Origin of the sequence: Shewanella sp. SACH (assembly GCF_001887095.2) — a bacterium.
GTDB lineage: Bacteria > Pseudomonadota > Gammaproteobacteria > Enterobacterales > Shewanellaceae > Shewanella > Shewanella baltica.
In genome coordinates this window covers 1,353,287-1,410,957 of the sequence record NZ_MPDG02000002.1, presented here as the reverse complement: position 1 = coordinate 1,410,957, position 57,671 = coordinate 1,353,287, and the positions used below count along the sequence as shown (strand labels likewise).

General features: G+C 46.3%; 42 protein-coding genes, 2 pseudogenes and 1 other annotated feature (2 of these 45 running past the window's edge). Of the genes and pseudogenes, 24 read left to right on the top strand and 20 right to left on the bottom strand.

The annotated features are described in order from the left end of the window. Positions 1 to 2,225: the 5' portion of a chromosome segregation protein SMC gene (locus BM607_RS14070; RefSeq protein ID WP_071939712.1), read on the bottom strand. The gene continues 1,192 nt to the left of window position 1, outside the view; 2,225 of the gene's 3,417 nt are visible here — the first part of the coding sequence; it begins with the start codon at positions 2,223 to 2,225; its stop codon lies beyond the left edge, outside the window. A 221-nt stretch (positions 2,226 to 2,446) separates the two neighbouring features. Here BM607_RS14070 and cysZ point away from each other — a divergent pair, with 221 nt between their 5' ends. After that, on the top strand, positions 2,447 to 3,226 hold the full coding sequence (gene cysZ / locus BM607_RS14065) for a sulfate transporter CysZ (RefSeq protein ID WP_006082150.1): 780 nt from the start codon (positions 2,447 to 2,449) through the stop codon (positions 3,224 to 3,226). A gap of 173 nt (positions 3,227 to 3,399) precedes the next feature. On the opposite strand, the gene BM607_RS14060 is transcribed toward cysZ, so the two are convergent. Together BM607_RS14060 and BM607_RS14055 are read right to left on the bottom strand one after the other, a co-directional pair. Next, positions 3,400 to 4,521 (bottom strand): beta-ketoacyl-ACP synthase III, encoded by a 1,122-nt coding sequence (locus BM607_RS14060; RefSeq protein ID WP_012089534.1) that lies wholly within the window; start codon positions 4,519 to 4,521, stop codon positions 3,400 to 3,402. Next, positions 4,518 to 5,759, bottom strand: a complete 1,242-nt coding sequence (locus BM607_RS14055) for an RDD family protein (RefSeq protein ID WP_071939520.1) — start codon at positions 5,757 to 5,759, stop codon at positions 4,518 to 4,520. The genes BM607_RS14060 and BM607_RS14055 overlap by 4 nt, the downstream gene beginning before the upstream one ends. A 251-nt stretch (positions 5,760 to 6,010) precedes the next feature. On the opposite strand from BM607_RS14055, the gene cysK reads away from it, so the two are divergent. The 6 genes and pseudogenes from cysK to BM607_RS14020 all read left to right on the top strand — a co-directional run bounded on the left by cysK (position 6,011) and on the right by BM607_RS14020 (position 14,839). Further along, positions 6,011 to 6,979, top strand: a complete 969-nt coding sequence (gene cysK / locus BM607_RS14050; RefSeq protein WP_006085400.1) for a cysteine synthase A — start codon at positions 6,011 to 6,013, stop codon at positions 6,977 to 6,979. 203 nt (positions 6,980 to 7,182) lie between these two features. After that, positions 7,183 to 8,256, top strand: a complete 1,074-nt coding sequence (locus tag BM607_RS14045) for a methyltransferase (RefSeq protein ID WP_012089536.1) — start codon at positions 7,183 to 7,185, stop codon at positions 8,254 to 8,256. 152 nt (positions 8,257 to 8,408) lie between these two features. Next, entirely contained in the window at positions 8,409 to 9,413 is a 1,005-nt protein-coding gene (locus BM607_RS14040) for a TDT family transporter (protein ID WP_071939521.1), read from the top strand. 181 nt (positions 9,414 to 9,594) lie between these two features. Further along, a pseudogene (locus BM607_RS14035) lies at positions 9,595 to 10,353 on the top strand (IS5-like element ISSod6 family transposase). Between the two features lie 159 nt (positions 10,354 to 10,512). Continuing rightward, positions 10,513 to 11,690 (top strand): annotated as a pseudogene (locus tag BM607_RS14030) (IS3 family transposase). Between the two features lie 497 nt (positions 11,691 to 12,187). Beyond that, a complete protein-coding gene (locus tag BM607_RS14020) occupies positions 12,188 to 14,839 on the top strand; it encodes a TonB-dependent receptor (RefSeq protein ID WP_071939525.1) in 2,652 nt (883 codons plus the stop codon). A gap of 153 nt (positions 14,840 to 14,992) precedes the next feature. Here the strand turns inward: BM607_RS14020 and focA are convergent, their stop codons facing one another. After that, on the bottom strand, positions 14,993 to 15,985 hold the full coding sequence (focA, locus tag BM607_RS14015) for a formate transporter FocA (protein ID WP_071939526.1): 993 nt from the start codon (positions 15,983 to 15,985) through the stop codon (positions 14,993 to 14,995). A gap of 1,262 nt (positions 15,986 to 17,247) precedes the next feature. Here focA and pflB point away from each other — a divergent pair. Next, positions 17,248 to 19,530 (top strand): formate C-acetyltransferase, encoded by a 2,283-nt coding sequence (gene pflB, locus BM607_RS14010; RefSeq protein ID WP_006082158.1) that lies wholly within the window; start codon positions 17,248 to 17,250, stop codon positions 19,528 to 19,530. A 63-nt stretch (positions 19,531 to 19,593) separates the two neighbouring features. Next, positions 19,594 to 20,334, top strand: coding sequence for a pyruvate formate lyase 1-activating protein (pflA, locus tag BM607_RS14005; RefSeq protein WP_063884797.1), 741 nt, complete (start codon positions 19,594 to 19,596; stop codon positions 20,332 to 20,334). Between the two features lie 44 nt (positions 20,335 to 20,378). Here the strand turns inward: pflA and yfbV are convergent, their stop codons facing one another. After that, complete coding sequence (gene yfbV, locus BM607_RS14000) at positions 20,379 to 20,822, bottom strand: terminus macrodomain insulation protein YfbV (RefSeq protein WP_086010619.1); 444 nt, start codon at positions 20,820 to 20,822, stop codon at positions 20,379 to 20,381. A gap of 141 nt (positions 20,823 to 20,963) precedes the next feature. Between yfbV and ackA the strand changes: the two genes are divergently transcribed. The 4 genes from ackA (at position 20,964) to BM607_RS13975 (ending at position 26,200) form a co-directional block, all read left to right on the top strand. Continuing rightward, a complete protein-coding gene (ackA, locus tag BM607_RS13995; protein ID WP_006082161.1) occupies positions 20,964 to 22,163 on the top strand; it encodes an acetate kinase in 1,200 nt (399 codons plus the stop codon). Positions 22,164 to 22,276: 113 nt separating this feature from the next. After that, positions 22,277 to 24,430, top strand: a complete 2,154-nt coding sequence (pta, locus tag BM607_RS13990; RefSeq protein WP_071939527.1) for a phosphate acetyltransferase — start codon at positions 22,277 to 22,279, stop codon at positions 24,428 to 24,430. 481 nt (positions 24,431 to 24,911) lie between these two features. After that, positions 24,912 to 25,346 carry a hypothetical protein gene (locus BM607_RS13985; RefSeq protein ID WP_071939528.1) on the top strand — a complete coding sequence of 145 codons (435 nt, stop codon included), beginning with the start codon at positions 24,912 to 24,914 and terminating at the stop codon, positions 25,344 to 25,346. Between the two features lie 629 nt (positions 25,347 to 25,975). Next, complete coding sequence (locus tag BM607_RS13975; RefSeq protein WP_006082164.1) at positions 25,976 to 26,200, top strand: hypothetical protein; 225 nt, start codon at positions 25,976 to 25,978, stop codon at positions 26,198 to 26,200. Between the two features lie 263 nt (positions 26,201 to 26,463). Here BM607_RS13975 and BM607_RS13970 read toward each other — a convergent pair whose 3' ends face one another. Next, positions 26,464 to 27,381, bottom strand: a complete 918-nt coding sequence (locus BM607_RS13970; protein WP_071939529.1) for a class I SAM-dependent methyltransferase — start codon at positions 27,379 to 27,381, stop codon at positions 26,464 to 26,466. A gap of 6 nt (positions 27,382 to 27,387) precedes the next feature. Further along, a complete protein-coding gene (locus BM607_RS13965) occupies positions 27,388 to 28,497 on the bottom strand; it encodes an AI-2E family transporter (RefSeq protein ID WP_071939530.1) in 1,110 nt (369 codons plus the stop codon). Positions 28,498 to 28,595: 98 nt separating this feature from the next. Here BM607_RS13965 and folX point away from each other — a divergent pair, with 98 nt between their 5' ends. From folX to gltS, 3 genes are all read left to right on the top strand, one after another. Further along, positions 28,596 to 28,958, top strand: coding sequence for a dihydroneopterin triphosphate 2'-epimerase (gene folX / locus BM607_RS13960; protein ID WP_071939531.1), 363 nt, complete (start codon positions 28,596 to 28,598; stop codon positions 28,956 to 28,958). An 86-nt stretch (positions 28,959 to 29,044) separates the two neighbouring features. Beyond that, positions 29,045 to 29,938, top strand: coding sequence for a TIGR01777 family oxidoreductase (locus tag BM607_RS13955; RefSeq protein WP_063884793.1), 894 nt, complete (start codon positions 29,045 to 29,047; stop codon positions 29,936 to 29,938). A gap of 528 nt (positions 29,939 to 30,466) precedes the next feature. Further along, positions 30,467 to 31,690, top strand: a complete 1,224-nt coding sequence (gene gltS, locus BM607_RS13950; protein ID WP_006082169.1) for a sodium/glutamate symporter — start codon at positions 30,467 to 30,469, stop codon at positions 31,688 to 31,690. Positions 31,691 to 31,809: 119 nt separating this feature from the next. On the opposite strand, the gene lepB is transcribed toward gltS, so the two are convergent. From lepB to BM607_RS13935, 3 genes are all read right to left on the bottom strand, one after another. Next, on the bottom strand, positions 31,810 to 32,472 hold the full coding sequence (lepB, locus tag BM607_RS13945) for a signal peptidase I (protein ID WP_071939532.1): 663 nt from the start codon (positions 32,470 to 32,472) through the stop codon (positions 31,810 to 31,812). 271 nt (positions 32,473 to 32,743) lie between these two features. Then, entirely contained in the window at positions 32,744 to 35,287 is a 2,544-nt protein-coding gene (locus BM607_RS13940) for an FtsX-like permease family protein (RefSeq protein WP_071939533.1), read from the bottom strand. A 2-nt stretch (positions 35,288 to 35,289) separates the two neighbouring features. Beyond that, complete coding sequence (locus BM607_RS13935; protein ID WP_071939534.1) at positions 35,290 to 36,018, bottom strand: ABC transporter ATP-binding protein; 729 nt, start codon at positions 36,016 to 36,018, stop codon at positions 35,290 to 35,292. A gap of 79 nt (positions 36,019 to 36,097) precedes the next feature. On the opposite strand from BM607_RS13935, the gene BM607_RS13930 reads away from it, so the two are divergent. Both BM607_RS13930 and BM607_RS13925 read left to right on the top strand, forming a co-directional pair. Continuing rightward, entirely contained in the window at positions 36,098 to 36,655 is a 558-nt protein-coding gene (locus BM607_RS13930) for an arylesterase (RefSeq protein ID WP_006085419.1), read from the top strand. A 145-nt stretch (positions 36,656 to 36,800) separates the two neighbouring features. Further along, entirely contained in the window at positions 36,801 to 37,868 is a 1,068-nt protein-coding gene (locus BM607_RS13925) for a DUF3083 family protein (protein ID WP_006082174.1), read from the top strand. Between the two features lie 95 nt (positions 37,869 to 37,963). Here BM607_RS13925 and BM607_RS13920 read toward each other — a convergent pair whose 3' ends face one another. From BM607_RS13920 to BM607_RS13905, 4 genes are all read right to left on the bottom strand, one after another. Continuing rightward, positions 37,964 to 38,701: an AcvB/VirJ family lysyl-phosphatidylglycerol hydrolase gene (locus BM607_RS13920; protein WP_071939535.1), complete on the bottom strand. Its 738-nt coding sequence runs from the start codon at positions 38,699 to 38,701 to the stop codon at positions 37,964 to 37,966. 7 nt (positions 38,702 to 38,708) lie between these two features. Next, complete coding sequence (gene mprF, locus BM607_RS13915) at positions 38,709 to 41,261, bottom strand: bifunctional lysylphosphatidylglycerol flippase/synthetase MprF (RefSeq protein WP_071939536.1); 2,553 nt, start codon at positions 41,259 to 41,261, stop codon at positions 38,709 to 38,711. A 335-nt stretch (positions 41,262 to 41,596) separates the two neighbouring features. Beyond that, on the bottom strand, positions 41,597 to 42,613 hold the full coding sequence (gene sohB / locus BM607_RS13910) for a protease SohB (RefSeq protein ID WP_071939537.1): 1,017 nt from the start codon (positions 42,611 to 42,613) through the stop codon (positions 41,597 to 41,599). A gap of 111 nt (positions 42,614 to 42,724) precedes the next feature. Further along, positions 42,725 to 45,208, bottom strand: a complete 2,484-nt coding sequence (locus tag BM607_RS13905; protein ID WP_071939538.1) for a VolA/Pla-1 family phospholipase — start codon at positions 45,206 to 45,208, stop codon at positions 42,725 to 42,727. A gap of 262 nt (positions 45,209 to 45,470) precedes the next feature. Between BM607_RS13905 and BM607_RS13900 the strand changes: the two genes are divergently transcribed. Further along, the gene (locus BM607_RS13900; RefSeq protein ID WP_006082179.1) at positions 45,471 to 46,208 is read left to right on the top strand and encodes a YciK family oxidoreductase; all 738 of its coding nucleotides are present in this window, start codon (positions 45,471 to 45,473) and stop codon (positions 46,206 to 46,208) included. A 145-nt stretch (positions 46,209 to 46,353) separates the two neighbouring features. Here the strand turns inward: BM607_RS13900 and BM607_RS13895 are convergent, their stop codons facing one another. From BM607_RS13895 to BM607_RS13870, 6 genes are all read right to left on the bottom strand, one after another. Next, positions 46,354 to 47,319: a hypothetical protein gene (locus tag BM607_RS13895; RefSeq protein ID WP_071939539.1), complete on the bottom strand. Its 966-nt coding sequence runs from the start codon at positions 47,317 to 47,319 to the stop codon at positions 46,354 to 46,356. A 101-nt stretch (positions 47,320 to 47,420) separates the two neighbouring features. Continuing rightward, positions 47,421 to 48,296, bottom strand: coding sequence for a 23S rRNA pseudouridine(2605) synthase RluB (gene rluB, locus BM607_RS13890; protein ID WP_006082181.1), 876 nt, complete (start codon positions 48,294 to 48,296; stop codon positions 47,421 to 47,423). Further along, entirely contained in the window at positions 48,289 to 48,885 is a 597-nt protein-coding gene (gene scpB / locus BM607_RS13885) for an SMC-Scp complex subunit ScpB (protein WP_012089553.1), read from the bottom strand. The genes rluB and scpB overlap by 8 nt, the downstream gene beginning before the upstream one ends. A gap of 3 nt (positions 48,886 to 48,888) precedes the next feature. Next, positions 48,889 to 49,677 carry a ScpA family protein gene (locus BM607_RS13880; RefSeq protein ID WP_011847143.1) on the bottom strand — a complete coding sequence of 263 codons (789 nt, stop codon included), beginning with the start codon at positions 49,675 to 49,677 and terminating at the stop codon, positions 48,889 to 48,891. Positions 49,678 to 49,836: 159 nt separating this feature from the next. Continuing rightward, positions 49,837 to 50,457, bottom strand: a complete 621-nt coding sequence (locus BM607_RS13875) for an L-threonylcarbamoyladenylate synthase (RefSeq protein WP_006082184.1) — start codon at positions 50,455 to 50,457, stop codon at positions 49,837 to 49,839. Beyond that, positions 50,454 to 51,314: a PHP domain-containing protein gene (locus tag BM607_RS13870; protein ID WP_071939540.1), complete on the bottom strand. Its 861-nt coding sequence runs from the start codon at positions 51,312 to 51,314 to the stop codon at positions 50,454 to 50,456. The genes BM607_RS13875 and BM607_RS13870 overlap by 4 nt, the downstream gene beginning before the upstream one ends. A gap of 210 nt (positions 51,315 to 51,524) precedes the next feature. Further along, positions 51,525 to 51,632 (top strand) — a sequence feature (Trp leader region). Positions 51,633 to 51,730: 98 nt separating this feature from the next. Between BM607_RS13870 and BM607_RS13865 the strand changes: the two genes are divergently transcribed. From BM607_RS13865 to trpB, 5 genes are all read left to right on the top strand, one after another. Continuing rightward, entirely contained in the window at positions 51,731 to 53,404 is a 1,674-nt protein-coding gene (locus BM607_RS13865; protein WP_087486550.1) for an anthranilate synthase component 1, read from the top strand. Positions 53,405 to 53,413: 9 nt separating this feature from the next. Then, on the top strand, positions 53,414 to 54,016 hold the full coding sequence (locus BM607_RS13860) for an aminodeoxychorismate/anthranilate synthase component II (RefSeq protein ID WP_071939541.1): 603 nt from the start codon (positions 53,414 to 53,416) through the stop codon (positions 54,014 to 54,016). After that, positions 54,013 to 55,080, top strand: a complete 1,068-nt coding sequence (trpD, locus tag BM607_RS13855; RefSeq protein ID WP_071939542.1) for an anthranilate phosphoribosyltransferase — start codon at positions 54,013 to 54,015, stop codon at positions 55,078 to 55,080. The genes BM607_RS13860 and trpD overlap by 4 nt, the downstream gene beginning before the upstream one ends. A gap of 4 nt (positions 55,081 to 55,084) precedes the next feature. Then, positions 55,085 to 56,572: a bifunctional indole-3-glycerol-phosphate synthase TrpC/phosphoribosylanthranilate isomerase TrpF gene (trpCF, locus tag BM607_RS13850; protein WP_071939543.1), complete on the top strand. Its 1,488-nt coding sequence runs from the start codon at positions 55,085 to 55,087 to the stop codon at positions 56,570 to 56,572. A gap of 194 nt (positions 56,573 to 56,766) precedes the next feature. Next, positions 56,767 to 57,671 carry the 5' portion of a tryptophan synthase subunit beta gene (gene trpB, locus BM607_RS13845; protein ID WP_012089560.1) on the top strand. The gene runs 286 nt beyond the window's last position, so only the first 905 of its 1,191 coding nucleotides appear in the window; the start codon lies at positions 56,767 to 56,769; its stop codon lies beyond the right edge, outside the window.

The window sequence follows — 57,671 nt, the reverse complement described above, 5'->3', positions numbered from 1 at the left end:
GTGAGTTGCCGCTGAATATCTAGACTCGCCTGCAACGCATCATCAAGCTCTGTTTCTTGCTCTGCCAATAATTCGAATTGCTCGCTCAAGCGTTCAATGTCAAGCAAGCTCGCGCTTAATGCCGCTTCAAGTTTGCTCTGCTGCTCAGCGCGTGCCTTTACTTGCTCAGTTAAGCCACTGAGCTGCATCGACTTCGTCGCTTTATCCAACTGTAATTGATGCAATTTTTGCGCGCCAGCAGTCAATTGTTGTCTTTGCTGCTGCAAGGTAGCCGCAAGTTCAGTCATCTTATCTTGCTGTAGGTGCAAGGATTGCTGCAAATCAAGGATGTTTTGCGCTAACTGGGCTTGCTCTTTGCTGAGCTGTACCAGTGACTGAGCGCCCTCTGTCTTAGTGATTAAAAAACCTTGCCCGAGGAGATACCCGTCGGCGGTGACTATCCGCTCATCGGTCTTTAACTGCCGCAGTAGCTGTTTTGCGGCGTGAATATCTTTTGCCCACTTAAGCCCCGCTAACCAAGGGGCAAGATTCACCTCAGCCTGTAAATACTCACTCTGGGTGGATTGCGACGCTAAAGCTTGAAACCCCATTTCGGTTTCAGTGACGCCAACGGGCAAGGTCAACAAGCCATTGAGGGCGAGTTCGGCCGCGGTTTCCCAACCATTGTCAACGGTTAGACTCTGCCATAACTGCGGTTTATCACTTTGCTGCTCCTGCTTAGTCAACCACTGTTCAACCAGCTCATGGCGCGCTTTGGTCGCGGTTAATTGCTGCTGAATGTGCTCTGTGCTATGGCGGGCGTCATCCAAAGCTTGCGTGCTTGCGCTAACCATTTGTTCTTGCTGATGATTAATCTCGGTTTGTAGCCTAGTGGCGTCTGCAAGAGACGCTATTTCTTGTTGCAGTGGCGTGATGTTTGAGGCGAGATCGCTGTTCACTAAAGCGACGAGCTGCGCTTGCTGCTCACTGCTTTGCTGCTGTTTATGCTGTAATAATTGCTGCTGATGCGCTAACTGACTGCGGCGCAGTTCAAGCTGTAATTTATGCTGCGAAACATCCACGGCCTGTTGACGCGCAACTTCAGCCTGCTGCTGGCTGCGCTCTATGCTCATTTCCCATTGGGATTGCAGCTCATCCATGATTTCTTGCTGTTCATCATGCTGCGGCCCAAGCTTGGCAAGCTCAAGTTCTAACGCGCTAAGACTCGCTTTATAGCCGTTGAGCTTATCGGTGTTTTGCAGGATTTGCTCTTTCACTTGTGCCAACTGGGTTTCAAGCTGGGCATCACGCTGCTTTTGATTCTGTAACTGTTGTTCTAACTTAGCGATGTCGGTGCCCGTCAGATAATAGGCTTCGACCGCGCGTTGTTCTTGCTCCGCTAATTGAGCGAGTTGCACTTGCAGTTCAGTGGTTTGTAATTCATCGGTTTGCGCCAGCGACTGCGCCGCCGCTTGCTGCACTTCGATGGCGCGGATTTGCTCAGACAGACTCGCCATCTGATCTTGCAACTCTTGATAGCGCATCACGAGGAGTTCAGCATGGGTCTTGCGCTCGGCCTGTTTAAGCTCGCGATATTGCTTCGCGGCCTTGGCCTGCTGCGCCAGTTTATCTAACTGTTTGCCGAGTTCACTGCGAATATCGCCTAAACGCTCGAGGTTTTCGCGGGTATGGCGGATACGATTTTCGGTTTCGCGGCGGCGTTCTTTATAGCGAGAAATCCCTGCGGCTTCTTCAATAAAAGTGCGCAAGTCTTGGGGTTTAGATTCGATAAGGCGAGAAATCGTGCCTTGCTCAATAATGGCGTAGCTGCGCGGACCAAGGCCTGTGCCCATAAACAAGTCGGTAATGTCTTTACGGCGACACTTTTGGCCATTGAGAAAATACCAAGACTCACCGTCTCGGCTCACCTGACGCTTAACGGCGATTTCTTCGTAACTGGCATACTGACCCGCGAGGCGACCATCTTTATTTTCAAAAATAAGTTCAACACCCGCCACAGACACAGGTTTTCGTGCGCTTGAGCCGTTAAAGATCACGTCGGCCATCGAATCACCGCGCAGATGTTTCGCCGAACTTTCACCCAATACCCAACGCACGGCATCGATCACATTCGATTTACCGCAGCCATTTGGGCCAATAATGGCGGTTAATGCCTGTAAAAAAGGAATTTTAGTGGGATCGACAAACGACTTAAAGCCGGCAAGTTTTATCTGTTTTAATCTCATGGTGCCAGTTAGCGCGTCTCTGAAGTCTGGCCCGAAAATGAGCCCAGTGGTGCAAATGCATTCTGCTGGCAACTTTAACAAAGCAGGCAGCATTTTGTAACGCTTTTTATTGAATTCATGCGGCTTTTAGCTTGTCATCTGCCCATGAGTTGATCACAATCGCAGTTATCTTTATATCAGGCTGTCTCTCAAGCTGTAGCCCAACTTTTTGGAAAGACGATATGACACAGAAGAAAACCTTGCCCTTCCCAGCCAAAAGCGGCGTTAATTATTTTCTCGATGGCTTTGGTTTAATTACACGTAAAGGCCTGCGCACTTTCGTATTTATTCCCTTGATGATCAACCTGCTGCTGTTTGCAGGCGTCATTTATGTGGCCATAGGCCAGTTGGACGCCATGTTCACTTGGATGAACGCCCAGCTGCCTGACTACTTAAGCTGGTTAAACTTTTTACTTTGGCCGCTCGCAGTCACCACTATGCTGGTGATGCTCGCCTTTGTGTTTAGCTCGGTGATGAACTGGCTCGCAGCACCCTTTAATGGTCTGTTGGCTGAAAAAGTCGAGCAGCTATTAACTGGCAAGCCGCTGAATACCGGTACTGGCATAGATTTAATCAAAGACTTACCGCGTATCCTTGGGCGTGAGTGGATCAAACTTAAGTACTATCTGCCCCGCGCATTGGTGTTTTTATTGCTGTTTTTAGTGCCTATGGTGGGCCAAACGCTGGCGCCAATCTTATGGTTCCTGTTCAGCGCTTGGATGATGGCAATTCAGTACTGCGATTATCCCTTCGATAACCATAAGGTCAGTTTTAAGGATATGCGCTTTGCCTTGAATCAAACCCGTGGCACCAGTTTTAGCTTTGGCGCCACTGTGACGCTGTTTTCGATGATCCCTATCGTCAACTTTATCGTAATGCCTGTGGCGATTTGTGGCGCAACGGCGATGTGGGTCGACAAGTATCGTGAAGCCTACCGCAATCATGCAATCGCACCAGAATAATTAACGATACAAATACTTATCTAAAATGATGTGGGTTTGATATTGATTCCTGCAACATAAAAACAGCCTCAATTGAGGCTGTTTTTATTGATTGGCTTTTTATTAATAAATTTTCTATGGAGAGATTTTTGATTGATAAAGATTGCAGAACAATCTGCGCTGCCAAGTTCAGCTTAGCACTTCTGCAAAATCACACTGCCGATGGAATATCCTGCGCCAAAAGAGCTTAATAAGCCTAAATCACCCGCTTTAAAGTCGCTGGAATACTTATGAAATGCAATCACGGAGCCCGCGGATGCGGTATTGGCGTACTCGTCTAACACGACGGGCGCTTGTTCCGCTGATACATCATCCCCAAGCAGCTTTCTCACCACGAACTGATTCATGTTGATGTTCGCTTGATGTAACCACAGACGCTTAAAAGACTGCGGCGTTAACGCTTGCTCGGCCAGATGTTCATCCAAATGTTGGTAAATCATAGGCAGCAGCTCTTTAAACACTTTGCGCCCTTGTTGGTGGAACAGTTTATCAGCCTGATGGGCAGCACTCGGATCGCAGCGATTCAAGAAACCAAAATTACTGCGAATATTATTCGAATAATCAGTAAAACAGCGGCTTGAGAGAATTTTAAACACATTGTCAGATTGAGCTAGGCTTTGCTCTTCCAGTACCAGTGCGGTCGCGACATCACCAAAGATAAAATGGCTGTCACGGTCGCGATAATTCACCTGCGCTGAACAAATCTCAGGGTTAATGACGAGCACTCTTGAGGCTGAGCCCGTCGCAATCGCATTGGCTGCGGCAACGATTGCAAAGGTTGCCGATGAACAGGCCACTTGCATGTCGTAACCATAACCGCGCGTACCGAGTGCACGTTGAATTTCAATCGCCATCGCAGGATAGGCACGCTGAGTATAAGCACAGGCGACAATCACCAGATCAATCTGCTCAGCTTTGAGATTGGCATTGTTAAGTGCCATCAATGCGGCTTCAACCCCAATTTCAGCCTGCATAGATAACTCGTCGCTGCTGCGCTCAGGAATTAACGGCATCATGACTTCGGGATCGAGAATGCCCTCTTTCACCATCACATATCTGTGTTTAATGCCCGAGGCCTTTTCAATAAATTCGCTTGAGGAATAGGACAAAGCCGCGACATGGCCTTGCTCGATTAAGCCTGCATTTTCAAGATTGTAAATATCTACATAGGCATTGAAGCTCTCAACTAAGGCTTCATTAGAAATACTGTGGGGCGGCGTAAATAAGCCACTCCCCGAAATCACGACCTGTTTCATAGGTGCTCCGAACGGGTGCTTGTTGTAAGGTGAGCAGAGGCGGCATCATCACTCGTAAGCGCGGGCGCTAACTCACTTGGCCCCTGCTGCTCTAATCGTTGCTTTTTATGCATTTGTGCTAAGTCTATCACGACTGTTGAAGATATTTTATCTTGGATCCCCTGCCGATTGGCATCCCAAAATATTTGCATAAAGCCAAGTAAGCCAGTAGTGAAGCCTGCGGCGTAACCACCATAACGGCCAAAGGCGGCCCATAAACTGATTTTAGCGCCATCGAGCTGGATCACCCGAATGCCAAGCATCTTCTTGCCTAAGGTTTGCCCATCAAACCGGGCGGTAAAGACGGTAAAGTAAAACGCCGCCCAACCAAAGCCCAATCCCATATCACTCATAAAGCCTTTAACCCAAGCGATAACACTGTGGGTGGTGGATTCATCGTCATCATCGACGCTTTTCACTCTTGTGCTTGGCGAAGGTACTGTTTTGGTTGTGCCTGTCGTTTCGGTTACTTTTGCTGCATTAGCCACAACACCTTGCGCGGGATCAGTTGGTTCAATTTTTTCAATGGTTTGAATCGACTTAAGCGGCTCAGACTGAGTATCAAGCGTTGGCGACTCGACTTGGGGCGCGATAACTGGCCACAAGGTGCCATCAAGGACTTCTGTCTGGAGCTTTTCGCTGTCTGCGGCAGACAAACTACTGTTGGCTATGGCGTGAAGGACTATCTCCCGTCGCTCAGTCTCTGTCATGCCCTTTGATGCTGAAGCGTTTTCTATCACCTCGCGCAGGGATTGAACTTGAGTTTTACCACAAGCGTAATTATCACAAAGGCTCAACGAAATGATGGCCGGAAGCGAGGTAAGAATTTGTTTACCCAAGGCAGACTCCTTAACTGCCTGCTCATTATCGGTATTGCTTGAGCCATTAACATTAAGCAGATTATCGGCGGTCGTGAGCAACATAAAAGCTAACATTGCGGCATAAAGTCCCCATTTGAGTAAACGACCTAATTTATGACTGCGTTTCTCAATATAAATGATACCGACCACCAGCAATACAAACATCCAATCCATCTGCTCCGCTAACACTGTGATCAGCAAGCCATCAATCAACATGGCTAAAGCGCGTTTTAGCGGCGCCGCCAATGGCGTATAAAGCACAGTGTCTGCGATGGTAAAAGCATGGGGAGTCACCATAGTTTTTGGGTCTTTGCCCAAATCCGTTTGCTGTTGTTTCATGTTTGCGTCTTGTCCGATACGAGTGATAGGCTTGTTTTACGATTGACACATCAAGAAGTTATCCTTGCGAATGCAACAATCTTTTTTATGTTAGCAAGAGGTTAACACAGTTAAACTGGCTGCCAATCAGGGTTTGCGAATAACAGCACATCCTTTAATAACCAAATCGAATAAAGAAGAACAAACAATCACTTCTAAAAGCGCCACAGCAGATTATGATTCAGTAGTGCCAACATAGGAGCAAGCAATCCATGAGCAAAATTTTCGAAGACAATTCATATACTATTGGTAATACCCCGCTAGTACGTTTAAACCGTGTTAGCCAAGGTAAAGTGCTGGCCAAAGTCGAAGCGCGTAACCCAAGTTTCAGTGTTAAATGCCGTATCGGTGCCAATATGATTTGGGATGCCGAGAAAAAGGGTCTACTGACTAAAGACCACGAGCTGATTGAGCCGACGTCTGGCAACACAGGTATTGCGCTGGCGTATGTTGCCGCGGCCCGTGGTTATAAGCTTACCCTAACGATGCCAAATACCATGAGTTTAGAGCGTCGTAAGCTGCTCAAAGCCCTTGGCGCAAATCTCGTGCTAACAGAAGGCGCGAAAGGCATGAAAGGTGCAATTGATAAAGCGGAAGAAATCCGTCAATCTGCTCCTGAAAAATACATTTTATTACAGCAGTTTAATAACCCTGCTAACCCAGAAATCCATGAAAAAACCACAGGTCCAGAAATCTGGAATGATACCGATGGCGAAGTGGATGTGTTTGTTGCCGGTGTAGGTACGGGCGGTACGATTACAGGTGTCAGCCGTTACTTGAAAAAAGTAGCAGGCAAAACCATTACCTCAGTGGCGGTTGAGCCAGCAGATTCTCCTGTGATTGCGCAAACCTTAGCGGGTTTACCGGTACAACCAGGGCCGCATAAAATCCAAGGTATTGGCGCAGGCTTTATCCCTGGTAACTTAGATTTAGAGTTGATTGACCGCGTAGAAGCTGTTACCAATGATGAAGCCATCGACATGGCCCGTCGCTTAATGCAAGAAGAAGGCATTTTAGTGGGTATTTCATCGGGTGCCGCCGTTGTTGCCGCAAACCGCATCGCTGAATTGCCAGAATTTGCGGGTAAAACCATTGTGGTAATTTTGCCATCGGCTGCCGAACGTTACTTATCTTCAGTCTTGTTCCAAGGCCAATTCGGCGACGAAGAAAACATTCAATAATCGACGTTGGATTCCCCTTTAAAATACCCAGCCTCTGCTGGGTATTTTTATTTGTGACATTGCATTAATTTGATCCCGACTGCAGAGCGCAAACAAGTTCCGGCTCAAGTTTGGATGCAGCTCATAGTTCTCAGTATCACCAGTAGCATTAGCGGCTCAGTGAGTTATAAAGAACGGATATTCTCGTCAATCCATTCCTTTTTATGCCTTTTTACCGCACTCCAAGTCATATCAGCGCCTTTAATGCTAAGTTTGAAGCGCAAAAAATCGCCTTTGGCCCCATTAGTTTCCAAGTCGCCCACTGTCTGCTCAAATTCGATGTGTTAGCGCAAATAGATAACGCGGCTGAACGTGGGATCACTGCGGCCGAGTTAAGCCAATCGACACCACTGAGCGAGTACGCCCTTGGAGTCTTGCTGGATATGGGGCTCAGCATGGGGCTCGTTTGGCAGCATGAGTCTGGCTATGTACTCGACAAAACGGGGCACTTTTTACTCCATGACGACATGGCCGCCATCAACCTTAACTTTGTGCAAGACGTTTGTTATCAAGGCCTTTTTAGCCTTGATACCGCACTACTCGAAGGAAAGGCCGCAGGACTCAAGGTTTTCGGCGACTGGGATACTATCTACCCTGCCTTGAAGGATTTACCACCCAAAGCGAAACAGAGCTGGTTTGCCTTCGATCATTACTATTCGGATCATGCCTTTCCACAGCTTCTGCCGTTAGTGTTCGCCCATAAGCCAAGCCATTTAGTGGATATAGGCGGCAACACAGGCAAATGGGCGCTGAGTTGCTGTGACTATGACACCAACATTGAAGTCACGATCATGGATTACCCTGGACAACTTGAAGTGGCGACGCAAAATGCCATCGCACGGGGCGTTGCCGCGCGAGTCCATACCTTTGCCACCGATCTGCTGGACGACACCCTGCCTTTTGTCGATGGCGCGGATACTTACTGGATGAGCCAGTTTCTAGATTGCTTTTCAACAAGCCAGATCCTGAGCATTTTACAACGCACGGCAAAGGCAATGACGCCAAACAGCCAACTCTTTATCGTCGAAACCTTTTGGGATAGACAGCCATCGGCCGCCTCTGCCTACTGCGTAAATGCCACTAGCCTCTATTTCAGCGCCATGGCCAATGGCAATAGCCGCATGTATCACTCTAAGGATTTATTGGCCCTGCTTCACCAAGTGGGACTGTATGTGGATGAAGATACAGACAATCTTGGCCTAGGGCACACGCTACTGCGCTGTAAACTCAAACCTTAAGTTTAATGGCAACCTTTAAGTAAATGAAATTTACTTAAAGAATAAGATTAATCAAATTTATTTATCATTGATACCCGCAGTAAACTGAGGACATCAAAACAGCGCCCCAAAAAAGCGATGTTAAGCATTGTCAGTATTGAGAGGTATTCAACATGACTTCAAAACGCAAACGCTGGACATCCCACGCAGCTAAACTTCCCAGCCCTATGGCAGGGCTGGCACTTGCCATTGCCAGCTTAGGTTGGACTTGGGAGAACATGACACCTTCACTTAATGGCGCAGGACAACTCACAGGCGCCATCATCGCCTCTGTGTTGCTGTTACTGCTCATGGGTAAGTTTATGCTGCATCCGACTATTCTAAAGGACGAACTCAGCCACCCAGTGATTGGTAGCGTGATCCCCACCTTCGCCATGGGGCTGATGGTCGTGTCTAAATCACTCGGCGATTATTTCCCCCAAGCTGGCTTAACCCTGTGGCTAGTGGCCATAGGTATCCATGTGCTCTTCTTAAGTGCATTTATCTACTATCGCGCCATCGATTTTAAACTCGAGCACATGGTTCCAAGTTGGTTTGTGCCACCGATTGGCATCATAGTCGCGGCGGTGTCTTTCCCTGTATCTGACTACCAATGGCTAGCAAACGCCATTTTGGTTTTTGGGATGTTAGCTTACTTAGTCATGCTGCCTTTAATGCTCTATCGCCTCATTTTCTGTCAGGCGATACCCGACGCAGCTAAACCAACCATTGCGATTCTCGCGGCGCCCGCCAGTTTATCACTCGCAGGTTATTTAACCGTTTGCGAGCAGGCGTCAATTCCCTTAGTCGCCTTACTGCTGAGCATCGCCATTTTGATGACGAGCATCATCTACTTGGCCTTCTTTCACCTGTTAAAGCTGCCCTTTAGCCCAGGCTATGCAGCCTTTACCTTCCCTATGGTTATCGGTGCAACCGCCCTCTTTAAAACCGCAGCTTGGTTAACCCAGTTCAATAACATGGGTGAGTTAGCGATATGGATAAAATACTTAGCAGAATTCGAGCTTGTGATCGCCACCTTAGTGGTTGTCTATGTCGCTCTACGCTATTTAGCACACTACTTTCCTGTGCAATTTAAAGCGGTAGAGTTAATAAACAGAATAGAACCAAGTAAAAATTAATTCTATATTTTATGCACTCTGTACACATTAATTAGAAAAACCTACCAATACTCAAAAGAAGATGAATATCGATTCATCTTCTTTTGAGTAACTAGGGTCTGTTGATCTTTCTAGAGTGATTTTTAGACAGCATGGCAAGACGTATAATTTGCTTCGCCAAAAGTAACCATAACCTCAAGCCATGCCAAGACTTATGCTAACCGATGCACGCTGGGAAAAGCTATTTCATTTAATGAAGAGCACAGGCCGTGTTTATGACAAACCTGAACATAGACAAACATTCGAAGGTATTCTTTACCGCCTTAGAACAGGTATCCCTTGGCGAGATTTACCTAAAGAGTTCGGTCATTGGAGCACGGTCTTTAGACGGTTTCATTTATGGTCTAAGAAAGGCGTTCTAGCACATTTATTCAAGGCCTTAGCCAACCTTGCTGATATAGAATGGGTCTTTATTGATGGCTCGATAGTGCGGGCTCACCAGCACAGTGCAGGTGCAGCGACGCTAAGTAATGAGAGTATTGGTAAAAGTCGAGGCGGTAATTCAACCAAAATTCACTTAGCCGTCGACAGCGGAGGATTACCGATTTATTTCGAATTATCAGAAGGCCAAAAACACGATATTACACACGCCCCCAGCTTAATTGAGCACCTGAAGCAGGTTGATACCGTCATTGCAGATAAAGGTTATGACAGCGATGCTTTTCGTGAACTTATCGCAAATAAAGGCGGGAAATCTGTTATTCCAAGGCGCCGCTATAAGAATACACCTCAAGAAAGAGTCGATTGGTGCTTATATCGGTATCGACATTTAGTGGAGAATGCTTTTTGAAGAATTAAACACTATCGAGCAATATCAACAAGATATGACAAGCTAGCAAGAAATTACGCCAGTATGGTGTCACTGGCGTTTATGTTAATGTGGCTACCGATGTATTGCTGAACAACATTTGTACAGCAAAGATCAACAGACCCTAGAATATTAAAAAAAACCTCAAAAATCTGTTCAATTTCAAACCAAACCTATCCTAGGTCTGTTCTGGTCTAATCCCATCGGACACTTAATTTTGAGACAGTATGGTCAATAAATTAAGAGGTCTATATGAGTCTGAAAAAATCACATAAGAGTTATCCGCAGGCATTTAAAGATGAAGCCGTCTTGATGGTGCTAGAGCAAGGTTATAGCGTTGCCGATGCGGCAAAGTCTCTTGGAGTTAGCACGAGCCTGCTTTACAACTGGAAGGAAAAACACCAAGCCCTGCAACAAGGTATCACCTTAGAAGAGTCTGAGCGTGATGAGCTAAAGCGATTGCGTAGAGAAAACAAAGAATTACGCATGGAGAAAGAAATTCTAAAAATACCCAAGGGGCACGCCGAGGCAAGCGCCTTCTTTGCGAGAGAAATGAAGTAAGATTTCGTTTCATCAAACTGCAATCTCACCTATTCCCCATAGCACTGTTATGTCGAGTAATGAGTGTCAGTAAGTCAGGCTATTACGATTGGCATAAACGCCCTGCAAACGTGATAAGCCTTGAAACACTGAAGCTTTATCGCCTTGTTCGACAGCTATTTAAGCAAAGTCGAGGCAGCTTAGGGAATCGTGAAATGGTGAAGAAATTGCGCAAGGAAGGCTACCAGGTTGGTCGCTATCTCGTTCGTAAAATTATGCACCGCCTTCGACTCAAAGTAACCCAGCGATGTGCTTACAAGGTGACGACACAGCGAAAACACTCAGATGCAGTGGCTGATAACCTGTTAAACATGAACTTTAATCCAGTATCGGCTAATCAGGTCTGGGCGAGTGACGTGACCTATTTAAAGACGGGTGAAGGCTGGATGTACTTAGCTGTGGTGATGGATTTATATTCACGCCGGATTGTGGGATGGCACATAGACAAACGCATGACCACAGATTTGATATCCAAGGCATTAATAAAAGCCTACAACCTGCGCCAACCGGCCAGAGGGTTGGTATTTCACAGTGACCGAGGCTCGCAATATACCAGTAAGCAATTCGGTAGGCTGCTATCAAGCTATGGTATCCGAGCCAGCATGGGTGATGTGGGTGCGTGTTGGGATAATGCCGTTGTTGAGCGTTTCTTTGGTAGCTTGAAACACGATTGGATTTTTAAAGTTAATCAACCAACAAGGGAGTTTATGAAGCAAGATGTGACGGCTTACATGAAATATTACAACTTGGAGCGGCTTCATTCTGCTAATGACGATCTGTCACCTGTAGAGTTTGAAAATTCTCAAGTAAAAGTGTCCAGTTTGGGTTGACCAGTACAGTCTTCTAAAAAAGTGCACATTTAAGAGAATAACCATCTAACTTAAACAGCATGAAATCCTATATATAAAGTTAAGCTGCACAAGCAAACCTGAAGAGATACGGAATGACGAACTAAATAAGCAAAATTTCCTATTTTCTCTATAAAAATAATAAAAAAGTATGATTTAACCAAAATCAAATTAAAACGAAATACAAACAATTTATAAAAATAAATTAACCAAATAAAAACAAATTTAACATAAAAAATCACAACCGGTACTAAGTAGCCATCATTAACGGCATTAATGATGCACAAACCCTTTGCAAAAGAACATTTAGCATCAACATTTACAAATTCTAAACAATTTAAGTAACATTTATAATGTTGCACTTGTTATTTCCTTGTGGTTATATCTTGAACCTAATTAAAAGTGACACTTATTGGTTACAAAAGTGACTTTTAATAAAATAAGAATTAAACAAAAAACAAATGTTAAGGGAGAATAGAATGCGCGCAAAATCTACATTAGCTAAAGCAGTTCGCTTTGCGTTAATCGGCGGAGCTGCTACAGCGGCATTATCAACTTCAGCAGTATTTGCTGCTGAAGACGGTGCAAAAGTTGAACGTATTGAAGTAACCGGTTCTCGTATTCAAAGAACCGATATGGAATCAGCATTACCTGTTACGGTTTTATCAGCTGAAGATATTGCTAAAACAGGCTTGAGTGACGTTTCTGCAGTATTAGCTCAGATGCCATTTAACACCGCGGGAAGTTTTATTAGTGACGCAGGAAGCTCAGCAAGTAACCATGCAAGTTCAGGCATGCGCGGATTAGGCTCTAACCGTACGTTAACATTAATTAACGGGCGTCGCATCGCTCCATCTGCAACGTTTGGTGGTGATTCAACCAACCTTAACTTAATCCCTATGGATGCAATTGAGCGTATCGAAATTTTACGTGATGGTGCATCAGCCATTTATGGTTCAGACGCTATCGGTGGTGTAATTAACATCATTCTTAAAAAGACATTCGATGGCTTAGCATTCGATGCAAAATTCGGTAGCCCAACACAAGGCGGCCGTGATGAAAAATCTGCATCTATTACATTTGGTAAAACTGATGACAAAGGTAGTAGTTTAGTTGTTATAGAACATAAAGCATTTGATCCTCTGCAAGGTGGACAACGTCCTCATATAACTGCTAACTGGGACAAAAAATATGGTCGTAGTGGTTTGTATGCCCCTGAAGGAACATATCGTCCAGTAGCGTCTCGCCCAGGAAAAGGCGCAGATGGAACATTTGATGACCCTGTTTACACGGGATTACAAGTACCAGGTAAAGACTGCCCTGCTGATAGAGTTATTACCACTAAAGATGGCTCTGCCTGTGGATTCAGTCATTTTGATGGCACAGATTACTTACCTGAGCAAACTAAAGACTCTATTTTCTCAAATATGACTCATCGTATTACTGATGAACTAGAGTGGTTTGGTCAAGCAATTGTCATGCGTGATAAATCAACCACATCTTCAACAGCATTATGGACTCCTAATCTGTATATGGCTGCTGATAACAAGTTAAATCCAACATATGGCACTGATCAAGCGTCAGAGGTTCAAGCCTATCACCGCTTAAAAGGTGTAGCTGATCGCAAAACAGAATTCGACTCAAATGTAGTCGATATCGTTACTGGCTTGAATCTTGAATTAGATGCAGGTTCATTAAGCTGGTATGTTCAATATTCTGATCAAGTCGTTAATATCGAAACGGACTCTTATGTCTTTGAAGATAAGTTACAAGAAGCTGTAGATAAAGAACTGTATAATCCTTTTGTGGAAGGTGGCAATGCAACACAGGCAACCTTAGATACATTTTTGCATACAGCAACACGTAAAGCGACATCGAACACAACTGGTACAGGTTTATCTTGGGCAGCTTTAGCACCAATAGCATTACCTGGTGGCGATTTAGGCTATGCCGTCGGTGTTGAATATCAAAAAATGGAGTACAAAGATACTCGTGATGCACAACAAGCGGCAGGCAATGTACTAGGTACTTATGGTGGTGATTCAGCAGGTGACAGAAGCTATAAAGCGGCATTTGTTGAATTAGAACTTCCAGTTCTAGAAAATTTAAACGTTAAACTTGCTAGCCGTTATGACCAATACAGTCTTCCTGATGTTGGCCAATTATCAAGTTCAATTAACGTGCGCTATGAAGTGCTTGATAACTTAGTATTGCGTGGTTCTTATGGACAAGGCTTTAGAGCACCGTCCTTAGACGACTTACTCGGTGAGCCAGCAACAAGTTACGATTCAATAACTGATACGACTCTGTGCCAAAGCTTACCTGCTGATCAACAACCAGGTAACAAAGCATGTGAAGATAATCAGTATTTACGTAAAAGTTCAGGTAACAAAGATTTAGATCCAGAGAAATCTGCTCAATACTCATTCGGTGCAGTGTGGAACATCACAGAAAATATTGATTTGGTTGTTGATTACTACAATATTGAAATTACTGACCAAGTAAGTTATATCGATGCTCAAACTATTGTCGACTTAGAAGCGACAGCTGGTTTAGGTGCTTACGATCCAAACTATATTTATGTAAAACGTAAAGCTGATGGCACAATCGATGAAATTGGTGCTGGCAACATTAACATGGATGGCGTACAAACCTCAGGTCTTGATGTGTCCTTTACGTCCAAGTACGATCTAGGCACTATGGGCGAGTTAAAGTTCGCTGTTGAGGGTACATATGCACTTGAATATTCAGAGCAAGCAAGTCCAATCGCTAAACGCTATGATGTTTTAGGAACTAAAGGTTATCCACCACTGCGTTTCAATACTACATTTAGCTACGCTATTGACGATTTCTCTGCGGCTTTAATCGCTAAATATATTGATTCCTATGATGGCGAAACACCACAACAGCAAGAAGCCGGTACTAATAAGCAAGACTTCTCTTCGTTTACAACTTGGGATATGACGCTTAACTATGACTTCAACAATTATGGAAAAGTTACTGTAGGTGCACGTAACTTATTTGATGCTATGCCAACAGTTAACTATAGCCTAGGTTATCCAGGATACGACACAGATACACACAACATCTTAGGTCGTGTAGTATTTGCTGGATACAAAGTTAAGTTCTAATATCGTCTTTATCAATTAGAACCTAATCAAAAAACGGCATCTTCGGATGCTGTTTTTATTTGCTTCTTTTACGCAGCCCAGTAAATAAGCATAAAAAATGCCCAACTATTTGCTGGGCATTTTCTTATCCTTCAACGGGTCATTTAAAACATTCTAGGAATGCTTCGTCAGCTTAATTTCACTCGCATGTTGAGGTTTTTCGGTATGTGAATGGGGTGCTGAAAAGTGTTCATGGTGAGCTTTGTGTGGATCGCTTGACGTCGTTTTCCCCTGCTCTATCCACCAATAACCTAAACCCACAATCACACCACCGCCGACAATATTGCCTAGGGTGACTGGGATTAAGTTGTTGAATATAAAGTTAGTCACGGTTAAATCGGCAAACTGCTCTTGAGTCACACCTAAAGATGCAAAGAATTCTGGGCTGGCGATAGATTGGATCATCATCCCCATAGGCACCATAAACAGATTAGCGATACTGTGTTCAAAACCGCTGCTGACGAACATGGCCACGGGTAAGATCAACAGTAGGGATTTAGTCAACACATCACGGCTGGCGAAGGTCATCCACACGCCTAAACACACCAACATGTTACACAAAATGCCTAAGCTAAAAGCTTGGATCCAAGTGTGATGCAGTTTGTGTTGCGCCACTTTAAGGGCATTTAATCCCCAGTTACCACCATCGAGTTCATACATGCCCGCGGCGGTGATCAAACAAACCATCAGTATAGCGCCGACAAAATTGCCCGCATAAACCCGGCACCAACATTTGAGTAATTCAGCGCCAGAGACTTGTTTTTGTGCCCAGGCGACGGTACTGAGTACTGAACTGGTGAATAGCTCGCCGCCGCAAACGACCACTAAAATCAGGCCTAAACTAAAGGCTATCCCACCAACGAAACGGACTAAACCCCAAGACGCATCGCCAGCACCTGTGGTCACTGTCAGATAAAATACAAAGGCTAAGGCGATGAAGGCGCCAGCAAACACAGCCAGGCCAAAGGATTGCCAAGGCGCTTTAACCACTTTGCTGGTACCGTAAATTTCCGCCTGATTATAACAACTAAAGTGCGCTGAAACCTGTGGTGCTTCGTGGGCAGTGTTTGTCACAGTTGGGGTTGATGATGGATTTGGGCTTTTCATTGCATGACTCCAACTTCAGATAAACAAACTTGAATGCGTAGCATATATCTCTCCTGCAGCGCCGTTGCGCAGATAGCACGAATCAAAACCGAGATGTTGATTTGCTAAAAATGATGATTCACTAAAGTCTCGCTTTGTACCATACAACGCGCTAATGCTGTGAAGTAGATATTGCTAAAGCGTGATGTTATTCACACCAAAAATGTGAAAACTTTGAAGCCAAAAACACAAAAGGTTAATTGGTCTTACCAAAAATGGTCAATTTCAGTCACCAGAATGACATGCTATTTAGGTTGTCAATAACACCAAAATGGCTCGTATCCAGCTAATTCAACTCTCAAGTACACTCGTTATCAAATTCGCTATCAAACGGTTCACAAAATCAGCTTCAGTAAACTCAGATCTACTCAGCCGTGAAGCATTGCTTTGGCAGTAAAGCATAGATGTGGCAATAGATTGACTCGCACACTTCAATATCGACTGGATTGACTCCGCCAGCGCTCCACGCCTCAGTATTGATAGTTTAGCCCAGCAGCAAGCTACAACATGCCTGATGAGTAGCAAAAGCCTTACTCAGCCACTCTTTTATGATTTTTAGCGGAATTCAGGTATTAGCGTTTGGCCTGTGGGGAGAACCCTATGCCACTCCCTAAACATCAACGAGATTAGCGAATAAACTACAATTAATACAAATAGCTAACAAGGAGCTTGTTTCTAAGTCACGAACACAACAGCCACTGTCATACCCTATTTATCCGGCCATCACCAACCCAGCAAAAATCAATCTATACGAGGATAGATTTCTCCCAGATAAAGGGGGACAGTAAATGACAACAACCATAGGTTTATTGATTTAGGAAGTCATAGGTTTGAATGTCACACCAAGTTAAAAAGCGTGCTGTATTCCTAATTGTGGTAAAAAAATGCTACCTAGCTAGCAAATTTGGGATTAAGCGAGCACAAACCAATCCGTTTAAGATGCGATAGCGACAGACCTATGTTAATATGCTTGTGGGCAATTGGTCTTACCAATTACAAAAGAGATTGATCGGTAGCCGATAATCAAAGTAAGCGAATATTTGTCATCTTATCGGGTATCAATAGACAGACTTTTGGAGTGACAGCACTTCAAAATCCAGTTCCCATCATAGGGCGTCATCATGAAGGGAGCTTTATTTCAGGAATTAGCTATTGGCTTATACTCAGCATCGCTTCACGCTGATCGCCAATAACCTTTATCTCAACCAGAAGGTATTAGTACGATGACCGAAAAAACTGAACTGTTTGCCAACGCATGGGAAGGCTTTACCCCTGGCGATTGGAAATCTGAAGTCAATGTACGTGACTTTATCCAACAAAACTACGCGCCTTTTGAAGGCGACGAATCATTCCTTGCCGGTGCCACCGAAGCAACCACAACCCTGTGGGATAAAGTCATGGAAGGCATCAAACAGGAAAACCGTACCCACGCGCCTGTTGATTTCGATACTAAGATGGTTTCTACCATCACTTCCCACGACGCTGGCTACATCAACAAAGAATTAGAAACTATCGTTGGCTTACAAACAGATGCGCCGCTAAAACGCGCTATGTTGCCTAATGGTGGTATCCGTATGGTGGAAAGCTCATGCGCTGCCTACGACCGCGTGCTAGATGAAGACGTTAAATACATCTATTCAGAACTGCGTAAAACCCATAACCAAGGTGTGTTCGATGTTTACACCCCAGAAATTATGGCTTGCCGTAAATCAGGTATTTTAACAGGTTTACCTGATGCTTATGGCCGTGGCCGTATCATCGGTGACTATCGCCGTGTGGCACTTTACGGTATCGATTACCTGATGAAAGATAAGTTTGCCCAATTCACTTCACTGCAAGCGCAGTTCGAAGCGGGTGAAGAATTATCAAATGTTATCCAATTACGTGAAGAAATCGCTGAGCAACACCGTGCACTAGGTCAAATGAAGAAAATGGCTGCCAAATATGGCTGCGATATTTCTCGCCCAGCGACCACTGCACAAGAAGCTATTCAATGGACTTACTTCGGTTACTTAGCCGCAGTGAAAAGCCAAAACGGCGCGGCGATGTCATTAGGCCGTACCTCTTCATTCCTCGACATCTATATTGAACGCGATCTGAAAAATGGCACCTTAACTGAGCAACAAGCTCAGGAAATGATTGACCATTTCGTGATGAAACTGCGTATGGTACGTTTCCTACGTACTCCAGAATACGATGAATTGTTCTCTGGCGACCCAATTTGGGCGACTGAGTCAATCGGCGGTATGGGCTTAGATGGCCGTACGTTAGTGACTAAATCAAGCTTCCGTTTCTTGAACACCCTTTACACTATGGGTCCAAGTCCAGAGCCAAACATCACAGTATTGTGGTCAGATAAACTGCCCATCGGCTTCAAAAAATATTGCGCCAAAGTGTCTATCGACACTAGCTCAATCCAATATGAAAACGATGACCTAATGCGTCCAGATTTCCAATCAGACGACTACGCTATTGCCTGTTGTGTAAGCCCAATGGTTGTGGGTAAACATATGCAGTTCTTCGGTGCCCGCGCCAACTTAGCTAAAACTATGTTGTATGCGATTAACGGCGGCGTTGACGAAAAGCTGAAAATCCAAGTTGCCCCTAAAGCCGACCCTATCACTGACGCCGTATTAAACTATGACGACGTGATGAATCGCTTAGACGGTTTAATGGATTGGTTAGCGACTCAATATGTCACAGCACTGAACTCAATCCACTTCATGCACGACAAGTACTCCTACGAAGCGGCGCTAATGGCACTGCACGACAGAGACGTACGTCGCACTATGGCTTGTGGTATTGCGGGTCTGTCTATCGCAGCCGACTCACTGTCTGCCATCAAATTCGCCACAGTAAAACCTGTTCGTGATGAAAACGGCATTGCAGTTGATTTCGAAATCAGCGGTGACTATCCAAAATTTGGTAACAACGACCCACGTGTTGATGATATCGCCTGTGACTTAGTTGAACGTTTTATGGCGAAAATTCGCGACCGTAAAATGTATCGCAATGCGATCCCAACTCAGTCAATTCTGACCATCACCTCAAACGTGGTTTATGGTAAGAAAACCGGTAACACACCAGATGGTCGTCGTTCAGGTGCGCCATTTGCACCGGGTGCAAACCCTATGCATGGCCGTGATGAAAAAGGCGCAATCGCTTCTTTAACTTCAGTGGCAAAACTCCCATTTGCCCACGCTCAAGACGGTATCTCTTATACCTTCTCAATCGTGCCAAATGCACTGGGTAAAGATGATGATGCTCGCCGTACCAACTTAGCGGCATTGATGGACGGATACTTCGACCACAATGACAAAAAAGAAGGTGGCCAACACTTGAACGTCAACGTGATGAACCGCGAGATGCTCGAAGATGCCGTTAAGCATCCAGACAAGTATCCACAGCTGACCATCCGTGTTTCTGGCTACGCAGTGCGCTTCAACTCACTGACGCCAGAGCAGCAACAAGATGTGATCACGCGTACATTCACCAAAGGTCTGTAAGCTAAATTAGTCAAGGCTGTAGTACACTGTGCTACAGCCTCACTTATTTTAACAGGAGTCACAATGGCAGTTATCGGTCGGATCCACTCAGTGGAATCCTTTGGCACAGTCGATGGCCCAGGCATACGGTTTATCACCTTTATGCAAGGCTGTTTAATGCGCTGCCAATATTGCCACAACCGTGACACTTGGGATCTTGATGGCGGAAAAGAAGTTCTGGTCGATGAGTTAATGAGTCAAATCATCAGCTATCGGCCTTTTCTCGATGCCAGCAATGGTGGTGTTACGGCCAGTGGTGGTGAAGCCATTTTACAGGCAGAATTCGTCGCCGAATTATTCACAGCCTGTCAGCAAGAAGGTATTCATACCTGTTTAGATACCAATGGTTTTGTACGTAAGTACACGCCAGTGATTGATGAGTTACTCGACCACACTGACTTGGTCCTGCTCGACATCAAGCACATGGACGATGAAAAACATATTGAGTTAACCAAAGTCAGCAACCATAGAACATTGCAATTTGCGCAGTATTTGGCAGAGCGTAATCAAGCGACTTGGATACGGTATGTGGTGGTGGGCGGATTTACCGACGATGAAGCATCGGCATTACAACTGGCCGAGTTTATCAAGCCCATGAAAAACATTGAAAAGGTAGAATTACTACCCTATCACGAATTAGGTAAACACAAGTGGGAAGCCATGGGCGAAAGCTATCAACTCGATGGCATATCACCACCGAGCCGAGAAACCATGGAAAAGATCAAAGCCGTATTTGTTGGGCAAGGGATTAACGCGATTTATTAATCCACAGTAATAGAAAAGCCAACACGGATAACAGCGGCAACAGCCTAAAGTTCTTCCCAATAACTGGCATCTAAACGCTCAAAGGCTATTTTTAAAATCAGTGCCATATCGAGATAACAGGCTTTAGCGCCTAAAGTTTGGCAATTGATACCCATGGACGACAACTTCGCACTCAACTGGTTACTCCAGTCGAACAGCGTTAACGGTAATGGATGGCGCGCTCGCCAACCTAACCACAGCAGCCCCTGTAACGGTAAGCTGATGAAAAATAAACCGAGAGTGACAGCTTGGGGCAGAAATGCCCAACCGTGAATATACAGCTGGCTCATACTCACAAAAAACGCCAACACTGGCATCACCAGAATGGCTAACTGAGTAGCTCGGACGACCCGATACTCAGGAAAATAAAAACCCAGTTGTCTAACCATAGGCCAAGTCTTCATATATTGATGACCATCACCTAAGGTTTTGAGGATCTTAATGCTCAATTTTAGACACCAACTACAATGGAATACTGCTTTTACCATAGCACAATCTGGCGAATCGCCCCAAGACTGTTATGGTAAAAACACCGCAGATCCTAATTTTTTTGAATCGTTATATTAAACACAATGGCAAAGGGTTTACACATGTCAAATAATCTGGTTTTAGTTCTCAATTGCGGTAGCTCTTCTCTCAAATTTGCCGTCATTGACGCGCAAACAGGTGACGATCAAATTTCTGGCTTAGCCGAATGTTTTGGTTTAGAAGACTCGCGCATTAAATGGAAAATCAACGGCGAAAAACATGAAGCGGCCTTAGGCGCATTTACTGCTCACCGTGAAGCAGTTGAATACATTGTTAATAAAATCCTTGCGGAACAACCTGAATTAGCAGCAAAAATTCAAGCCGTTGGCCACCGTATCGTTCACGGCGGTGAAAAGTTCACTCGTTCTGTGATCATCGACGAAAGCGTGATCAAAGGTATCGAAGATTGTGCTTCACTAGCCCCCCTGCACAATCCTGCTCACCTCATCGGCATCCGCGCAGCCATTGCCTCTTTCCCTAAATTGCCACAGGTTGCTGTATTTGATACCGCTTTCCACCAAAGCATGCCAGACAGAGCTTATGTCTACGCCCTGCCTTACAAGTTATACCGTGAACACGGTATCCGTCGTTATGGCATGCATGGCACGAGTCATTTATTCGTTAGCCGTGAAGCGGCAAAAATGCTCAACAAGCCCATTGAAGAAACTAACGTTATCTGTGCTCACCTGGGCAACGGCGCGTCAGTGACTGCTATCAAAGGCGGCAAAAGTGTCGACACTTCTATGGGCTTAACCCCATTAGAAGGTTTGGTCATGGGCACACGTTGTGGCGATATTGACCCTTCAATCATCTATCACTTAGTTCACCAACTGGGTTACACCTTAGAAGAAGTGAATAACCTGATGAACAAGCAAAGTGGTCTGCTGGGGATTTCCGAGCTAACTAACGATTGCCGCGGTATCGAAGAAGGTTACGCAGACGGTCATAAAGGCGCGACCTTAGCCTTAGAAATCTTCTGCTACCGTTTAGCCAAATACATCGCCTCTTACACTGTGCCACTGGGCCGTTTAGATGCAGTCGTCTTCACCGGCGGCATTGGTGAAAACTCAGACTTAATCCGTGAAAAAGTACTCAACATGCTGGAAATCTTCAATTTCCATGTCGATAGCGAACGCAACAAAGCGGCGCGTTTCGGTAAGAAAGGCATCATCACTCAAGATAAAGGCACGATTGCCATGGTGATCCCAACGAACGAAGAATGGGTTATCGCCGAAGATTCAATTAAACTGATCAACAAATAAAAAATGACCTAAGCCGTTTACTCACCCAAACGGCTTTACGCTTTACATAGCCATACTCACAAGCAAATTTGCAGAAACTCTTCTGCCAAAAACCATCGAAACTAGAGGTTTTTATGTCTCGTAATATTATGTTAATCCCCATAGGTACCGGAGTCGGCCTGACCTCCTTAAGCCTTGGGATGGTTCGCGCACTGGAGCGCCACGGAGTTAAAGTTCAGTTCTTTAAGCCGATTTCCCAACTTAGACCTAATGATAACGGCCCAGAACGCTCAACCACTATTCTGAGCAAATCACCGACGGTGAATCCGTTAGAGCCCTTCGACATGGCCCATGCCGAAGCCTTAATTCGTGCCGACCAAACCGACGTATTAATGGAGCAAATCATTGCCCGTGCGTCCGATTGCGCCAGCAACACTGAGACCTTAATTGTTGAAGGTTTAGTGCCAACACGTAACCATCCCTTTGCCGACGATGTGAACTATGCCATCGCTAAAGCTATGGATGCTGACGTGATTTTTATTGCTACGCCGGGTAGCGATACTTCAACTGGGTTGATGAATCGCCTTGAAATCGCCTACAACTCTTGGGGCGGAAAAAAGAACAAACGCCTGATTGGCGCTGTAATCAACAAGATTGGTGCCCCCGTTGACGACGAAGGTCGCGCGCGCCCTGATCTCTCTGAAGTCTTTGATCACCAAGGTGTTCAACGCTCAGATGCGGCCAGCATGTTCCAACTGCCGGGTAAGAGCCCACTGCGTATTTTAGGCAGCGTGCCATACAACCTCGATCTTGTCGCGCCACGCGCCTCGGATCTGGCGAAGCATTTAAGCGCACGCATTCTAAATGCCGGCGAAATGCATACTCGTCGTCTGCGTAAAGTGACGTTCTGTGCCCGCAGTATCCCTAATATGGTGACCCATATTAAGACTGACTCACTACTTGTGACCTCAGGCGATCGCTCTGATGTCATCGTATCAGCCTGTCTTGCGGCCATGAACGGCGTGAAAATTGGTGCCCTACTGTTGACGGGTAGCTACGAGCCAGAGCCAGAAATTCTTAAGCTGTGTGAACAGGCCTTTGAAACCGGTTTACCTGTGTTCTTAATCGACAGCAACACTTGGCAAACCTCGCTCAACATTCAACGTTTCGACCATGAAGTACCTGTCGATGACGCGGTTCGTATTGATCTGGTGCAGGATTATGTGGCCAGCCACATCGACCAAACTTGGATTGAAAGCGTCACTAAAAACTCGCCCCGTGAGCATCGCCTGTCACCACCCGCTTTCCGTTACAAACTCACGGAATTGGCGCGCGCCGCCCACAAGACTGTGGTGCTGCCAGAAGGTGATGAGCCGCGTACCATTAAAGCGGCGGCCATTTGTGCCGAACGCGGTATCGCTCGCTGTGTACTTTTAGGTAAAAAAGATGAAATCCTGCGTATCGCCGCACAGCAAGATGTGGTGCTGGGCGAAGGCGTGATCATTATCGACCCAGAAGAGGTGCGCGACCGTTACGTAGAACCTATGTTGGAACTGCGTCGCAGCAAAGGCTTAACGGAAGTCGTTGCCCGTGAACAGTTAGAAGACAACATGGTGCTTGGCACTATGATGCTGGCGCAAAACGAAGTTGACGGTATTGTATCTGGCGCGGTTAACACCACAGCTAATACCATTCGTCCACCACTGCAATTGATCAAAACGGCACCAGGCTCAAGCTTAGTTTCGTCCATCTTCTTTATGTTGATGCCAGATCAAGTGCTTGTTTACGGTGACTGCGCAATTAACCCAGATCCCAATGCAGAGCAATTAGCCGATATCGCCATCCAATCGGCGGAATCAGCAAAAGCCTTCGGTATTGAGCCAAGAGTGGCGATGATCAGCTACTCAACCGGTAACTCAGGCACAGGTTCAGATGTGGATAAAGTGCGTGAAGCGACGCGTATCGCCAAAGAAAAACGCCCAGATCTGATTATTGATGGTCCATTACAATACGATGCGGCGGTTATGCCAAATGTTGCTCGCTCTAAGGCACCTGATAGTCCTGTCGCTGGCCAAGCCACCGTTTTCGTGTTCCCAGACCTCAATACAGGCAACACGACTTACAAGGCTGTACAGCGAAGCGCGGACCTGATAAGTATCGGTCCTATGCTGCAAGGTATGCGCAAACCTGTGAACGACTTATCTCGCGGCGCGTTAGTCGATGATATCGTCTACACTATCGCCCTAACGGCAATTCAAGCAGCACAAAACGACGCAGCTAAAGGCTAACACAGCGAAATCTGCATAGCGTTACGTACAACAAAGCACTGGTACTTACCGGTGCTTTTTTTATGCTCAAATTTAGCTTAAGCAAGGCTATAGCGCTGCGACAATGGCTCAATAGCAAAGCCAATATGGCAAAATAAGCAGACTAAATACGAGGAAAAACGAATTAAGCGGTGTGAATAAGGTGAGTAAACGGCGAAAAATATCCACAAGTGAAAGTGGAACATGGCGGAAAACTGAAAAGCGTCACTTTTTAACCAGCAGATAAAGCAAGACAATATCAGTGACTTACAAAGTATCACTTAAGTCTTCAACATAGTTTTCCACAGTTTCTGTGGATAACCTTTTTATATGCCTCCTAACTATATGCCACACTCAATAGGCTTGAGTCAACGCATTTCCCAATAGATTGCAAATAACGACAAAACTTGTGCATTAAGTCTAAAATCGCGATACTCAGAACAAATTCCAATAACTAAAACTTATGCGAACTCTATTATTTATCTCCCTGCTGTTCCTCTTTGGTTGCGGCGATCCCTCGACGGAAGATCAACGCCAGTTATCGCCCGAACAAGTGAGCTTAGGCTTTTTTAAAGCGATTTATGTCGATCGCGATGTTGAACAAGCCAAGCAATTTGTCGATGAGCCAATTAAACAAGTGCTCACCCATTACTATATTGCCGCCGCGGTGCAGCGCAATATGCTCGGCCTGTCGATGACCAATGTTGAAATGGAAATTGATGATATCGATATCGACTTTTTCCGTAAATTTACCAAAGACGTCATTGTCGTGATCAAAATGAAAGGGCTTAAAGGCGGCCAGCCGTGGATTGATGACAGGACCATACGTCTTCACAAGATTGGCAGTAAGTGGACTATCGTCGAGCTGATGCCAGAAAAGCGCAAAGTAAACGGTTAATCTCCCTACCCGCTCGCCACTTTTATTGCGCATGTCTTCTCATGCGCTCAATCCTAGCGCCGATTTCTGCTAAAAAAATAGCAACCCTAAGGTTGCTATTTCAATGTGCTTGTTTTGTTACGTCCGACTCATAAGTACCGCCAGTCTAATCGTTATCGATTAGGCCTGGATCACTTCTTCTTCGCTTTCAGCAGGTAAAGACGTCAGTACATCGTCTTTCACTTGATAATAAGCATTTTCGTATTCATGAACTTCCATAACAACTCCTGCTTGATTGAGTAAGGTCGCAGAGGCATGTCATTCTATGCTGACATTTTGCCTATGAGGAAAGGGATATATTCCGTGGGCAGGAGTATAACAAAGCCAAAACTATAATTACAGAAAACTTTCAGTTTTGTTTCTTTACCGATGGTACTTAAGGCGTGTTATCACTTATAAAGCTCAAAATCTGTCCGGAAAACTGAAAGCCTTTCATCTTTAGCGATGATATTTAGCCGCCCATGACGCCATTTAAATGCTGCACTATATGCACAAACGCTATTAACAGAAATCGCTTACAAACAATGAATCTAGGGAAGTGTGACGCTAGCTGCTATCAATTAAGTAATGACGCGAGTAGGAGGTAAGATATGAACGCACTTATTGAGCTTGAAGCCACCACACTAACGACATTATTTAGCCACGGCGATGTATTAGGGATCCGCATGTTTATGGAACACATGAATATGCCATTAGATGTTCAGGACAGGCTTTATGATGAAATTTCCGCCCTCAAACACTTAGATCAACATCAAGTAAGTAAAGTGATTGAAACCTTTGGACAATCGCAGCTCTCTGAGCGATTAAGCTACTGACGGAGCGTTTAAGCTAATGATTGGGCGATTATATGACTGAGTGATAATTTTCTGAGTAGCCATTTGCTCAGTAACATTTTGCTCATAAACAAGTGACCGCGTAAAAAGCTAAACACTCAAGCTAGTTTGACAGCAAGGTTGCCTTGAGTTTACACATCCATATTTGTTGCACTTTTAAAATCAGCAATTAAATTTTCCATTTAGCTTCATTAAAAACCGACAAAAAAGGCCAGTTAAAACTGGCCTATTAAGCTAAATCAAGACTAGGTTTGAGTCGATAAACGGTAACGCAGCACCTTAAGCGACTTCTCTTCAGACACATCCATAAACGCTGGCGGATTGGCTAAGCGCTCTATGTATTCGAGTGCTGGCGCCGCATCTGCGACCTGCTGGCGTAGGAAAGTGGTATCGAGCTCGGGTGCATTGAGGCAGAGTAACACTTCACCATTATCGGCAAGTAACTCAGGTAAACGCCTGATTAAACGTACATAATCTTTAGTCGCGACAAAACTGCCCTTTTGATTGCTCGGTGGATCGGCCACAATAATGTCGTAGGGACCAAGCTTTTTCAGTTTGCCCCAAGATTTAAAAATATCATGGCCTAAAAAACGTGCTCCCGCACTAAAGCCATTCAGCAAATGATTCTGTTTACCTATGCCTAATGCGCCTTTGCTCATGTCCATATTGACCACTTCATCGGCGCCGCCTTGCAATGCCGCTACCGAGAAACCACAGGTATAGGCAAACAAATTAAGCACTTTTTTATAGCGCACATTTGCTCTCACCCACTCACGGCCGTTGGCCATATCGAGGAATAAACCGTGGTTTTGTCCGCGCATTAAATGCACCTGAAAGCGTGCGCCATTTTCACTAACAATATGCGGCTCAGGCACTTCACCTTGCAGCACTTGAGTAAAGGTCTCGCCCGCACTGCGGTATTGATAGACTAAATTCAGTTGGCTTTCTGGACGAATGGCCTGCCAACGCGCCGCAATAGCCTGCTGGCATGTGGCTAAATCGTCATCGGCTAAAGGAGTGAAACTGGTCAGTAATAGCACTGGCGCAAACCAATCTAAACATAGGTGTTCACAACCCGCGTAGTGTCCTCCGCGGCCGTGGAACAACCGCACTGCATCATCACCTAATTCAATTGTCGCTAGCGCTTGTATAAAACTTTGCATCTTCTATTACTTACTCTCTGTTGTACTTATATCGGCGTCATCGCCATCGGGACTTGAGTTTTCCGTGTTGCTGGCCACGAACTTATCTTCAACATCGTCCGATAATAAAATGGCTAACCAGTTACCACTCTTACTCGATTCGAGGGCAATTTTAACCACCATAGTCAGCGGCACCGACAGCAACATGCCGACAGAACCTAGCAACCAGCCCCAAAAAATTAACGATAAAAACACCACTAAAGTCGATAAGCCTAAGCCGCGGCCCATAAATCTAGGTTCAATCATATTGCCCATCACCATGTTGGCACCAACATACAAAAGCGCAGTACCGCCAGCAGCCGCAGGGCCAAGCTGAATGAAGGCTAATAACACCGCAGGAATGGCGGCAATGATAGAACCGATATTGGGAATGTAATTAAATAGGAAGGCGATCACCGCCCACAGCATGGCGTAATCCACACCAATAATAGTTAAACCGACACCGACGATAACCCCGGTCGCTAAGCTTACTAGCGTCTTGATCACCATGTACTGATTAACCGATTGCAAAAAGCGGTCAATCTGCTTGAGGCGCATATCGGGATCGTCCAGCGCCAGATGCAATTTCTTTGGCAACGATTGTGCTTCAAACAGCATAAAGACGATGGTTAAGATGATCAAAAATAAATTCGCCATCACATTGCCGACACCCGACAACATATTAGTGGTCATAGACAAGGCCATGCCAGGGTCAAAATACGCTAACACTTGATCCTTCGAAATCTGAATATTGAAGGAATGTAACTTATTTAATATCCAAGCAAATTGCTCAACTAACTGCACCCGATATTGGGGTAATTGCTTGGAGAACTCATTGACTGAACTGCCGACAACCGAGGCTAACCAGAGGCCCATCAACACAATAAATCCCATCAAGAGGATCACCGCCAGCCATTTAGGCACACGGAATTTGGTCATTAAACCAATCGCGGGATTACAAATCACCGCCAGAAAACTGGATAGCACAAACGGCACCACAATCGGGCTCGCCGCCTTAATCCCTGCCAAAATAATCACTACAAAGGCCATAACCGCAAAGCCACGGTAAGCAGCGGAGGGCGCATTAGGTCGCGTCATTTATTAAAAATCCTTCTTGATCTTAGATAAAATTGTTAGGCTAACCCGAGAACACACTTAACCTCAGAAACCTTAGCTTAAGATAGCCATTTGCCATTATGAAACCAGAAACCGCGATTATACGCATTAAAAACTTAAGACTTCGTACTTTTATCGGCATTAAAGAAGATGAAATTCAAAATCGCCAAGACGTGATCATCAATGTCGTGATCCATTATTGTGCCGAGCGTGCCCGTAACAGTGATAATGTTGAGGATGCACTCAATTACCGCACTATCACCAAAAAGGTCATTGAGCTGATTGAGAATAACCGTTTCTCATTACTCGAAAATCTTACCAGCCAAACGCTGGCCATCGCCAGTGAGCATCCTTGGGTTGAATTTGCCAGTGTCGAAATCGACAAACCCCATGCCCTGCGCTTTGCTGATTCAGTCTCTATGGAGTTGTGTTATCAGAAATAATCTCGCTAGAAATAGCCAGACTGAGTGATCGTTGCACACCGTATTTCGGTATATATCCTCAGAGCTCAACCGATAAGAGAGGTTCCATGAATATACTGATCACTGGCGCAAGCGGCTTTATTGGCCGCCAATTAGTCGAACGATTGGCGCCCCATCATCAACTGACGTTATTAACTCGCTCAGTGCAACAAACGCAGAGAATACTCGGTAATCAGCACCATTACCTTGAGAGCCTCGATGCGCTGAGCGACCTGAATCATATTGACGCCATAGTGAATCTTGCGGGCGAGCCGATCGTCGCTAAGCGCTGGAGCAAAAACCAGAAGCAGCGGATTTGTGATAGCCGTTGGGATATCACGGCAAGATTAACTCAGCTAATACAGCAGAGTAGTAATCCGCCTAAGATCATGGTGAGTGGTTCGGCAGTGGGTTATTACGGTCGACATGATGATAAATTGCTCGATGAATCCAGTGGTGCCCATGTTGAGTTTAGCCATGACATCTGCCGAAAATGGGAGCAAGAAGCGCTTAATGCAAACACTGAGCACACCCGCGTCTGCATTATCCGTATCGGGATTGTGTTAGGAAAAGGCGGCGCATTAGAGAAAATGTTACCGCCCTTTAAGCTCGGACTCGGTGGCCCAATTGGTCATGGACGTCAAGGCATGAGCTGGATCCATGTGCAAGATCTCATCTCCCTTATCGACTTTTTACTCAGCCAAGAACATTGCAAAGGCGTATTCAACGCCACAGCCCCCAACCCAGTCAGTAACGCTGTATTTACCAAAGCGCTTGGAAAAGCACTCAATCGCCCCGCCCTTATCACGACCCCACCACTTGCGTTACGCTTGGCTATGGGTGAAATGTCAGAGCTGCTGACCGAAGGACAGTTTGTTTATCCTAAACGCGCCCTCGAAGCCGGTTTTCAGTTTCAATTCAGTGACCTCGACAATGCCTTAACCGACGTGTTAGCCAAATAGGCTAGCACGCTGATGCTAACAATCTTGCGGAATCTTGCATAAAACATCGACTATTCGGGCGCTAATGCGCACGAATTTCGGTGCTAAGGCTTGCTAGATGTTGACGTAAGCACAAGCGCCACTTTAGCAACACTAGAAAAACAATATCATAACATCATGATTTGTAATGTGATTTAGCGACATTACGACACTTTTCTGCTAAACTCGCCTCCATTCGGTCATAGGAGGCACGCATTAATCGCCTCAACCTTGACCACAGATAGACTCAGCAACACCTCATAAATAGACAGTTATTTATGCTCAAGAATAGGCTATTTAATCTGCTGTTCTTGGCCTGTAAACCATAAAACGATACACACTCGCGCTCACTCATCCTTTAAATTTTTATCGGATTGACACTGATCTGTCCTCGACATCAAGCGCTTAACATCCAGCATTAGCAGGTACTTAATAACAAGATGGGTGACTCCTCAATGGGCATTGTGCTCACTGAAATGCCCACACTAAGACAGTTTGTAAGGAATTTTCATGCACACGACCTATACGATTGGCGAGCTAGAATCATTTTTAATTGCCATTTTCGTGCTGTTTATCGGCCACTCCATCAATCGCCATGTACGTGTCTTTAGGCAATATAATATCCCCGAACCCATAGTGGGTGGCCTCGTTGTCGCCGCGGGTGTCGCATTTCTTCACTTTCAAAATATCAGTCTCGACTTCAGCTTATCGCTGCAAAATACCTTAATGCTGATGTTTTTCAGCACGATTGGCCTTTCGGCAAACTACAAGCTGTTACTCAGCGGTGGTAAAAAAGTCTTTATCTTTCTGGGTGTTGCCTCGATTTATATTGTTATCCAAAATGCCGTCGGCGTCAGTTTAGCTAATCTGTTAGGGCTAGACCCGATTATGGGCCTTATCGCAGGGTCAATTACCCTGTCGGGTGGCCATGGAACGGGCGTCGCTTGGTCACAAACCTTTGCGGAAAACTACGGTATCAATACTTTAGAGTTTGCTATGGCCGCGGCTACCTTTGGCTTAATCATGGGCGGGATCATAGGTGGCCCCGTTGCGCAGCGATTAATCGGTAAACATAATCTTGTTTCTCGCTATGGGATTGGTCGCAAGCATCACAGTGAGCATCCGCATTTAGTGACTTACGATCAGTTAGAAGAAGATCAAGTCACAGCCAAAACCATATTAGAAACCTTGTTTGTACTGCTGCTGTGTGTTGCAGGCTCAAAATGGCTCACGCTGTGGATCAGCCAATCGGGCATAGCTTGGCTCAAAATGCCCGACTTTGTTTATGCTCTCTTCCTTGGCGTTATCATCGCCAATATCACTGAACTCACCCGCGGCTATAAGCCCCATACTGAAAGTATCGATGTCATAGGCACAGTCGCTTTGTCACTGTTCCTTTCTATGGCTTTAATGACCTTAAAGTTATGGGAAATTTTTGATTTAGCCATCCCGCTGCTCGTCATCTTACTGGTGCAAACCGCAGTGCTGGCGGTGTTCGCCTATTTCGTGACATTCAAAGTGATGGGCAGTAATTACGATGCGGCAGTGATCACCGGTGGCCACTGCGGCTTTGGTATGGGTGCAACGCCAACGGCGGTAATGAACATGGGCGCGCTCGTCTCGCGCACAGGGCCGTCACCCCAAGCCTTTATGGTTGTGCCTATCGTCGGCGCTTTCTTTATCGACATCGTTAACTTGATTGTCTTGCAGGGCTATCTGAGCTTTATGAAGTAGTCGCTTTTGAAGAAGTTGCTTAATGTAAAGCATCGTTGAATCAACCAGCTAACAAAAGGGCGCCTCATTCGGCGCCCTTCTTTATGGAGCAACATCACGAATACTAGAATCCGCGCATGCTAAAACTCGCGCATGAGACGCTCAGGTCGAGGCAAGTAATGATCAGCATAATCAAGGGAGAAAACCACTGAGCTGGAACGGCCAACAATCTCATCCCGTGGCACAAAGCCAATGACCCGAGAATCAGCGCTGTTATCTCGATTATCACCCAGCGCTAGATAATGCGCGTCTGGCACAGTGACAGGTCCAAAATTAGCGAGCCTTGAGGCTACAGGATTAAGGCGAATACTGTGGGCCATACCGAGTAAGTTCTCCTGCATTTCTGTGACATCAGCGGGAGCATAAGGACTCAATGCTTGGGAAGCGTAACTAAGGGGTTCTCCATTTAAATACAAACGATTATCCCGCATCATCACAGTATCGCCTGGCACAGCAATCACCCACTTAATGAGTTTTTTATCGGCCTTTTTCGAATCGAACACCACGATATCACCGCGGGCAGGATCCGCCAGTTTGACTATGGCGATATGGGTAAATGGCACCCTAAGATCGTAGGCCATCTTGTTCACCAGAATGCGATCGCCCTCGACGATAGTCGGCAGCATAGAACCCGATGGCACTGTATTCCAATCAGCCACAGCGCTCCTGAACACTAACATTAAACTGATAAACAGAAAAAAGGAGCGGTTATCCTTAAGTAGTTTTGTTATTCCTTTGAACATCTATTCCCTCTCTATGGCATGTATAAGCTAGTCGCTGTTCTCAGTTAGATAGACCCATTGCGTTGCACTAAGTTCTGTTGCTACCAGCTTAAGCACAGATCAATTTGTAAGCCAATGTAAAAACGCATATTCATATTCGAGTCATGCTCAAACTCAGCAGAATCAGCAAGACAATAAAAAAGCACTGAGCTTAGGCGGCATCAGTGCTTTTTATTGTTAACGCTGTCTACTTACGTCATAAACTTATAGTGTTAGCCCATGCAAGCAACCATTAGCTACCCGCCTTTAATAGCTCAGAGCAAGATTGGCTAAGCAATTGTCGGCAACGCCACACCCCAAGTAAGGCCACGATTAAGGCGCCAGAAACAGGGGCGATTCCCCACCAAGGCCAGTGCATATACACGTTAAGCTCAAACACTTGCGTCTTAAGTAGATATAACGCAAATTCAGCCACAATGACGGCTAACACGCCCGCAATACCGCCAAGCAAGGCGAACTCTAAACCCGTTGCACTGCGCAATAACCATCCCGAAGCGCCAAAGGTACGCAGCACAGCCAGTTCGCGCTGCCGAGTTGCCATGCCCGCTTCAGTCTGTGCAATCAAGACTAACGCACTGGCCAGTAACACTAAGGCCAGCACTAAGGTCAGCGACAGCGACACTTGCTCTATGATCTGCCGTAACTGCCCCACCATAGCGCCCACATCGATGATCGATATGGTCGGGAATTGCTGAATAAGCGCAAGGATCACCGCATCCTTAGGCGTACCATCGGCACTTAGCGCTTGGCCGTTTGTTGCTGGGTCATTTGTTGCTGGGTCATTTGTTGACTGGTCATTCGTAGCTTGCTGATCATTCAGATAGAAACTCGCCATCGAGGTATAAGCAAAGGGCGCGAGAGCTTCTTGGGTGAAAATCATAAAGAAGTTCGGCTGCAGCGTTTCCCAGTGCACGGCACGAATACTAGCAACCTTAACTGTGAGCTCTTGATTATCAATCACATAAGTCAACTTATCGCCAATGCCAATACCTAAACGGTCTGCCACGCCAGATTCCACCGACACATCATCGGCCGCTTGATTAAAATGCCCCTCTAACAGTTCGTTGTTAGCAGGCAGCGTATTGCGCCACGTTAGGTTTAACTCGCGGGAAATGCCCACTCTCCCCTTTTCACCCGCTTCAGACTGTTCATTCGAAATCAACGCTTCACCGTTAATTTGAGTTAAACGGCCACGGATCACAGGATAAATGTCAGTCGCAACTATACCCTTAGCCGTCATAAAATCATTTAAGGGCTTAGTATCGTCGGGGGCGATATTAACGAGGAAGTAATTAGGTGCATTTTCGGGCAACTGCTTTTGCCACTCGTTGAGCAAGTCTTGTCTTAACGCCAGAATCGTCAATAACAATACCAGTGCAGCGCTAAATCCCACCAATTGCACCGCATTTTGCCGCGCACGACGTCTGAGCCCTGCCAGTGCCAACTGTAAAGGATTGGTGGTCTTCATGCCGACACTGTGGCCTAAACGTATCATCACAAAGCCAAGCACACTTAACAGCACACCGAGCAGCAACACCGCCGCGACCACAGTCAGGGTCAAAGCCCAACTTTGGGAATACAAATAGCCCAGTAACGCCATCGCCCCTAAGCTCAAAAGCAGATGCAGCCACATCCCCAGTTGTAGGCCTTCTAACTGACGCTGTAGCACTCGTAGTGGCGGAATGGCTAGCAAGCGCATCAGTGGATAAGCCGAAAACATAAAGGCGCTGATAAGCCCTGTGCTTACACCGAGCAGTAATGGCCGAGTGAGTGGCGGCGAATAGGCGGCAATTTCGGGCGGCAATAGATAACTGATCCCCAAATCGAGTAACACACCACCGATAAGGCCAAGCACAATCCCCATTAACGTCACTAACAATAAGTGAGTGCCGAACAACAACCGAATTTGCTTTGCTGAGGCGCCAAAGGTTTTCAGCATGGCCACCACATCGTAATGGCGCTGACAATAACGCTGTGCGGCAATACCTATCGCGGCGCAGGCCAGTGCAATGCCCATCAAACTAGCTAGCAGTAGGAAGCGCTCAGCTCGCTTAACGGCTCCCGCAATCGGCGAGTCACCGGATTGCACATCGACCCAGCGCTGGGTGCTATTGAGAAGCGGTTTAACACTTTGCTCAAAAACCGTAAGCGAGGCTTCATCGCCAGCAAATTGATACATATAGGTCACGCGGCTGCCCGGTTGAATCACTCCCGTTTTGGCGACATCTTCCATGCGCATCAATACCACGGGCGATGAAGCAAAAGGATTAAAGCCCGCGTCGGGTAAGCGGCTGATCTCATTGCTGAGCACAAACTCACTGTTACCTAGTTCGATGGATTTGGGATAACCGAGGAGTCCACCTAAGCGAGTCTCAAACCAGATTTCGCCCGCTTGGGGTAAAGCTTTGGTTTTACCGCTGGTAAGTTCAATGTCGCCCTTGAGTGGATAACCCGTTTCAACGGCGCGAACTGTGACTAACTGAAACTTATCACCCGAATAGACCATGGAATTAAATTGCATGTTCGTCACATGCTTAAGCCCAAGATCTTCGGCTTTGGTTAAAATCGCCGCATCAATTTTAACCGGCGAATCGATAATCCGATCGGCGGCAATAAACTGCGAAGCTTGGCCAGTGATCGCCACTTGCAGCCGTTCACTCACCCGCGCCAACCCACTTACAGACAGTACCGCGAGCGTAATAGCGAGGATAATCAATAACAATTGCCCTTGCTGTAACTCGCGCTTAAACAGGCGCCATGCCAGACTTAACTCCATTATTAAGCCTCCTTAGCATCGGCGAGCGGTGCTGTGTGCGCCGTATCTTCCTGTAAATAGCCGTTATCCATAACCAGCTGCCGCTCGCAACGCTTGGCCAGCAGTAAATCGTGGGTGACGAGGATAAGAGTGGTATGGCTTTCTTGATTCAGCTCAAACAACATATCGGCAATTTTATGGCCGTTGACGCTGTCCAAGTTACCCGTGGGCTCATCGGCAAACAGCACTGTGGGCTCACAAATAAAGGCACGGGCAATCGCCACCCTTTGCTGTTCTCCGCCCGATAATTGTTTGGGTAAATGGGTCAAACGATGGGATAAACCGACCCGCACCAGCATGGCTTGGGCTTTTTCCTTAGCATTGCTCACGCCCGCAAGCTCGGCGGGTAACATGACGTTCTCCAGCGCGGTTAAGGTATCCACTAACATAAAGGATTGAAAAATAAAGCTGACCTTCTGTTTACGCAGCGCGGCTTTTTGCTCTTCATTCAGTGGGGATAACGCCACGCCATCGAGCCAAATTTCGCCAGAGGTAGGCGTATCAAGCGCCGCAAGCAGCCCGAGCAGGGTAGACTTACCCGAACCCGACGGGCCAAGAATAGCCACACTCTCACCTTGCTTGACATCTAAGTTAATGCCCTTGAGGATAGTGAGCGTTCCTTCCTGAGTAGTCACTGATTTTTCGAGGTTAACAACATTGATGGCACTGTTTTTTAAGATGACGTTAGACATAGGATCCTTCTTATATAAATCGTTCTGGTATCAATCGAGAGCGAAGACCCTGGGGGCATTCATCCTATTGAGTGTATTCATGGCCACGCCAGCGCACGCGGCAAAGGTGTTGATCCTCGGCGACAGCTTAGGCGCTAGCTATGGCATGGCAGAGCAGTCAGGCTGGGTGGCGCTGCTGCAAAAAAATCTGCCCGAACATCAATTTACTAATGGCTCGGTGAGTGGCGAAACCACAGCGGGCGGCTTACGCCGATTACCCGCCTTACTCGATTCCGTCGCCCCCGACCTTGTGGTCGTTGAACTGGGTGGTAATGATGGTTTACGTGGATTCCCCCCAACGCAACTTGAAAATAATCTAATCCAAATCATTACCCTAGCCAAAGATAGCGGCGCAAAAGTGCTGCTGACCGAGATCATGGTACCGCCTAACTATGGCCCTCGCTACACCCAAAAGTTCACCCAAGTGTATCAAGACATATCCAAAGCACAGGATATAGTGTTGATCCCCTTCTTTATGCAGGATATCGCGCCCCATCCAGAATTAATGCAACGGGATGGCATTCACCCCAACGAAAAGGCGCAGACGCAGATAGCAACTTGGATGCAACCATGGATAGAAGATGCGTTAACCCAATAAAATAGCTGCTATTTTAAGCTGTCGAACCGCTTACTTAGCTAAACTCATGCTCAACGGATAAAAACGTGTTCTAACGCAAGATTAACCCTATAGATAAACAGTAAAATTCGTGTTAGCAAATGGTTAACTCAAACAAGGAGTCAATATGTCCCTTAGCCATCAGCAAAAAGTGTACATACCCAAGGAAGCCCGTACCAATCAATACATCACAGCCGAAATCAAGGTGACGGATGAACTACTGAGTCAATATCCTGATTATCAAAGCTGTTATCAAACCTTAAGCCGTTTGATATTTAATTTGGCAGAACAACACGATCTGCGTAATGTCCACGTGATCACTAACGATAAACTGCCTGTTGTCCGTTACCACACCGAAGCCTATTGCTTCCAAACCACTGAACAAATTCTATTTTTTTATAATCCAGCCTACCACGAAGCCCAAAATTTATTCTCGCAAGAAAACTATCGCGCCCGTAAACTGCGCATTGTCTTCCTTGCCACGGGTGAAGATATCCGCAGTAATTCCGCCAGTTTCCACATTAGAGTGCGCGAATTACTGACAGAATTGATGCCTTTAATGCCGATAAGCGATCTTAAAGTTAAGGTCCGCGACCATCAGCATTTATCCTATGATCTGTTCGCAAAAGCCAAGGGCTATAAAGAAACCTATGGCTATAAACTGCGTGCCATCGGCCCAAGATATAAAGCCAGAAAGTGCGAATTACCAGAGAACGTCAGCTCTCTCACTTATGTAACAGTAAGCTTGCCACTGAGTCGTAAACTTAAGCAGGGTTTATTACCTGACTCGGCAACCGACTTTACGCCTTTATATCAACACCTTGAAGATTGCTTCCTCAAAGCGGCAGCCAACAGACAACTGACGCGTCTTGCCATGATAGCAAATGGCTTAACCCCGCTGGTGCGTAACAGTAAGTTTGAAAAACTCGACAGCAAAGCCGAAGTACAAATGATAGGGTTCGATCCTAATGCGACTGAGCAGCAAGTGATCCGTCGCTGGAATGCCGATAACTTAGTCGAAGCCGCGCACTTCACCATAGTCGCGGGCACCAAAGACTGTGATGATTCAGGCTTCGGACGCTTTATGAACAATGTCGAAACAGCCCTGAAGGCCTTCGCCGCAGATATCGGTGTAGACCCAGAGCGTGAAGATCTCGTCGTACGCTTCCATCAACATATCAGCTATCAAATCTGATTAACGCGACATTCAATTCGCGAAAAACCAAAGGGCACATTAAGCGCCCTTTGCTTTCTGAATGTATTCAAGCTGATATCGGTGATGGGTATAACTTAGCTTTTCAACCAATGCTTTATGATAGTCACCACTTTATCGTAATCATCATCAAAGCTATGGCCACCGTCTAACTCCATCACAGTCACATTCGGCTGTTTTACTACTGGGCACAAATGCTTAGGGGCATCATCGTCTTTGCCATATAAGCACAGCATAGGCACTGTCGTCTGCTTATTCACCTCGGGCAACGTCAGATAACTCGCGGACTCATTGCTAGACGTGACGATTTCACTCACATGCACTTCAAAATCCGACGTCTGCGAAGGTGACAATAAGACCCCGCCGAGGATCTTATGTCGATACTTGAGTGGCAGATCATTAAGTACAAAAGGAATGATTTCAGCGCCAAAAGAATAGCCAACCAATACCACCTTTTGTGTGCCAAATTCGGCCTCGTACTTATCGATAATGGCCATAGTATCTTGAGTCACATCCTTGGGATCTTTTTGTTTCCAGTAGTATTTTAGCGAACTCCACCCCACCACTGGCCAGCCCTGCTGTTGCAATAACTGGCTCACACCTTGATCTAAATTAGCCCAGCCACCATCGCCACTCATAAAGATGACTAAGGGCGGCTTTTTCGCACTCGCTTTGTCATTTGCGCTATTAGCGACCGGCAGAAGTGTCAGGCCGAGTGAGTCAGCAAAGTCATCGGCTAAGACATCAGCTAAGACACTAAAGCTACTGCAAAACATCATCATAAGGCTTAGTATTTTCACAAAGGATTTATTCATCGTTCACCTACTTTTTAAATACACCGGTTGCACCACGACTCGTTAATGTCACTAAACTGCCCACCACAATTGGCAGAGATAATCCGCCATAACAAATCAAATACTTGGCCTCCCACGTTGGATTAAATTTATCCTTGTATCTTCTAAGTCCCTGAAAGTTATAAAACTTATTACCCTTCTTATACACAACCTTCGCTAGCTTAGTCCAAAATGGCACTAACGCTCTGTCGGTTAAGCCTGACATAGGCGCCATCCCGAGATTAAACCTCTGGTAGCCTTGCTGTTTTCCCCATAGCAATAGCTCAGTAAACAGAAAATCCATGATGTTACTGCTCGATAATTTAGGCTCGTAACGCATCAGATCGACAGAAAATTCAACCTGAGCGGCACTCGCCCAAATATTTGAAAACGCCACGAGTTCACCTTTTGCATACACTAATGCCATAGGTGTCGAACACAGATAGGCGGCAGAGAAATAGCCGACAGAAAACCCCTTTTCACGCCCTTGCTTCGCCTTTAGCCAAGTCGATGATATGGCTTCTAATTGCGGCAGTATGGCCCTCACTTGGCTCGCCTCAATCACTGCAAAACTTAAGCCTTCACGCTGCGCCTTGGCATGACTCTGGCGCAAACTCCGATAGCGACTCGACGGTAAGTCAAATTGGTCGAGCTGAACAATCGCCTCCTCGCCTAATTTATATAAACCTAATCCTTGCTCTAAAAAGCTCGGCAGATATTTTTGCGTCACTTGATAAAACACCGGCCAACCATCGTAGGCATCGCATAACTCCCTAAACTGCCACAACAAATCATCAAATTTATATTGATTACCAATTGGATCGCCCATTACCACCCAGCAATGTCCGGCCCTTGCATACATAAGAAAGGCGTCTTTATCCTCGTTAAATAGGATTGATTTATCTTGCACTAAGGCTAAATAGCCATGACTGCTAGGCGACTGCGCGACAATCTCCATCGCCTGCTTTAATGAAGGCGTGTCCAGTTGTGGTGATTTAAGCTGAGTTCGTGACGAGAAATAGCGCACGACAAAGGCAAACACGATAAAGATAGCAATCGCTCCTCCTCGCAATGCTCGTGATACATGGCTATCGGGGGAGAAGGTAAACCAGAGTGAATGATCATAATCAACATCTTGATAGGAGAAAAATAATACCCAAATCATCAAGAATAAGGCTGCAGAAAGTGATAACAGCCAACCCAAAGAGTATTTAATCCCGACGACTGAACCCTTTCGATAAAACAAATTCTCACATGGCAAAATCAATGCGTACACTAATCCTATCGCGAGTGATATTTCCCATTCCGCGCCCTTAAGCATAATAAATAACATGCCCACCAACAGCAGTTTTTTCGTTAATTCAAAGGCATTATGGTAGCGTTTAAATAATCCATGGGATAACAACAATAGCAAGACACCACTCACACTCAAAATGATGCTCGATATTTCGATGATCGGCAGCGGTACTAACTCACCTAACCAGTGATACTTATGAATAATTGAAGGGTTAACCACTGACAAGAGTAATAATAAACCTGAGCTAAATACACTGATACTCAGTAGCGGTGGTAACAGTTGGCGGATAAATGCAATTCGAGTATTTAATTTTACAATTTTATCTTTATTTGACAGCGCGATCGTAATAACAAAGTATGCCAAAGAAATTAAAAATGGAATAATGTAATAAATGATCCGATAGACAATAATGGCGCCGAGGATTTGCTCAACCGGTAAATATTGCGATAAGGCCACAGTCACGACGGACTCGAACACCCCAATACCACCCGGCACATGGGCAAGCACCCCAAGCGCATTCGCAACAAAGAAAATACTTAAGACCTGTATATAGCCCAAATTTTCTACCGCTGGCAGTAAGCTATAAAACAAGGTTCCTACGACAATCCAATCAAGTGAAGACACCAACAACTGTCTTAAAGATACAGATAACAGAGGTGGCGTAATTTCAAAGCCTCGAAAATTAAATGGCTTTTTCCGCAGCACACTCATCAGTAAATAGCCCAATACACTGAGCAGCATGCCAATACCGAGCACTGTCGTTAATGAAAATAGCCATGTTGGCAAAGGTAAGGCTGATAATTGTTCAGAGGGAAAGCATACCAGTGCAATACCACAAATAAAAAAGAGTCCGAGGAAGAATGTCACTGAACATGAAATGACTATTTGAGTGATTTTATTACCACTTAAGCCAAGTTCGGAATAAAACTTATATCTTATCGACGTCCCCGTTAACAGCGAGAAACCTATGGTATTGGAGAACGTAAAACCCAGAAAGGAAATAGGGACTATTTTACGATAAGGTATCTCCTTATCGATATTCCGAACGGCAATAAAATCGTACAAGGTTAATAAAGAGTAACTTCCCACTGTGAGTAGTGCTGCACATAACAACTCAACAAATGAAAATCCTTTAACCTCTTTAATAATGTCACTTAATTGATATTCTTGCTCTAAATTATAAAGCAAGAGTAATGAGACAGTGAATATTATAAGGCTAATAAACACCCGCACTCGTCTCCCCATGTTAATCTCCAGCACCTAAGACTGATTCAGCTAAGGTTATTTAACGTCAACATTGAAACAGCATTAAAAATTAATTAACTTTAGTTTAATTTGTAACACCACTTTATCGACGGGATTTTTAACATAGGGATATTACATTCGCAATGGATTTACGCATTTGCTGCATGACGTTTTATTAATGTGCCTAACAAGCTGATAGCAATAGTGAGTGAATGATTTTAAATTGAGGGGGGAATAAAATAAAAGCCAAAAAAATCTGCAATAGATACGCAGCTTTGGGCGTTAAGCCAAACAAAAAAGTGTGAATACTCAAAAAGTATTCACACTACATTCCGTTACATTGGACGGTTTTTCTCGATAAGACGATTAAAAATGGCATTCACAGATAAAGAGGCGCCATGGGCAATTTTATCGGCAAGTTTCTTTCTCACCTGATAACGCATCTTATACACAGTGCGCTCTGCGGCAAGTGACATAATCACATCATCACTGGTCGAAATCGCATCAACTAACCCTAATTCAATGGCTTGCTGGCCGTACCAATGCTCGCCAGTAGCCACTTTCACTAAATCCAACTCAGGGCGATATTTACCGACAAACGCTTTGAATAAGACGTGGGTTTCTTCGAGTTCTTCTTGAAACTTCTGTCTTCCCTCATCGGAGTTTTCACCAAACACTGTCAAAGTACGTTTAAAATTACCGGCCGTATGTTGCTCATAATCGATTTCATGCTTTTTCAGCAAACGATTAAAGTTCGGTAGTTGAGCGACAACACCAATTGAACCAACAATTGCAAAAGGCGCCGCATAAATTTTATTCGCAACACAGGCCATCATATAACCGCCACTGGCAGCCACTTTATCAACGCATACTGTTAGCGGAATTTCGGCTTGGCGTAAACGGTCAAGCTGGCTGGAGGCTAAACCATAGCCATGCACCATACCGCCACCACTTTCGACATTAACAACCACTTCATCGCCTTTTTCCGCGATAGCTAAAATGGCACTGATTTCTTCACGCAGTGACGCAACCTCAGCGGCATCGATACTGCCCTTGAAATCGATCACGAACACTTTGCCCGTGCTGGCATCATCAGCAGCTTTGTCTTTCGCCTTTTCTTCAGCCTTTAATTGCTTCTCATAGGCTTTGAATTGCTTCTTTGAAAGGAGTTCTTCTTTTAAGCCATGCTTCAGTTCTTCTAACTCTTCAGACAGGTTAGTGATCCTCAGCTCGCCCTTATCTGACTTATGTTTAACAGTGGAAGCCAACACCACAATAATAACCGCAACTATTGCGACCACTATCGTGACGGCTTTCGCCAAAAACATTCCATACTCGTATAAAAATTCCAAAGTGCTCTCCGTTAGGGCGTTACATCAATCAGTCAATTGCGCGCTATTCTAACAGCCTAAAGGCCCATAAAAAAACCCAGCATTCGCTGGGTTTTTCCGATTAAGCGCAGATTAGTTAGGACAAGTCGCAATGACATCGCTGTTTGTCACTAAAATCGTCGCATCACCTTTACCTGCAGTCGCAGCATAGGTTGCTACTTGAGTCTGCATTTCAACGGTAGCAGCGGCAGCCATACCATCTGTAGCGTCCGTTTCACTTGGGCTCACAATCGAACTATGGTGACCTTTAGAGAAACGCACAACGCCATGACCTTTACTCGTACTATCGACACAAGGTAGGCCAATAGCAGAGATCAGCGGCTCAGTGCCCGATAACGGGAAGTTATCTACACGGTTCGGTAACACTTGATCAGGTAAGTTACCGTTGCCATCACCGGCTATTTCAATTAAATGAACAGGTAGACCCGTCGCTTTTAACGTAGCGGCATGGTTAATTGGATCCGCAGAATCCACAGCAGTTTGAACCGCAAAGGCAAACGTTGGAATAAACTGGGCATATACCGCCTGCACCAGTGCCGCATATTCAGGACTCCCCACCTCATACCCTGCAGTATTAGCCTTATCGACCAGTGCTTGGAAAGTCGCAGATGCCTTGATATTGCTAAACAGCACTGGACCGAATGTTGCTGAACCCGCAAATGTTCCCGCTAATCCCCCCGCTGGCGCGGCTAAGGATACGGCATTGATGCCATACGCATTTGGCAAGGCATCACCCGTTGCAGGGTTCTTCATGCCAGTGCTGGCATAGGTCGCAAAATCGGTGCCGACAATGGCGCCTAAACTCAGACCTTGGGCACTGATTTTAGATACATCAAATACTTGTGGCTGGCCTGCTTGTGCTAAGCCCTGTGCTAATCCTGTTAGAGCAAGACGAACCCCTAAATGGTCCATTGTCGCTTGACGGAAATTATCACGCACCGACAGAGTGCTAGAGATATTCACGAATACCAACGGATTACCATTTTTAAAGGCATCAGGTGTACCGACTACAGCCCCAAAAGAAGGATCGGTCGCAGAGACTTCATAAATCCCATCGCCGTTAGCATCGAATGAACGCGCCCCATGCAGTGGCATATCGATAGCAATAGTTGCAATGCCCATGGCTGCGTAAGAGCCCGCATAGGCCAGTGACATTTCTTTGCCGCCACCTAAACCGTGCAGTGCGATTGTTGTTGGCCAACCCGCTGTCGGCGGAGTAAAGGGAATACCTTGTTGCTGATAAAAGTCCGCTAATCTTGCCGCATTAGGCATAGAAATCAGTACAGGTACGGTTTCATATCCTTTAATCGCTGGAATTGGGTTGAACTTGGTCAGATGCTTAGTTTTATCTACCGCTGTACCATCGTCTAACAACCAAGTTTTACCCGCCATTAGAGACGGATTGGCTAACGCATCGGCAGGGTTCGCAATACCATTGGCCACGGCTTGCATACCAAAATTATTTTGGCTGAGTGTGCCCGCTTGCAAAGCTAATAGTACCGAGACTGGACTATCGCCTTGTGCTTTCCAATGACCATTAATTAATGGTTTACCTTCAGCTGATAAACAACTGACCGAAGAGCAGTCACCGTAAATCGGCAGTTTAATTTTGGCGGTATACACATCGGCTAAACTTGATACCACGTAGGCAGCTCCAGCAGCCGGTGTTAAGCCCGCAGCTTGTGCAACGGTATAACCCGCTGGCGTTGGCATCTGAGCAAAGCTGGGGGCATAAGGCGCGCCCTTTGCCATCAGCAGTTTAGTCGTTTCATAGACGTTAGCGACAGACTGAGTCGTAAACAGTCCAGAGTAGCTTATGGTAGAAGGATCGACATTATGGGCCGCAGCAATGCCTTTCTCATAGCTGTTCACTAAGGTTTGCAGCATCAATTGATCGGGTGTTTCTAAAGGTAATGTCGTGATGTCTAGCTTCAACAAACCATAGGTAGTTGAAGGCGCAATACCACGACCTTCAGAATCTTGAATAAGATTGGTTGTCGCATAAATATACGACTGCCCAGCTTTGAGTGGCTTAAGCGGCACGATCACCACTTTATTGCCTGATGCGGTGGATACAAAGTCAACGCCAAACTGAAGTTCTGCTCCGACTTTACACGCTGAAACTGACGGTTTAGCAGTACACTCAGCATCAGAAGACAATGGACCACCCACAGTGGCCTCAAACATTCTGACTGCGCCAGGTTGTGCAACCGATGCCGCCATTAAGGTCAGCGGTGTGCCGTCGTGTTTTTTCGCTAAATCGATATCAATAGAAATCGGTGATGTTGTCGACCAGCCATCTAACGCCCCAAGCGCTATTTGTGGATCAACATAATTGCCTGAGCTTTCACCCGGAATCGATAATGTGCCATCCTTGGTACCACTGAATAGCAAATCATTCGGTAATGGTACTTTTGAATTAGCAGGGTCGAACACCATGTGCGATTCAGGGACGAGCGGTTCTGTCTTATCCTTGAGTTCGTTATAACTGTCCTCACCACATCCTGTGAGGCCCAGTGCAGATGCAATCGCAACACCCAAAATGAGTCTTTTCATCTTTTTTCCCCAAATCTTGTTGTAATAGTTTTGTTTTCCCCAAGAAATTAGTCACAATAGCTTTTAAATCTGTGACCAATAGGGCTTATGTTAGCCCCTAACTCATTTCAAGTTAACGTAAAAATATTGAGTTAGCCACAAGTTTGTCACAAACATTTTAGCTATTTATAACAAAGTTTCATTCATTTGTTTGAAACATGCGTTTATCACTTCGGCGACTCTAGAAGTGGCGGGCATTCTCGCCAAGAGGAAAAAGAGACTCATGTTGGAATATCAAGCAGCAAAAGATTTACTCAAAGGCAAAACAATTTTAGTGACAGGCGCTGGCGCAGGTATAGGTCGCACCGCTGCCATTGAGTTTGCAAAGCACGGCGCCACTGTGATTTTACTCGGTAAAACAGTGAAAAAACTAGAAGCGGTTTACGATGTCATCGAACAAGCCGGTTATCCAAAACCTGCCATAGTGCCATTAGATCTTAAGGGCGCGACGGAGCAAAATTATCGCGATATGGCCGATACCATAGCCGAGCAATTCGATCATTTAGACGGCTTATTACATAACGCGAGCCTGCTCGGTGCCCTAGGCCCGTTTGAACACATAGATATTCCATCACTCGAAGACGTACTCAAAGTGAACGTCACGGCCCAGGTCATGCTAACTAAAGCATTACTACCTGTGATGCGCCAAGCACCCAGTGCATCGATTATCTTTACGTCGAGCAGTGTGGGTCGTCAAGGCCGCGCCTACTGGGGACCATATGCCTTCTCTAAGTTTGCCACCGAAGGCATGATGCAAGTCCTCGCCCATGAGTGCGATGGCACCTCGGTTCGCGTCAACAGTATCAATCCAGGTGCTACCCGCACTGAGATGCGTGCTAAAGCCTACCCTGCTGAGAATCCATTGGATCTCAAAACCGCAGAAGAGATCATGCCGACCTATTTATATTTAATGGGTCAAGATGCTAGCGCAGTGAATGGTCAGCAGTTCAACGCTCAGTAATCGCATCGCTTGTCGGGTTTTGGCAGTATGATTCAGCAATAATAAAGGGCCTATTGATGGCCCTTTATTATTTTAGATATTCGCAAGATGGAGCTCTGTATTAATCCATGGGAATAAACAGCATAAAAACGCCGCACCGCCAATCTTAACTTAACTGAATTTTTGCAAAATAAATCATCGTTTTAGCTTTAGCGGCTCTGCTTGATTCATCAAGCGAATTTTGCGTATCAAGCTGTGAGTCAGCTAACTCATGGCTTGAGTAATAACTTACCCACAACTCATTTCCGTCAATCACAACGCCCGCATAACTGGTATCGCCCTTCGATGGCAGTGTCAGTAGTTCTTGAACCACGCCAGTATCAGGATGAATTTCAACTAAAGCCGTTCGAACTTGTTCATCGTATAAGCGCACCACTGCCAACAGGCGGGATTGATACATCAACATCACTGGCCCACCAATGCGCTTATCGAGTTCTTGCCATTGCCAATAGGTGAATGGCGCGCGACTGTGACCGAGTAAACCAACAAATTCAGGGCCCCAAACGGGATCGCGCCTCAAGAGACAAAAGCCGCTGTCTTGATCAAAAACAATGGCTGTTTCGTTGACATAACCTTGATTATTAAACACCTTTAGCCAAGTCTTGAACTGCACGCCATCATCACTCTTATACAACCGAGTGTCACCATCAGGTCCTGGGCAATAGCCCACACCATAGAGCGTATTTTGATGCTCGGTTAAACGCCATAACCAATAGCCCTTATCAGCTATCTTTAGCGCATCCGACCACACTCGCCCATCGGCTGAGCGCCAAAGATGTGATTGAAGACCCGACTTATCATGTAAGGTCCCGCCACCGAGTAAAAGCAATTCCCCTTGATATTCAATCAGTTTACCGTCGCGTAAATCAGCCTCTTCCGAACGAATAAGTGCCACGCTCTGCCACGTCTCGCCGCCATCCACTGAACGTAGAATACGCAAAGCGCCATCGGGTGACACATGGGCAGTCCCTTCACGGAAAACACAAAAAAGTGCTTCCTGAAACGCGATTAAATCGGTAAACGCATTATGGGCAGCTTGCTCCCAAATCCGTCGCACTGAAATTAGCTTCATCCACTCACTCCTCAATCCAGCTGACTCTTGTTATAACATAGCTGCAAATAACAGAAAGCAAAAAGGCCGCTAAGCGGCCTTTTTCATTGGGATAAAATAACTTAGCTGCGCTGACGCGATGGCTTAGGTTTTCCCGATCCAGTCACTTTATGCTTACGCACGGCGCGGCGAATTTTGGCACTCTTCACCTGTGCACGGGCTACGCTGTGTTTATCGGCAGCAAGCATAGTGCGGGTTTCTGGTTCTAAACCTGCCAATTTACGCAAGTAGTTAACTTGCTCCATTGGCAATTCAACCCAGCCACCCCGTGGCAGTGATTTTGGCAATTCAACCATACCGTAACGGATACGGATCAAACGGCTCACTTGCACTTCTTGGGATTCCCACAGACGACGCACTTCGCGGTTACGACCTTCGCGTAAACACACATGCCACCACTGGTTCATGCCTTCGCCGCCCGCTGGCTTGATGCTATCAAACTGCGCAGGGCCGTCTTCTAACATCACGCCGGTACGCAAGCGTTGTACTGTCGCTTCAGGGATTTCACCGAAGGTACGCACTGCGTATTCGCGGTCAACTTCGTTCGATGGATGCATTAAGCGGTTCGCTAATTCACCATCTGAGGTAAATAACAATAAACCTGAGGTGTTGATGTCTAAACGACCTACCGCAACCCAGCGTGAATCACGCACTTTAGGTAAGCGATCGAATACCGTTGGACGGCCTTCAGGATCTTTACGACTACAAATTTCGCCTTCGGGTTTATGGTATGCCAATACTCGACAGATCACATCTTCGGCAGACTTTAACGAAATCGATCTCCCATCGATACGCACTTTGGCATCGGCTTCAATCCGATCCCCAAGGCTAGCAATTTCACCATCAATACTAACTCGGCCTGCAGCAATCCATGCCTCCATCTCACGACGGGAGCCATGGCCTGCACGGGCCAAGACTTTCTGCAATTTTTCACTCATTAGTATTTTGCTCTTCTGACTGTTCCGGCGTTAATTTCACACTTGAAAAAACCGCCTGCAATGACTCAGTATCCGACAGCGGCGGTAAATCCGCTAAGGTGTCTAAGCCAAAATATGCTAAAAATTCTAAGGTAGTGGCATACAACGCGGGTCGCCCCGGTACTTCTTTATGGCCAACTACTTTAATCCAATGTCTATCTGACAAACTTTTTATGATGTGACTACTAATGGCCACACCGCGCACCTGTTCAATATCGCCGCGAGTCACAGGTTGACGATAAGCAATCACCGCCAAGGTTTCTAATGTCGCACGCGAATATTTAGGCGCCTTTTCTTGCCACAGGGGCTGCAAAAAAGGACTCAAGACTTCTAAGGTCTGGAAGCGATAACCTCCAGCGACTTTCACAAGTTGCACACCTCTGTCTTGATAATCCTGCTGCAGCTCATCCAATGCAGCTTTTATTTTGTCTCTGGAAACCGTGAAATCCACCAATACAGTGTCTTTCAACATTTTCGCCGACAAGGGTTTCCCCAATACAAACAAACTCGCTTCAATAAGCTGTTTTAATTGAGTCGGATTTATCTGCATCAATTAATAGGCCTTAACGTAAATAGTTGAAAACGGTTCTGTTTGGTACAATTCAACCAATAATTCTTTGACTAATTCCATCAGTGCTAAGAAGGTGACGACCACGCCTGCACGGCCTTCTGCTACGGTAAATAAACGTTCAAATGCCGTAAAATCTTCCGAGTTCAACATGGCTAAAATCTGGCTCATGCGCTCACGCGTCGATAACTGTTCACGCTTAACGTGATGATCTTCATTGGCATCGATACGTTTGAGCACATCGCCAAAGGCGCGGGCAATTTCAAACAACGAGACTTCTGGCGGGATCATTAACGGCTTAATGTCAGGTGCTGCCACTGCTTTGGCTTGAAACACATCCCGCTCGAGCCGCGGCAAATCATCGAGTTTTTGCGACGCTTCTTTAATCACTTCATAGGCTTTCAACTGACGGATCAATTGAGCCCGAGGATCTTCCTCAACCTCATCTTCAGCCACCATACGCGGCAGCAGCAAACGGGATTTAATCTCGGCAAGCGTTGCCGCCATCACTAAGTAATCGGCGGCAAGTTCAATTCGAGCCTGAGTCAGCAACGTAATATATTCTAAATACTGCGCGGTGATTTGCTGAATGGGTAAATCGACAACGTCTAATTTTTGCTTACGGATCAAATATAAAAGCAAATCCAATGGCCCTTCAAAGGACTCAAGGAACACTTCTAATGCCTCCGGCGGAATAAACAAATCCAGCGGCATTTCGGTCATTGCCTGACCACGAATAACGGCTAAGGGTAAACTCTGTTGCGTGCCCTGCATCCGCTATCTTGCTCCGTTAACGCTGCGCTACCCAACTTAGGCTAACGCCAAACGCGCGATTATACCTGTAAATCTGCGGCGATAAAACTGCCAAATGTGCACAGCCACTCGCCGCATCACTCACTCGTATCCATTAGCGATAAATCTAATACGGCAGATTTAGAGGAAAGGCGTGATATCACCCGCGCCTTCACGCAAAATTTCGGCGCCATCTTCAGACATATCAATCACTGTCGTCGGCTTTTCGCCTAAATAACCGCCATGGATAATCACATCCACTTGATGCTCGAGCAAGTCGCGAATTTGTTCAGGATCAGACTCGGCAAATTCTGCATTTGGCATCACTAAACTGGTCGACATCAGCGGCGCATCTAAGGCTTCAAGCAACGCCAGTGCGATCACATTGTCGGGCACACGAATACCTATGGTCTTTTTCTTATCATTTTGCAGACGACGCGGCACTTCTTTGGTCGCTTTAAAAATGAACGTATAAGGCCCAGGCGTGCAACTTTTTAGAATGCGATACGCCTGATTATCCACTTTGGCGTAGGTCGCAAGCTCAGATAAATCGCGGCACATCAATGAAAAGTTATGATCGTTCTCGATTTGACGAATTCTCGCCATCCGCGTCATCGCGTCTTTCTCACCAATCAAGCAGCCTAAGGCATAGCCCGAATCGGTGGGATAAACAATCACACCGCCCGCTTTTAAGGCGGCAACAGCTTGACTGATAAGGCGTGTTTGCGGATTTACTTCATGTACATAAAAAAACTGACTCATGGTCGTTCCACCCAAGATTCCGATTGCCAGACCCAATCAATACCTTGGGGCTGATACAGATTTTTACCTAATTCGATCCAATTACTTGGAAAGTGAAAATCACTCCCTATCGATGCAAGCAATTGATTTTGTAAGCTCAAGGCCACAAGGTTGGCCCTGTCGTCTAATGTTTGCTGGCCAAGTACCACTTCCATGGCATCTCCACCCGCTTCTTTATATTCGCGCACTAAGCGCTTAAGCCACTTTGCCGATAACTTATAACCACTGGGATGCGCCAACACAGCTAATCCACCCGCGTTATGAATGATATCGATGGCGCTGGCCATATCACCCCAATTATTGGGGACATAGCCGGTTTTACCGCGGGCAAGATAGCGTTTAAATACGCTCGGCATATCCACAGCATGACCATTTTCAGCCATCCAACGGGCGTAATGTCCACGACTCAATGCCGCTTCTCCCGCCAACGCCTTGGCACCTTCGTAAGCGCCTTCAATACCGGCCTTGGCTAATCTATGACCAATTTCTTGGGCGCGTAATTCACGTAACTTACGCTGGTTTTCTAAAAATGCTAATAACGCAGGATTATCTGCATCGAAGTTAAGCGCAACGATGTGGATATCATAACTGTTCCAGCGAGTAGAGATTTCTACGCCAGAGATCAATTTCAATGGTTCTGCTTGCGATTGATTAAAGGCACGGGCTTCGGGTAAACCTGCTACCGTGTCGTGGTCAGTAATCGCAAATAACTGCACGCCCTTTTCAAGGGCTCTAGCCACCAATTCAGACGGAGTTAACTGACCGTCGGATGCGGTCGTGTGGCTGTGCAGATCAGCCAATATGCTTTGAGTATTCATGGGGCTATTGTACGTGAATTTGTTAATAAATGCGCTGCTATCTCGCATTTTGTGGCTGTGTGACTTAAATTTTCTGCGTCATTAAAGTGAATAAATTGCAGAAAATGAAAAATATTCAATTGACATTCGACCCCGGCTAAGGTTTTCTATACACCAATTACTGAATTAGCGAGACCCTTTTGAATGACACACATTAACGCTTCATTAAACATCATTTGGTGGTGGCACTTCCCAACTTAGCGGGTGGTGTGAAGCTCTGTGCTCATTTGAAAGTGACCAGAATCAACAAGAAGCCCGCAGAAATGCGGGCTTTTTTGTTAGGTGCGAAAAATGTCGGCAGACTCGGGTAACAAGATTAAGAAAGCGAGATAACTCATGATGTTAAAGACATTTTATAAGGTAGCTGGAGTATGAACATGCCCAAACAGACATTCGCACGCTCAAGCACACTCAAGGCGGCATTAACCTACCACAGCGATCCACTGCGCTTGTATCAGCACATTACCCAAGATGCGCCCCATACTATGTTGTTGGAGTCGGCCGAAATCGACAGTAAAGATCATTTAAAAAGCATGGTGATGACCCATGCCGCCATGATGATCCGCTGCGACGGTTATCAACTGACCTTTACCGCACTGACCGACAATGGCGCGAGCTTACTTGCTCCCATCGCACTTTTTTTCAGTACAGCAGCCAATCTAGTCCGTGATAACTTGACCTTAGTGGTGACGCTGCAAAAAGACACTAAACTGCAGGATGAAGATGCACGCTTAAAATCTACCTCGCCACTCGATGGCCTGCGGATGTTTATCCAACAAATTGATTGTGGCACTCATACTGACAGCCAAAGTAAACCCGCCTTTGAGGATCTGTTTTTAGGTGGCGTGTTGGCCTACGACTTGATTGATACCGTCGAACCGCTGCCAGCCGTGCCGAACCATGATAATGATTGCCCAGACTACTTATTTTACCTCGCTGAAACCTTAATCCTTATTGACCATAAACTAAAACAAGCCGACATCATTACCCATAATTTCAGTCGTGATTCAGCCCAGCATACCGCCATCACCGCAGCGCTGAGCGAGCGAGTTCAGCATCTAAGCACACAATGTAAAGCCCTCGGTAATTCACCTGCCGATGTGCCGACACTGGTCGCCATCGACGCGACTGAGCAAGTCAATATTTCCGATGAGGTGTTCAAACAAACCGTTATCGATTTGAAAGAACACATTATTGCGGGCGATATTTTCCAAGTGGTGCCATCGCGTAGTTTTAGTTTACCTTGCCCAAATACCTTAGGGGCTTATCGCGCCCTGCGTCTGACGAACCCAAGCCCTTACATGTTTTATTTCAGGGGCCAAGATTTCACGCTTTTTGGTGCTTCACCCGAAAGTGCGCTTAAGTACGAGGCCAGCAGTAATCAAGTCGAAGTCTACCCGATTGCCGGCACCCGTAAACGCGGCAAAACCGCCACGGGCGAGATTGATTTTGACTTAGACAGCCGCATTGAACTTGAACTGCGTTTAGATAAAAAAGAACTGTCAGAACACTTAATGCTGGTCGATTTAGCTCGCAACGATATCGCGCGCATCAGCCAAAGCGGCAGCCGTAAAGTCGCTGAATTATTGAAAGTGGACCGTTATTCTCACGTGATGCACCTCGTCAGTCGCGTGACGGGTCAATTGCGCCAAGATTTAGATGCGCTGCATGCTTATCAGGCCTGTATGAATATGGGTACTTTAGTTGGCGCCCCTAAAGTAAGCGCATCACAACTGGTTCGCCAAGCAGAAAAAGCCCGCCGTGGCAGCTACGGCGGCGCTGTGGGTTACCTTAATGCTCTTGGTGATATGGACACCTGTATTGTGATCCGCTCCGCCTTTGTTAAAAATGGCACCGCCTTTATTCAAGCTGGCGCGGGCGTCGTGTTCGATTCCGATCCCCAAAGCGAGGCAGATGAAACCCGTCAAAAAGCCCAAGCCGTGATTTCGGCCATCAAAATGGGCGCTGGACTGCGAGTCAATGAATCGCCAGCAAATGACGCGTCGGCTCAATCCACTTTTGTGGAATCCACTTCAGTACAATCTAAATAGGAGCCAAACATGAAACTCTATCTACTCGATAACTTTGACTCCTTTACCTATAACCTAGTGGATCAATTTCGCAGCCTAGGCTGTGAAGTGGTGATTTACCGCAACGATGTTGCCGCCGACTTTATCGCCGAAAAACTGCTTAACGAACAAGAACCAGCAGCCCTAGTGTTATCACCTGGTCCTGGTGCGCCCCATGAGGCAGGCTCTATGATGGCGCTTATCGCCAAAGTCGCCGGTAAAGTGCCTATGCTGGGTATCTGCCTTGGGCATCAAGCTATGGTGGAATATTACGGCGGCACAGTGGCGCGCGCGCCTTTTGTGGTGCACGGCAAGGCAAGCCCGACTTTCCATGATGGCACTGGCGTATTTGCCGGTTTGCCCTCTCCCCTGCCCGTTGCCCGTTATCACAGTCTGGTCGCCACTCACGTGCCTGATTGCTTACAAGTAATCGCAACGACTGACGCTATGCCGATGGCGATTCTGCATTCTGAGCACAGAGCCGTTGGCTTTCAGTTCCACCCTGAATCGATTCTGACGACGTTGGGCAGCACATTGCTCATTCAAACCTTAGCCTTTCTTACCCAAGACATAACAACAGGAGTAACCGCATGAGTACCAACCCTATTCAGCCTTTACTCGACGTTTTATACCAAGGTAAAAGTTTAAGCCGCGAACAAACCGCCGAACTCTTTGGCGCATTAATTCGCGGAGAAATGAGTGAAGCCGCGATGGCAGGAATGTTAGTTGCGCTGAAAATGCGCGGCGAGACTATTGATGAGATCAGCGGCGCTGCCGATGCCATGCGCGCCGCTGCCAAGGCTTTTCCCTACTCGAATGGCGATAGCATTAACAATGGCATCGTTGACATAGTTGGCACGGGTGGCGATGGCTTTAATACCATTAATATTTCCACCACTGCGGCCTTTGTTGCCGCGGCGGCAGGCGCTAAGGTCGCCAAACACGGCAATCGTAGCGTGTCGAGTAAATCGGGTTCATCGGATCTTTTGGCGCAATTTGGCATCGACTTAACTATGTCGCCAGAGACTGCCAGTCGTTGCCTCGACGCATTGAATCTGTGCTTTTTGTTTGCGCCCCACTACCATGGCGGGGTAAAACATGCGGTGCCCGTAAGACAAGCACTGAAAACGCGCACTTTATTCAATGTGTTAGGGCCGCTTATCAACCCTGCAAGGCCTGAGTTTATGTTACTTGGCGTGTATAGCCCTGAGTTAGTCTTACCGATAGCGAAAGTATTAAAGGCGCTTGGCACAAAACGCGCTATGGTAGTGCACGGCAGCGGTTTAGATGAAGTCGCGCTGCACGGCAACACCCAAGTTGCTGAGTTAAAAGACGGCGACATTATTGAGTATCAACTCACGCCCGCCGATTTAGGTGTGCCTTTAGCGCAGATAACAGACTTAGAAGGGGGCGAACCCGCGCAGAATGCCTTGATTACCGAGGCGATTTTAAAAGGCCGTGGCACTGAAGCACACGTCAATGCGGTCGCCATCAATGCCGGCTGTGCTTTATATGTCTGTGGAATTACTGATTCAGTCAAAGCCGGAACCTTACTTGCGCTCGCTACCATTCAAAGCGGCAAAGCCTTTGAATTATTAAGCCAGCTCGCAAAAGTCAGCGGTGAAGCCCTAGTCAACGGTCAAGAAAGAGGAAGATAAGCAAATGTCTCAAGTAGAAGTGACTCCAACAGCAATGACTCAAGACCTACGCACTCAGCCAGAGGCAGCCACAAACGCTATGCCAAAAAGTAATGTGTTAACCCGTATTGTCGATACCAAAGCGGCCCATATTGCCGCCCTGAAACTGCGTTTTCCTGAGGCGAGTCTGTCGCCAAAAATCTCAGATCGCAGTTTATTTGCCGCACTCAAGGCGCCCAAGGCGGGTTACATTTTAGAATGTAAAAAAGCCAGTCCGTCCAAAGGGCTTATCCGCGATGTGTTTGATGTAGAAGCCATTGCCGATATTTACGGCAAATATGCAGCGGGCATTTCGGTATTAACCGACGAGCAATTTTTCCAAGGGGATATGGACTATATCCCTAAGGTGCGCGCTCGGGTCAACCAACCTATTCTGTGCAAAGATTTTTTTGTGGACGAATACCAAATCAAACTCGCCGCTCACCAAGGCGCCGATGCGATTCTGTTAATGTTGTCCGTGCTTAATGATGAACAATATCAACGTCTAGCGAAAGAAGCCGCTAAGTATCAACTCGATGTGCTGACCGAAGTCAGTAACGAAGAAGAACTTAAGCGCGCCATCGTATTAGATGCGCCGATCATCGGCATCAACAACCGTAACTTAAGGGATTTGAGTACCGATCTTGCCACCACAGAAGCCTTAGCGCCACACATTGGCAGTGACCGCGTGGTGATCAGCGAATCTGGCATCTACAACAATGAGCAAGTACGCCGCCTGAGTCCGCTGGTTGATGGCTTCCTTGTCGGCAGCTCGATTATGGCCGAGGCTGATATCGACTTGGCCTGCCGTAAATTGATCTTCGGTCACAATAAAGTCTGCGGCCTCACCCGCATGGAAGATATTAGCGCCGCGGCAACAGCAGGCGCTATCTATGGCGGACTGATTTTTGCTGAAAAATCCCCACGCGCCTTAACCCTTGATGGCGCAGAACAACTGCTCAGGGCGTATCGCGCATCCGATGCCCCCGCCATTGAATTTGTCGGCGTGTTTGTTAATGCCGCGCCAAGCACCATCACCGATATCGCCGCCAGTTTGCAGTTATCTGCCGTACAGCTGCACGGCACGGAAACTGAACTTGAAATCGCACAGCTCGCCGAGCGACTTGAGGAAGCGGGACTCACCACCCAAATTTGGAAAGCCGTGAGCGTCGATGCTCAAACGGGTGAACTTGGCAACTTGCCTCTGGGAGCATCGCGATATCTCTTTGATAGTAAAACGGCAGGCCAATTTGGCGGCTCGGGCCAAGCCTTTAATTGGCAAAATATTGATGTGAAGTCCTTAGGCCAGCAAAAGGCCCATGCCATGTTGGCGGGCGGACTCAACGCCGACAATGCGGCCAGTGCCAATGCCCAAGGATTTTACGGTTTAGATTTTAATTCTGGCCTAGAAACCGCCGCAGGAATTAAATCGGCGCAACTGATCCAAACGGCTTTTACCCATTTACGTCTCTAGCCTATCGCCTAAGCAAGAAGCCCTAGATGCAGTTGGTGCTCGACAAGCGTGATGCTCGACAAAAAATATGAACCTATTAATGCCAGTGGCCAAATAGATAACAGCTCAGTTAACACTATTATGCGGTTAACACCAAAACGCTGTTAGCACCATCAAGCCACTGAAAAACTGATTGATAAGATAAGGAAAAAGGTATGTCAAAGTTAAAGCTTAACCCTTATTTCGGCGAATACGGCGGCATGTATGTGCCACAGATTTTAGTGCCAGCCCTTAAGCAATTAGAAACTGCCTTTGTGGAAGCGCAGGAAGATGACGACTTTAAAGCCGAATTTACCGATTTACTGAAAAACTACGCGGGTCGCCCTACAGCACTGACCTTAACCCGCAATTTAAGCCCCAATCCTATGGTAAAAATCTACCTCAAACGAGAAGATTTACTCCACGGCGGCGCACATAAAACTAACCAAGTGTTAGGCCAAGCTCTGCTGGCTAAACGCATGGGCAAAAAGGAAATCATTGCTGAAACTGGCGCAGGACAACACGGCGTTGCCACCGCCCTTGCCTGCGCGCTATTAGGCTTAAAATGTAAAGTCTATATGGGTGCTAAAGACGTTGCGCGCCAATCACCGAACGTATTTAGAATGCGTTTGATGGGCGCGGAAGTCATTCCTGTCACCTCAGGTTCTGCCACCTTAAAAGATGCCTGTAACGAAGCGATGCGCGACTGGTCTGGCAGCTACGAAAAAGCCCACTATTTACTCGGCACAGCCGCGGGGCCACATCCATTCCCAACAATCGTGCGTGAATTCCAACGCATTATTGGCGAAGAAACCAAAAAGCAAATGCTAGAGCGTGAAGGTCGCCTGCCCGATGCGGTTATCGCCTGTGTGGGCGGCGGTTCCAACGCCATCGGCATGTTTGCTGACTTTATCGACGAGCCAAGTGTCGAACTGATTGGCGTCGAACCTGCGGGTAAAGGCATCGACACGCCAATGCACGGCGCGCCGCTTAAACACGGTAAGACAGGTATTTTCTTCGGTATGAAAGCGCCTTTGATGCAAGATAGCGAAGGCCAAATCGAAGAATCCTATTCAATTTC

Coding starts and splice junctions, on each gene's coding strand:
- BM607_RS13905 (WP_071939538.1), bottom strand. CDS start 45,208: ATGAAAAGACTCATTTTGGGTGTTGCGATTGCATCTGCACTGGGCCTC.
- cysZ (WP_006082150.1), top strand. CDS start 2,447: ATGACACAGAAGAAAACCTTGCCCTTCCCAGCCAAAAGCGGCGTTAAT.
- BM607_RS13860 (WP_071939541.1), top strand. CDS start 53,414: ATGAAACTCTATCTACTCGATAACTTTGACTCCTTTACCTATAACCTA.
- BM607_RS13880 (WP_011847143.1), bottom strand. CDS start 49,677: ATGCAGGGCACGCAACAGAGTTTACCCTTAGCCGTTATTCGTGGTCAG.
- BM607_RS13900 (WP_006082179.1), top strand. CDS start 45,471: ATGTTGGAATATCAAGCAGCAAAAGATTTACTCAAAGGCAAAACAATT.
- BM607_RS13925 (WP_006082174.1), top strand. CDS start 36,801: ATGTCCCTTAGCCATCAGCAAAAAGTGTACATACCCAAGGAAGCCCGT.
- BM607_RS13970 (WP_071939529.1), bottom strand. CDS start 27,381: ATGCAAAGTTTTATACAAGCGCTAGCGACAATTGAATTAGGTGATGAT.
- pta (WP_071939527.1), top strand. CDS start 22,277: ATGTCTCGTAATATTATGTTAATCCCCATAGGTACCGGAGTCGGCCTG.
- scpB (WP_012089553.1), bottom strand. CDS start 48,885: ATGCAGATAAATCCGACTCAATTAAAACAGCTTATTGAAGCGAGTTTG.
- rluB (WP_006082181.1), bottom strand. CDS start 48,296: ATGAGTGAAAAATTGCAGAAAGTCTTGGCCCGTGCAGGCCATGGCTCC.
- mprF (WP_071939536.1), bottom strand. CDS start 41,261: ATGGGGAGACGAGTGCGGGTGTTTATTAGCCTTATAATATTCACTGTC.
- focA (WP_071939526.1), bottom strand. CDS start 15,985: ATGAAAAGCCCAAATCCATCATCAACCCCAACTGTGACAAACACTGCC.
- BM607_RS14040 (WP_071939521.1), top strand. CDS start 8,409: ATGACTTCAAAACGCAAACGCTGGACATCCCACGCAGCTAAACTTCCC.
- BM607_RS13870 (WP_071939540.1), bottom strand. CDS start 51,314: ATGAATACTCAAAGCATATTGGCTGATCTGCACAGCCACACGACCGCA.
- folX (WP_071939531.1), top strand. CDS start 28,596: ATGAAACCAGAAACCGCGATTATACGCATTAAAAACTTAAGACTTCGT.
- BM607_RS13955 (WP_063884793.1), top strand. CDS start 29,045: ATGAATATACTGATCACTGGCGCAAGCGGCTTTATTGGCCGCCAATTA.
- BM607_RS14055 (WP_071939520.1), bottom strand. CDS start 5,759: ATGAAACAACAGCAAACGGATTTGGGCAAAGACCCAAAAACTATGGTG.
- BM607_RS13895 (WP_071939539.1), bottom strand. CDS start 47,319: ATGAAGCTAATTTCAGTGCGACGGATTTGGGAGCAAGCTGCCCATAAT.
- BM607_RS13965 (WP_071939530.1), bottom strand. CDS start 28,497: ATGACGCGACCTAATGCGCCCTCCGCTGCTTACCGTGGCTTTGCGGTT.
- BM607_RS13940 (WP_071939533.1), bottom strand. CDS start 35,287: ATGGAGTTAAGTCTGGCATGGCGCCTGTTTAAGCGCGAGTTACAGCAA.
- trpCF (WP_071939543.1), top strand. CDS start 55,085: ATGTCTCAAGTAGAAGTGACTCCAACAGCAATGACTCAAGACCTACGC.
- trpD (WP_071939542.1), top strand. CDS start 54,013: ATGAGTACCAACCCTATTCAGCCTTTACTCGACGTTTTATACCAAGGT.
- pflB (WP_006082158.1), top strand. CDS start 17,248: ATGACCGAAAAAACTGAACTGTTTGCCAACGCATGGGAAGGCTTTACC.
- BM607_RS14045 (WP_012089536.1), top strand. CDS start 7,183: ATGCCTTTTTACCGCACTCCAAGTCATATCAGCGCCTTTAATGCTAAG.
- cysK (WP_006085400.1), top strand. CDS start 6,011: ATGAGCAAAATTTTCGAAGACAATTCATATACTATTGGTAATACCCCG.
- BM607_RS13920 (WP_071939535.1), bottom strand. CDS start 38,701: ATGAATAAATCCTTTGTGAAAATACTAAGCCTTATGATGATGTTTTGC.
- BM607_RS13975 (WP_006082164.1), top strand. CDS start 25,976: ATGAACGCACTTATTGAGCTTGAAGCCACCACACTAACGACATTATTT.
- BM607_RS14020 (WP_071939525.1), top strand. CDS start 12,188: ATGCGCGCAAAATCTACATTAGCTAAAGCAGTTCGCTTTGCGTTAATC.
- BM607_RS14060 (WP_012089534.1), bottom strand. CDS start 4,521: ATGAAACAGGTCGTGATTTCGGGGAGTGGCTTATTTACGCCGCCCCAC.
- BM607_RS13985 (WP_071939528.1), top strand. CDS start 24,912: ATGCGAACTCTATTATTTATCTCCCTGCTGTTCCTCTTTGGTTGCGGC.
- pflA (WP_063884797.1), top strand. CDS start 19,594: ATGGCAGTTATCGGTCGGATCCACTCAGTGGAATCCTTTGGCACAGTC.
- BM607_RS13930 (WP_006085419.1), top strand. CDS start 36,098: ATGGCCACGCCAGCGCACGCGGCAAAGGTGTTGATCCTCGGCGACAGC.
- BM607_RS13935 (WP_071939534.1), bottom strand. CDS start 36,018: ATGTCTAACGTCATCTTAAAAAACAGTGCCATCAATGTTGTTAACCTC.
- lepB (WP_071939532.1), bottom strand. CDS start 32,472: ATGTTCAAAGGAATAACAAAACTACTTAAGGATAACCGCTCCTTTTTT.
- ackA (WP_006082161.1), top strand. CDS start 20,964: ATGTCAAATAATCTGGTTTTAGTTCTCAATTGCGGTAGCTCTTCTCTC.
- gltS (WP_006082169.1), top strand. CDS start 30,467: ATGCACACGACCTATACGATTGGCGAGCTAGAATCATTTTTAATTGCC.
- BM607_RS13875 (WP_006082184.1), bottom strand. CDS start 50,457: ATGAGTCAGTTTTTTTATGTACATGAAGTAAATCCGCAAACACGCCTT.
- BM607_RS13865 (WP_087486550.1), top strand. CDS start 51,731: ATGCCCAAACAGACATTCGCACGCTCAAGCACACTCAAGGCGGCATTA.